Here is a 54,763-nt window from a genome sequence, read left to right as displayed (position 1 = left end):
CCCGCTCCTCGCCGGTGAACTTCCGCATGGCGTCCCAGGTCGGGATGAGCGCGTGGAAGGGGAGCTCCTGGGTCCGCTCGACGTAGCCGAGGGGGAAGATCAGGCAGATCGGATACGTCTCCAGGGCCGCTGCCAGCACCATGACGTCCACCAAGGGCAGGTTCGCCCTACGGCCGGATTCCAGGTTGGCGATCACGTTGCGAGGGATGGGGTGCCCGAGTTCTTCGCAGCGTTCGGCCAGCCGTTGGGCGCTCCACCTCTTCTCCTTCCTGCGGCGCCGGACTTCGCCGGCGACGTTGTTCCTGATGCGGTCGACCCACTCCGGGAAGTCGTCATCCTCTTCATCATCGAAACCGTGTTGTGTCATGGCGACACATTAGCTTCTTCATCATGGTTCTCGTCGGCCTGGAGCCGGACACGACGACCGTGTTCGCCGAGGGCTGTGACGAGAGGGGTGCCGCGTGCGCGACGACATCGCGGGGACCGGCCCGAAGGGCATGAGCCGGGACGAGCTGCTAGCCCTGCCGGCAGCCATTGACCTGGACACAGGCAACCGTGCGCTGGGTCTCGGGCGGAGCAAGGGCTACGAGCTGGCCAAGCGGGGTGAGTACCCATGCAGGGTCCTGCGCCTGGGTAAGGCGTACCGCGTGGTGACGGCGGACCTGCTCAGCCTGTTGGGGCTGGCTGCGTGAGGGCGAAAGAAGATAACAGACGGTTCTGCGCTGAGCTGACACAGAATCGCTGGACTGTCGCGAGGCGTGGACGTACGGTCCGTGTTCCCTCGCCCCGCTCGGGAAGCGAGAGAGCCTCCGGCGAGGCAACGCCGGAGGCTCAACAACCCCCCGCCCGTAATCCCACGAACGACCCCGCGCGCCGGGCCCGTATGCCTGGCGACGCGAGAAGAGGAGCTGCCCAGTGCAACCCGCGATGCCCGAGCCCTATTCCGACCAGGGCACGACCGCGTGGCCGCCGGTCGCCGTGCCCGGCCAGCCGGGCCGGACCACAGCAGAGACCAGCCAGGCCACCGACGGTCCGGCGCAGCCCTCGCCGCCCGACGAGCGGTGTCCCGAAGATGAACGGTCCGACCTCGACCCCAAGCGGTGTCCCGAAACGGAACAGCCTGATCCCGAGCCGACGCACGGGTCGGAGCTGCTCGACGAACTGCGTGAGCAGATAGCGAAGTTCGTCATCCTGCCCTCCGAGCAGGCGCTCGACGCGGTCACCTTGTGGGTGGCGGCGACGCATCTGCAGCCCGCGTGGCAGCACGCCCCACGCCTCGCGGTGGTCGGCCCGGCGAAGCGATGCGGCAAGTCCCGGCTGCTCGACGTGCTGACCGAGACGGTCCACGAGCCGATGCTCACGATCAACACCACGCCGGCGGCGGTCTTCCGCTCCATCACCGAGGAACCGCCCACGCTCCTCGTGGACGAGGCGGACACGATCTTCGGCACGCCGAAGCAGGCCGAGAAGAACGAGGAGATGCGCGGCCTGCTGAACGCCGGCCACCAGCGCAACCGCTACGTGACCCGGGTCGTCGGCAACGACCACACACCCCACCGGTTCGCCACCTTCGCCATGGCAGCCATCGCCGGAATCGGCGACCTGCCCGACACGATCATGGACCGGTCGGTGGTCATCCGCATGCGCCGACGGGCGGAAGGCGAGACCGTCCGCCCCTTCCGCTCACGACGGGACATCCCGTCCCTCCACGACCTACGCAACCGCATCGCCATCTGGGCGAGGCCCCTGCTGGACGAGGCCGCCGACCTGGAACCGACGATGCCTGTCGAGGACCGGGCAGCCGACACCTGGGAGCCCCTCGTCATCGTCGCCGACCTCGCCGCCGGCACCTGGCCGCGCCGTGCCCGTACCGCGTGCGAGCAGATGGTCTCCGCCGAGGCGGCGGCCGAGGAGGATCACCCCAGCGGGGCCCGCATCCTGGCCGACATCCGGCGCGTCTTCGTCGCCCAGCGCGAGGTCGACAGCCTCTCCACGGAGGACCTCATTCACCACCTGCGCCAGGATCCGGAGAGCCCGTGGGCCGAGTGGGGGCGTAGCGGGCTCAGCCCGCGCGACCTCGGCTCGATGCTCCGGCAGTTCGGCATCAAGCCCGGAAACGTCCGCATCGCCGACGGAACCCAGCGCAAGGGCTACATGCGCAACAAGTTCCTCGACCCCTGGCGCCGCTACTGCCCGACCGTCCACCCGGTCGACGCCGCGCCAACCCTCCCGCAGAGCTGACCGTCCCGCCCCCGCTGGTTGCCGTCCTTGCCGTCCCTGCCGTGACCTCGCAGGTCAGAGGGCATACGCGCAAGACGGCAACCGGGCCCAAGACGGCAACGCGATCAAGGCTGCCACGGGCTGCTGGGACGTCGCCCGCATCCGTCTCGTGCCGTCCCACGCGTACGTGCCGTATCGCCGCAGGTCACCGGCCATGCGGCCAAGACGGAAGGCCGATCCGCGCCGTCCCCGCCGGGACACAGCCAGGACGGATACCGATCGGGCCTGCCGTACCGGCCCTGACCTGCGCTTGCAACGGCCAAGACGCCCAAGACGCTTCACACCACTGCCCCAAGGAGTATCCCGCTTGACTCTCCTCTTTCGCCTTCGACCACTACGCCGCACGCAGCCGGGTAGCAGGCCCGGTGAGGGGCGGCCGATGGCAACTGGGCATACTGCCGAACGGTTCGCGCTCGTCGCGGCCGGAGTCGTCATCGTCCTCCTGACGGCCGGAGCGTTCTGGCTCTCCTACGCACACTTGGCCGACGTTGCCGGCCAACACGGCCTCGGCAACTCCCCGATCCGCCGCTGGGCGTGGCCCGCCACCCTCGACGCGTTCATCGTCGCGGGCGAGCTGCTCATGCTCCGCGCGAGCCTGCGCCAGGTCACCGACTTGTGGGCCATCGCTGTGACCGCCATCGGGTCGGTCGGATCCATCGCGCTCAACGTGGCGGGCGTGAGCGGAACGAGCGACGCCCGCACTGTGCACTGGCTCGACTACGTGGTCGCCGCAGTCCCTCCGACCGCCGCGCTCCTTGCTTTCGGCGTCCTGATGAGGCAGATCCACCAGCTTGTCGAGCGGCCCGACGGCCACCGAAAGTCCGTCCCGGAATCGATGCCCCCGGCCAAGGTGGTCGCCCCGTCGTCCCCTCCAGGCGAAGGCAAGGATCGCGGCGACGGGCCGACGGAGCATCCCGACCCCGATCGTCTGGCCGACACCGAAACCCCGCCAGGCGGCGATGCCGCCAGCAAGCCCCCCAAGCCGGCCGGAGCACGGCCTCGGCGTACCGGGCGCCCGCAGGACATCTCCGATGACGAGATCCGGGCGATCGCGCGCGAGGTCATGACCCGTACGGGAACCGCCTCTCCCACCGAGATCGTCGAAGAGATCCGCGTCAACCGCGGCCGCAAGGTCGGCAACGGCCGCGTGAAGAACATCTGCGACGAGCTGAACGCCCGAAAGGCCGAGTCAGGGCCCACGGTCGCAGTCGGCAGCAGCATCGGCTGAGCCGTCCGCAACGATGCCCTTCGGTGGCACCGGAAGTACTTCCGGTGCCACCGAAACCCGTCGGCCCCCGCACCGACTCCGCCGGAATCCCGCCTCCGTCACCAGGCCACTGCCCGCAGCGCGTACTCCTCCACAGCTGTGGACAGCCAACTACCTGCTGCACGTCGCCTGGCCTTCCACGCGGGCCTGCCTGTCCTTTCTTCCTCATCCGGAGAACTGCCCATGAAGCGCCACACGCACGACTCGCACGATGCCGAGGCCGTCCCGGACGAGCTGTCCGTGCCGACGAAGTCCCCTATGCTGCTGGGACGTTTGCGGCTGGCGTTCGGACGGGCTGCCCCTGGCGGAGCCAGTAGTACCCCGAGTCCGACTCAAGGCCGGTCTTCGGGAATCTCCGCCCCGGGGGTGGCGGAGACGGCCCGGCGCCAGGGGGCGCCGGACCGGGAGGCCGGGACCGAGGGCGGCCCCGACCCGGACGAGCTCCACGCCGTCCAGCAGCAGATCCTCCGCCCCGCACCCGTCACCGAGCCGCCGGCCGATGAGTGTGTGGTGCAGAGCGTGCAGCCGGCGATCCGCCGTTTCACCGGTACCAAGCGGACCGTCCGTGTCGGCCCGCTGCGGTTCACCGGCGACGAGCACAACGCTCTTCAGGAGGCCGCCGCCGAGCACGGCTACAAGGGGGAATCCGGCTTCGCCGCCGACATCGTCCTCGCGTTCGTATCCGGCCGGTTCACGGCGAACCTGCCGCTGTCCGAGGACCGCCGCCGCACCCACATGTTCCGCGCCCAGGTGCTGCGCGAGCTCAACCGGATCGGCGTCAACGTCAACCAGATCGCCCGCGCCCTCAACAGCGACCTCACGCCGCCCGACATCCGCCACCGTCTCGACGAGCTCCACCGCTTGCTGGAGCTGATTGCCGAGGCCCTGCGCGAACCTGCCGACTCCAGGAAGGACCTGGTCGCGTGATCGCCGCCATCAAACCGGCCGGTTCCAACACCCGTGGCCTGCTCGCCTACCTCTACGGACCCGGCCGCCACGACGAGCACACCGACCCGCACATCGTCGCCGGCTTCGCCATGCTCGGCATGCCCGACCCCGGCCGCGACCCCGAGGCCACCCTCACCCAGCTCGCCCGCCACCTCGACGAGCCCGTCCACCTTCGGAACAGCGAGTTCGGAAGGAAGGTCACCGACCACGTCTGGCACTGCCCCGTCCGCACCGCCCCCGAAGACCGCCACCTCTCCGACACGGAGTGGGCCGACATCGCCCAGCGGATCGTTGAAGCCGCCGGCATCGCCCCACCCGGCGACGACCTGGCGTGCCGGTGGATCGCCGTACGCCACGCGGACGACCACATCCACATCCTCGCCACCACCGTCCGCGAGGACGGCCGCCGCCCCCGGCTTCACGACAGCGGTATCCGCGTCGGCGACGCCTGCCGCCAGATCGAGACCGACTACGGCCTGCGCCAGCTGAAGAAGGGCGACCGCACCGGCGGCCGCCGGCCCACCCAGGCCGAGATGCACAAAGCTGAACGTCTCGGCTGGGAGCAGACCAGCCGCGACTGGCTCCAGGACCGCATCCGCGCCGCCATCCCCCACGCCAGCGATACGGAGGAACTCCTCGCTTACCTCGAAGCCATGGGCATCGCGGTCAAACCCCGCCGCGGACCGTCCGGAGACCTCCTCGGCTACGCCGTCGGCCGCCCCGGCGACCTCAACAAGGACGGCGAACAGATCTTCCACCCCGGCGGAAAGATCGCCCCCGACCTCACCCTCCCCAAGCTCAGGGCCCGCCTGGAGACCACCGCACCGGAGGAACACCCCACCGCCCGCCGCGACCAGCCCGCCACCCCCTGGCACCAGGCCACCGATGCCCTCGACACCCTTCGCACCGGCATGGACGACGATGCCTACGCCCAGGCGCACATCACCGCGCTCGGCGACCTCATCGAAGCCACCACCCAGAGGGCCCCCGGCCAGCTTCAGACCGAACTGCGAGCCGCCTCAAGGGCATTCGTCCGCGCGCAGCGCTCCCAGGTCCGCGCCGAGAGCCAGGCCGCCACGACCCTGCGCAAGGCGGCCCGGGACCTCGTCCACACCGCCACCGGCCCCGACGGCAGCGCCCTGGCGACTCTGCTCGCTGCCCTCGTCTGGGCCACGATCGTCGCTGCCCGCTGGCACGAGGCGATGAACCACGCCCACCAGGCCGAAGCAGCCCGCCAGACCCTCCGCCACCTTCAGGCCGCCGCCGACCGGGCCCTCACGCCCGTAGTCGGCAGCCTCGCCACCCGCCGGCCGAACGATCAGGCCCTCCGGACCCTGTCCCACGACGTACGGACCGCCGTCCCCGACCACGCCGAACGCATCCTCACCGACCCCGCCTGGCCGGCCCTCGCCACCGTCCTCGCCGACGCCGAAGCCGGCGGCCACAAACCCCACCAACTCCTGAAGGAAGCCACCGCCCAACGCGAACTCACCACGGCCCGCCAGCCCGCCCGCGTGCTGATCACCCGTATCCAGCACACCAGCCGCAACCCCGCCCCCAACCCCCGCGCCGAAGCCGCCCGCCGCCGCTCCGCCATGGCGCCCGCACCCAGCGCCCACCAGGCTCGAAACCCCCAGCCCACCACGGCACCCACGACACCCACAGCCCAGCGCCACCGACAGCGCTGACAGCCGCAAGGAGCCCACTCTGAAGGTCCATCCCGCCGCCGACGTCTTCCCGATGCTCGATCCCGACGAGCTGCTCGACCTCGCCGAGTCCATCAAGACCGATGGCCTGCTACATGACATCGTCCTCGACACGGACGGCGTCCTCCTCGACGGGCGCAACCGGCTTGCCGCCTGCGAGATCGCCGGCGTCGAACCCCGTTTCACCACCTACACCGGCGACAACCCCCGAGCGAAGATCTTCTCCAAGAACGTCATCCGCCGACATCTCAACAAGGGCCAGCTGGCAATGATCACCGCCATGGCCTGTTCCCTTTCGGGACACTCCCTGCGCGGCCTGGCCAAGACCCACGGCCTCAGCCGCACCCGCCTCTCCGCCGCCAACATCGTTCTCCAGCACACCCCCGACCTCGCCGAACAGGTCCGCATCGGCGCCTTCCCACTCGACGCCGCCTACGACATCGCTCGTGAGAACAAGGCCCGAGCCGAAGCCCTCCAGGAGAAGCGCGACCGCCTCACCGAGCACGCCCCGGACCTCGCCCAGCTTGTTACCGAAGGCCACCTCACCCTCGACGAAGCCATCACCACGCTGGAGGAACGACAGGAGGACAACCGCATCCGGAAGCAGATCGTCGATGCCGACGAGCTCCACCTTGCGGACGGCCACATGTCACCACCCCTGGCCCAGCTCGCCGAGCGGGGAGACATCACCTGGCACCAGGCCAACCAGCGTGCCGAAGAGTTCCTGGCCCGCAGGCAGGAGGCCATCGACCGGGCACAGCACAGTCTCCAGCTGATCGCCGAGAGCTGGACCGCCGTCCAGGACCTCGCCGCCCGACCTGATACTCAGCTCACCCGGGACATCCTCAGCGGCCTCGTACCCGAAGTCCGACTTCTGGCTCAGCGCCTGATCACCCTGGACTGAGCCGTTGAACGCTCTCGGGGTCGGCGCGAAGCCGCCGGCCCCGAGAGCGATCGCTCATACCGCCGACTTGCCCGCCGCCGTACCCGTGCTAGTCGGCTTGTCCCAGTTCCTGCAGCATCGGTATGGCGACCCGCCAGATGGTCACCCCGATGACGATGGCGACGGTAATCGCCCACCACTTCAACTGTGCCCATCGCTCGACTCGCCTGCGTGCGGCCGCTGCGCGCTCGACTTCGGAAAGGTGCGGGGCCACCCACGGCTCGTTTTCAAGGCTGTCCCTGCGCCATTGACGGCCCTCCAGCCCGACCCGCCGGGCAGGGCTCAACTGCGCCCGGTACGCCTTCTCCGCCTGGTACTCGGCACGGCGCGCTTCGCGCAAGACGAGGCAACGCGGAGTGTGGTTCGGGCGAGGGCAAGTGCAAGTGTCGAAGATTAGGCGGAACATGGCAGGACTCTCCGGGCGGGCTGTGGAACCGGTCTGCGATGAGACTCCCGACGGGCTCCGGAATCCTACGCCAGCGCCAAGCACCGCGTAACGCGCCAGTGCAGCCACGCGTGCATCGCCGGATCTGCTGACGTGGGGAGGGAAGCGTGCACTGACCCGCCCCGGACACAGGGCCATTGCCGTGGGGGAGCGGCGTAACTCGTCCGTGTCCGGGGCGGGGGTCTAACGGCGGCGCAGGAGCCGGCCTTGGCCGCGGTGTTTGCCTGTTCGCCGTGGGGTGGGTGGTTCGGCGGCTGGGGGCTCGTCCTGCGACGGGGCGCCAGCCGACGTGTCGCCGAGGAGGAGGGACTCCCAGACCAGCTCGTGGAGCGTGCCGATGCACGGACCGCAGGCGTACATCGGCGCCTGGGCACCGGCGACGGTTGCCGGGCCGATCCAGAGAACGCGCGTCCACCTCCGTCCGCAGTAGAGCCAGCAGAAGCCGTCGACCCATGTGTTGGCGTCGTCCGTGGTCGCCGCAGCCGGACGACCGCCGCGGGCGAAGTCGGCGATGCCGGGGATCACCCGGTGTCCCAAGGCGAGTTCCGTGAGCACGTCGGGCTGCCTACTTGGTCGCGATGACGTAGACACTCGCCCACTGCCGCTTCGGGTTGGCCATGCTCGGGTCGAAGGTCCAGGGCTCGACTGTGGCGAAGCCGGCCTCGGTGAACAGATGGCTGAGCTTTTCGAAGTCGTACGCCCAGTAGTGAGGGTTGTACGTGGGGTCGTCGTCCTGGTCGCGGAAGACGTAGTTGATCAGGTCGAGGTAGGTGTTGATGTCCTTGCGGCAGTCCCGCTTGGCGTACCAGCGGGCGATCATCTCCTCAGCCTGTTCCGGCCCGGCCGGGTACTGGCCAAGCACGAAGGCCGCATCCGGCACCCCGGTGATGAGACGGCCGCCGGGCGTGAGCACGCGGAACGCCTCGCGGGCGTAGGTCTTGGCGGAGCGGGGGTAGTCGATGTGCTCCAGGAAGTGCTCCGAGAAGATCTCCTGGGTGCTTTCGTCGGCGAGCGGCAGGCCCTCGCGTACGTCCCACAGGAGGTCGGCCGGCGGGACGATGTCGATGTTGAAGAAGCCGTCGATGCGGTGACCGCCACCGCCGATCTGGACCTTGGCGGGGCCGGGCTGGAGGACGCCGTCGGGCAGGCCGGCGAGGCTGGCTCGGTGGTGGCGGTGCAGCTCGGCCTCCTTGGCGGCCGCCCTGAGCGTGCGGGCGAGGCCGTGCGTGGTCGCCGGGGAGGCGAGGGCGCGGTCGAGCTGGTCGAGGAGGGACGCAATCTGGGCGTCGTGCGTGGCCATCGTGTCTCGCTTCCTGGGTCGCCGTGAGTGGGTGGTTCAGGTGCTTCAGGTGCTGAGCTGCTCGATCCGCCACAGCCCCAGACCGTTGCCCGGGTGGTGTCGCCCGTTGTCGGTGAAGTCGGTGTCGAAGTGCTCGATGGGCGACGGGAGGCGGAAAGGGGCCGCCTGGAGGTTGAGCGGGCGCCAGTGCCCGTCCGTGGTGTCGCGGTTCTCCGCCAGGTCGGCGTACGTGGTGGCGAGGAGGTAGGCGGAACCGCTGGCGGCGATGCGGGCGAGGAACGCCAGGACCTCGTGGTGGGTGAGGTGGACCATGCAGTCGCGGGTGAGGACGAGATCCGCGGCCGGGATCTCGTCGCGGCTGAGGTCGGCCTGCTGGAAGGACATGCGCTCGCTGCCGTACCGCTTCTGGTTCAGCTCGACGAGGTCAGGGACGACGTCCAGGCCGACGTACGCGTCCAGCCGGTCGAAGCCGTCGACGTGGCGGATCCAGTTGACGTCTCCGCAGCCTGCGTCCGTGATCGTACGGATCGGGTACCGCGCCAGGACGGATGCGAGGGCGCCGCGGACCGCTTCGGTCTGCCGCAGGTCGGATCCGGGCCCGGAGAACGACTCCGGTGATCCCCAGTGGTTGGTGCGGAATACCTCGGTGAAGATCGTCTCGGCGGTCTGCGCGGGCGCCGGCCAGGCGCGGGTGGGACGTGGGTGCTCGTGGGTCGACATGCCTCTCCACTTCGGCAGGGTGAGGGGACAGGGGGGCGGGCGATCTGCCGTGCGGGCTGGCCCTGATCAGCGGCTGTTGTTACGCATGAGCGTGTACTTGATGTCCACCAGGCGCGGGGCGATGGTCAGCGCGAGTTCCTCGGCGGGGTGGAGTCGTCCGTGGTCGTCCCGCTCGGCCCGCCAGACGCGATAGTCGAGGTCGGGGTACGCGGGGTTGATGCCGATCTCGCCCTTGGGGATCGTGCCGTTGAAGGGCGCGATGATGTCCATGTGGTTCCAGTAGTTCCACGCCTGGAGCGCCTTGTGCTGGTCGTAGTAGAAGTAGAAGTCCGGGTACCGGCCGAAGGTGCGGAGCTCTCGGTGGATGAGGTGGCCGAGGAGCGGTCCGAGCTGGGTGGAGAGGCCGTCGAACTCCCAGCGGGTGCGGTGCCAGGCTTCGGGGACCTGGCCGGGAGTGAAGAGACGGGCCGCGACGAGGTGGCTGATCCGCTCGGTCAGGTAGGCGCGGGCGTGGCGCGCGTCGAGGCTCGGGTCGATGCGGGCCAGGAGCGTGGCCAGGCCGGTGGGCGAGGGCCGGAACCGCGCGAGGTCGAACTTGCCAGCCATGTCCGGGAAGGACGCGAACAGCATGTCCTTGTACAGCCAGTTGTTGAACTCGCCGTGCTCGGCCCGCTCGCGGGTGTCGTCCGTGGTGGAGTGCAGCATCAGGTACTCGGCCAGGGCCTCGAAGTACACGTAGCCGAGGATCGGTAAGCGGGGGATCGTCTCGTCCAGGAGCCGGAGGAAGTTCTCCGGGGAGACCGTGGCGCCCTGGTGGGCGACTGCAGCCGCCAGGGCGAGGAAGGCCGCAGAGTTCTTGATCCGGCTGACGATCGTCTCGCGCAACTGGTGGCGCTCGGCCTTGGAGAGCAGGTACTCCAGACGGCTGTAGATCTGCAGGTGGATCGAGCCGAGACGGAGGTAGTCCACGCCGGCCAGGCCCCGGTACGCCTGCGGCGGGAGGGAGACCTCGAAGATCAGCGGGGTCGGCTCCCGCCTCGGCACCCCGGCCTTCGCCACGAAAGCCGGGGCCTCCTTGGTCAGGATGTACTCACCGAGGTTGTGCATGCGGAAGCCGCGCTCGGAGGCCGTGAGCGGCGCGCAGTAGACGCTGCCGACCAGGCAGCCCCCGGAGGGGTACAGCGCGCCGTGCTCGCTGATCTGCTCCAGGGCGTGCGTGACGTGGAGCAGGTGGAGCTTGTCGCCCGTCCCCAGGGCCCGGAACATCGCGTTGTCCCGCAGGAGCCGGCCGTTGGGCGTGTCGGCCAGGCGCTTGTCCCAGGCCGCGGTCTGCGCGGCGAGCGGGTCCTGGCCGTCGGTGGGGCTGGGGATGAGGGTGGTGTCGAAGAAGGAGTGGGCGTCGGCCCACTGCTCGTAGGCGTCGAGGAAGTCCATCAGCCGATCAGCTCCATGATCGCCAGGCTGCCGAGAACGGCTTCCGCGCTGTCGGCCCCGGCCAGCCACGCGGACTCGGACCGGACGACGAGCTCGAAGGCGGTGGTGCGCAGGTCGGCGAACGCCTCGGCGCGGACGTGGGTCGGGTCGGGCCACCAGGTGAGCTTGGGCAGGCGATAGCGGTCCAAGGCGTCGGCGGCCTTGAGGAGGTCGGTGATCGTCCTCGTACGGGCGTGGTCGGCGTGGTCGTCCGGCGAGAAGTGTTCGTACGGCAGATCGTGGAGGCGGACCGCCGTGCCGGCGGCGGTGACGCGGCTGGGCGTCGGGGTGCGGCCGAAGCGGTCCCAGACGGTGCCGGCGTTCTCCGTGAGCCAGATGGCGGCGCGGGCACCGTGGCCGGTGTCGTCCTTGTCGTGGAGCCGACGGCAGTCGTGCACGGCCGCGGCCAGGACGAGCGTGGCGGTGTCCTCCTCGCCGAGACCGGTGGCCTCGGCGAGGAGAGCGGCCATGGCGGCGGTCCGTACGGCGTGCCGGATGCCATGGAGCGAGTCGTGGCACCTGGCCTCGGCCAGCCAGTCGGCGGGCAGGGCCGCGCGGGTCACGAGCTGCCGCGAGCTCGGTCGCAGGGTGGGAGGAGGCGGGCCGTCGGGGAGCTCCGGCCGGTTGGCGGCGATCCAGCGGACGGTGGCGGGATCGGTGTACTGGTGGTGCGGAAGCTGCTTGCGCGCGGCCAGCTCAACCAGACTGTCGGCCGGCAGGGTCGTGCTCATCGGGCCCACCCCCTCATGGTGGTCTGCGGCAGCGGATGCCTAGCTGGCGGTGGCGGCGGGCGCCGCCTCCTTGTCCTTGCGCTCCTGCTCGGCGGCCTCGAAGGCGGCGGTGAAGTCGGCGAGCTCCTGCTCGGTCATCAGGTGGATGTCGAGTTCGTCGGCGACGCCGCGGATGCGGGCGGTGGCCTCCTCCTGGGCGGTGGCGCCGGCACCCTCGTCGAGGAGGACCTCGAACTCGGCGTGGTGCCCCCACGCCTCGCTCCACTTCACGGCGATCTCGACCCCGCGGAAGCGGAAGTTGTGCCGCTGGTTGAACGCCTGGTGCATGGTGCCCTCGAAGCCGAGGGCGTTGAAGATCCGCACGGCGGCCGGCACGTCGTCCCGGGCGATGGCGAACTCCGTCTCGGGGAAGGCGGCGCCCTGGCCGATCTTGCTGGCCTTGAGCGTGATCTTCGCCGAGCCGGCGGCCGTGTTGTCGGTGACCTTCAGCAGCTGGTCCGGCAGCACGTAGAAGTAGATGTTCTTGTCGTCGCAGCCGAGGTCCTCGGCCTCCGCCGCGAGGCGGACGAGGAGCTTCTCGTACGTCTCCTCGTCGAACCGGGCGCGCATCTCGATCTCGATGGCCACAGGGGCTCCCTTCCGGAATGAGGCATGGGTGGTCCGCCCGAGCCGTCCCGCGCATGGGGGCTGGCTCGGCTGGACGTGATGTGTGGTTGGTCAGCGGCCGGCGGGGTGCGGCCCGTTGTCGAGTGCCGCACCGCCGCCGGGGTCGTACGTCAGTCGAAGTCGCCGAAGCGGTCGCGCAGGACGCCCTCGTGCAGGTAGTTCGGCAGGAGGACGCCGCCGACGGACACCCTCTTGGTGGCGACGTCGCCCTCGGTGTCGCTGGGGAAGCCGGTGAGCAGGGTCAGGCACTGCCTCGCCCACTCGCGGGACTTGTCCCAGTCGCCGGCGTCGCGGCTCTGGACGGCGAGGGCGAAGGCGGTCTCCGCCGCGGCCCAGCGGTCGGTGGCCAGCTCCTGCTGGAAGACGCTCTCCAGCTCGGCTGCGGAGGCGACGCGGGTCGGGTTGGGCATGGGTCTTCTCTCCTACGTTGGTGCTGGGTGGTGTTCAACGCGTCGGCTTCCGAGAGGTGACCTCGGTGCGGGTCAGTACGTGAAGATCTCCGCGAGGGTGCGGTAGTCGTGGAGCTCGTCCTTGTCGAACCAGAGCGCCACCTCCTGGTCAGCCTCCTCCTTGTTGCCGGAGGCGTGCACGAGGTTCGCCACGGCCTTCCCGGAGGCGGCGCTGGCACCACGGCTGTAGTGCGAGAAGTCGCCCCGGATGGTGCCGGCGGGAGCCTCGTTCGGGTACGTGCTGCCGACGATCTTCCGTACGGTCGCGACCGCGTCGAAGCCCTCCAGGACGAGCGCGATGACGGGGCCCTGCTGCATGAAGGTCGCGGTGAGGTTGTAGACCTCCGGGCCGAGCCGCTCCTCCAGGTCGAAGTAGTGGCGCCGGGTGAACTCGGCGTCCATCTGCTTCATCTTCACGCCGACGATCTTCAGTGCGGCGTCCTCGAACCGGCTGATGATCTTCCCGCCGAAACCACGGACCAGAGCGTCGGGCTTGAGAAGGACGAGCGTGCGCTCCACGGTGTTTTCCAGATCCTGGGCCATCGATTCCCTTTCAGCTTTCAGGCAGGCCAGATGGCGGGCGCTCAGCGCCTCGCCCGCCCGAGGTTACCGGCGGCGTAACCCCGTTCCGCGCAAGGCAGTTGAGCGATTGAAGGCTTATCGGCCAAGTGGCCGAGACCATCGCTCGATGGGGGTCGGTCGGCCAGTGGTGAGTTCGGCTGTCGCCCCTCGTGCCAGGTCACGTCGCACGGGCATGGGCGGTATCGGCGAAGAGGAGGGTGGGTTCGGCAAGCACGTTGCGCTTGGCCGCGGTCAGGTAGATCTGCTCGACGCTCTCGGCTTGGGCATCGCCGAAGTCGAACCCGATCAAAGCCGCCGCCTGCCGGACGGACGCCTCGTCGGGGCCGGCGACCGCGACGAGCACGGGGAGGTCGGGCCACGCCTCGATCGAGAACGCCGCTTCCCCCAGCCGCCACTCCTCGCGGAAGTGCTCCTGATAGCGGGTCTCGCGCAGGCCCAGCTTGCGAAGGATCTCCACCGCGGCCGCGCGGTCGGACACCACGGTCTCGACGACCGCGCTGCCCTGGAGCACCGAGGAGGCGCAGGACGAACCCAGCGCGAGGCTGACGCGTGCGCCCTGACCACAGAGGCGGAGACAGAGACCGGGGTCCAGAACCTCCCCCTCGAAGATCCAGCACGTACGCAGCGCCCAGGGGATCCTCTGGACGGCCCCCACCCGGCCGAGCCTGGTGCGGATGTCGGCGGCGTCGACATCCAGGAACCGGACTTCGTACTCGCGCTTCATGGCCCCCTTCTCCCCTCGTGAGGCCAGCGACCGCTCCTTCGGGCGATCGCTGGCTTGCGATCCGTGCTGAGACAGATGATGGGGAAGGAGAAGGGGACACCGTCACCGCGTCTGCGGACGCCAGGCAGGACGTCCTGGGACGTTTCACCGTTGCGCGGCGCGCTCCAGCAGATCCAGCACCCGAGAGGTCTCGGACAGGTCCCTCAGGACCACGGAGGCTCCCGCCGCTCGCAACTCCTCTTCGCTGTGGATGCCGGACGCGACCGCGATGATCTGCGAGCCGGTCGTGAGCGCGGCTTCGACGTCCCGAGGCGTGTCACCGACGAGTACCACCGGGACGTCCGCTCCAACGCCTCGGAGCCGACGGGCCCGCTCGCGAGCCACTTCCACGAGGTCCGGCCGCAGATCCGCGTCGGCGCCGTACGCGCCCACGGACAGGTCGAGGAGCGTGTCCAGCCCGAAGGCGGAGAGCTTCACGGCGGCGTTGGCCGCGATGTTCCCCGTCAGGACGGACGAGATCCAGCCATGCCGGCCAGCCGCTGCGGCGAGTACCTCACGCACCCCAGGCAGGGCGCTTCCGCGACGGCGAAGATCCTCCTCGCGCCCTTCCCCGGCCTTGACGAGAGCCGCTTCCACGACGGCCCAGTCCGGCACGGGGACACCGTGCCGGACAAGCAGCTCCCGCATGATCAGGCGATCCGTACGACCCTCCGTCCGCGCCGGCCCGTCCGGATCCCGCCCCGCGAGAAGGGAGAACGCGCTCGCGTAGATCTCCTTGCTCACCCCGGCGTTCTCGATGAGCGTGTGGTCGATGTCCCACAGAACAATGAGCTGCATGGCGCCAGCGTAGGGAGAAGGCCGAGAGCGGCCCGGTGAAGACGTCCCAATACGTCCTTGCCCCGCCTCCTCGTTCCACGCTTGCATGACCAGCGTGAACGAGCGACTGCATTCCGTACTCGCCCAGCGGGGCGTCTCGATCGAGTCGCTCGCCGAGATCTGCGAAGTGGACCCCAAGACCGTAGGCCGCTGGCTCGGCGGGCGCGTTCCCCATCGGCGCCACCGATTCGTCGCGGCCCAGCACCTGCGCGTCGAGGAGTCCTTCCTCTGGCCCCCGCAGCAGACCCGCGCGACGCGGACAGCGCCGACTTCCGACGGTGAACTCGTCGGCACCTACGCGAACCGGGCGAGCGTGCCCCGAGAGATGTGGATCTCGCTGCTTCGAGGAGCGCAGAAGGAGATCAGCGTGCTCGTCTTCTCGGGCACCTTCTTCGCCCAGTCCAACCCCGACGTGGCCCGGATGCTCGCCGAGCGCGCGCACGCCGGCGTCCGCGTACGGCTGTGCTTCGGCGACCCCACCGGCGGGGCGGTCGCCGTCCGGGGCCGGGAGGAAGGCATCGGCGACACGCTCGCGGCGAAGATCCGCGCCTCGTTGACCTACTACCGTCCCCTCCTGGGCAAGCCGGGGTGCGAGGTACGACTGCACGACACCACCCTGTACACCTCGCTCTTCCTCTACGACGAGAACCTGCTGGTCAACCCACACGTGTGGGGACGCCCAGCCAGCGCCAACCCGCTGCTCCACCTCAGACAGGGCACCGAAGGCGGCTGGTTCGACAACTACGCTCAGAGCTTCGACGCCGTCTGGGCCGGCGCACGGCCCTGGACACCCGACCAGGAGGGGACCGCCGCACATGGGCAGGACTGAGTACTACAACGACCCTGACGCCCCCAAGGCCAACACCCTCATCCCCGCCAGCAACCTCCTGGTCGTCGACGACTGCGGCGCCATCCTGCTCCAGCGCCGCCGCGACACCGGCCAGTGGGCACTGCCCGGCGGCGCCCAGGACATCGGCGAGACCGCCGCCGAGTGCGCGGTACGCGAGTGCCTGGAGGAGACGGGGATCGTCGCCGAGATCACCGGCTTCCTCGGCGTCTACACCAACCCGAACCACATCGTGGCGTACACCGACGGCGAGATCCGCCAGCAGTACGAGAACACCTACATCGGCCGCCCCGTCGGCGGCGAGCCCACCATCAACGACGAGGCCGACGGCGTCCGCTTCGTACAGCCGGCTGACCTCGACCAGTACGACATCCACGCCAGCATGCGCCAGCAGATCGCCGACTACCTCGCCGGCACCTACCCCTACCTCGGCTGAGCCGCCAGCACGGCCTCCACCCGCTCGATGGCGGCAAAGATCTCCGGCGCCGCCCGACGGATGAACCGCCCGACCACACTGTCGTCCCCGTAGCGGCCAAGGACCTCCGCGACCCGCTCCTCGGCGGTGGTCCGGCCGCCGTCGGGCGTGGTCGTCATGTCGCAGTACACGAGCGCGTCCACCAGTAGCGGCTCCTCCAGCAACGGAAACTCGCTCGCGAGCTCCTCCCGTAGCCCCCGCTCCTCGGCCTCCAGGAGCGCGAACGAGTGGTTCGCGACCAGCCGCGTCAGCCGCTCGTCAGCCCCGTGCTCGTCGCGAAGGAATCGGGCTCCGTCCAGCGGATGGAACCCGGTCGTGGCCAGGCGCGGCGCGTACCCGACATCGTGCAGCGTGGCAGCGGCGACGAGGAGGCCGGCGTCCTGGCCGAGAACCTGACTTACTTCGACCGCGCGTTTGGCCACTCCCTGCGTATGCGCCCACCTGCGTGGAAGCGTGCTGCTGAGCTCGGCTTCCGCGACCTGCGTCGCCCACTCCTCGATCAGATCACCCATGTGAACTGCCTGCCCGGGCTGTGGCCCCTACAAGCCTGCCGAGCTTGCTCCTCCGTTGGTAGTCCCGTAACGCCAGCGAACGAGCCACAGGCTCCGCCCATGCCACGGCTGACGCCCGCAGCTGGGACCTGGCATCAAGCACGCCAGTGACGAGGCCGGCCAGACGCTCCCGTCCACGAGTCGCTGTCCGGGTGAGGTTCGCAGCTTGTGCCCAAGTACCTGAGTACGGATCCGCCGCAGGGTACAGCGGCGGGAACGTGGGCCGGCGGTTGATCACATCGACTCGGCCACGCCCGAGGGCGGGTGCTTGCAAGGCCGTAAGGTATGTCTGACCTATCGGCGAGCATGCGCCGCGTGGAGGGGGTCGCCGAGATCCCCGGGTATGTGATCTAGGACTACGGTGGGCTGAAGTGGCGAACGAGCGGGTGACCGAAGACCTGGTGGACGGGCTACTGCGGAAGCTGGGCTACTACGATGACGAGAACGCCATCATCGTAGAGAAACAGCAGTCTGCCGTACAGGCTATTCGAACCGCATTGTCGAAGGCGTCTAAGACTGGAAAGGGTGGCGTTGGCTACCCTGAGTTCATCATTACCGCTCCCGGAACGCCGGACATAGTAGTCATCGTCGAGTGCAAGGCGGAAGTCTCCAAGCACGAGTCGAAGGATCGCGATAAGCCCGCCAATTACGCAGTCGATGGCGTCCTTCACTATGCTCGCCACCTTTCGCCGAACTATACGGTCATCGCGATTGCGGTGTCAGGTACCGAAAAAGCTAGCTTGTGGTCCTTCTTCCTCATGCCGAAGGGTGAGTCGGAGCCGCGTGACCTTCTGGCCCCACATGGTGCTCCTGTCGAGCACCTCATCCCGATGGACGACCTCATTCGGGCTGCATCGTTCGACCCGCTCGTTCACCGTCAGCGTGAGCGAGACCTAATTCTTTTCTCGCAGGAAATGCATGAATTCATGCGCGATGAGGCAGAAATGAGCGAGCAGGAGAAACCGCTCGCAGTTGCAGGTACTCTCATCGCCTTGGGTAATGAGGTGTTCGCCAAGACCTATGATGCATATCCTGCAAAAGAACTCCCTGCGTTCTGGATGCAGACCATCAAGGCCGAAGTGCAGAAGGCTGCTATCCCAGTTCCCAAAGTGGAGAACATGACGCAGCCGTTCACGAACATTGAAGTTCAGCCAGAGCTGCGAAAGCCCACAAAGGGGTATCCGAAGGGGCTGCTGAACGAGATTGTTCGACTGCTCGCGGACCGAGTGCTGCCCTTCATGACCATCTATCATGACTACGATGTAGTCGGGCAGTTCTACGGAGAGTTTCTAAAGTACACCGGCGGTGACGGTAAGGGTCTCGGTATTGTGCTGACTCCCAAGCATGTCACTGAACTGTTTTCGCTGATCCCAAACCTCAACAAGGACGATGTGGTAGTCGACCCTTGTGCGGGAACGGGCGGTTTCCTCATCTCGGCCATGATGCAGATGGCGAAGACGGCTACCACCCAGACGGAATTGCAGTCGATTAAGCGCGACCGTCTTATCGGTATCGAACAGCGTCCTCAGATGTACGCGCTCGCTGCCTCGAATATGATTCTTCGAGGTGACGGGAAGGCGAATCTCTACCAGGGGTCGTGTTTTGATACGGCCATCGTAAAGGCGGTAAAGGAGCACGTAAGCAGCGCCGATGCGCCGCTCCGTCCAAATGTCGGACTCATCAATCCTCCGTACGCGAAGAGCAAGTCCGACTTGAGTGAACTCCGCTTTGTGGAGAACATGCTTGACATGTTGGATAAGGGTGGCACTGGTGTAGCTATCGTGCCAGTTTCATGCGCGACTGCGTCGTCAGCCGAGAAGACCAACATCATGGCCAAGCACACGCTTGAAGCGGTCATGTCTATGCCGCCAGAACTGTTCTACCCCGTCGGGGTTGTGACCTGCATCATGGTCTTTAAGGCGGGGATTCCGCATGCGGTCTCGAACAAGAAATCATGGTTCGGCTACTGGCGGGACGATGCGTTCATTAAGGTAAAGAACCTCGGGCGCGTTGACCATCACAAGACGTGGCCGGCGATTCGAGACCGGTGGATTGAGGCGTGGCGGAACCGCGAGGTACATCCAGGTGAGTCAGTCACTGCAATGGTTGGCCCGAAGGATGAGTGGGTCGCTGAGGCGTACATGGAGACAGACTATTCGTCTCTTTCTCAGAAAGATCTAGAAAGAGTTCTTCTCGACTACGCCTTGTTTGTCCTGAAGGGTTCTCAGCCTGAGGAGGACGCGGATTAATGCAGCGCCTGGATGACATCTTCCATCTGCGTTACGGGCATTCGTTGGAGCTCAATGCTCTAAAGCGGGTCCATGCGCCTGAAGGTGTAAACTTCGTGTCTCGCGCCATGGGGAATAACGGAGTGACGGCACGTGTCGACGTAAAAGTTGCCCCGGCTAAGGCTGGAGAGCTTTCCGTTGCTCTCGGCGGTAACGGCGTTCTTTCTACTTTTGTGCAACCTGAGCCTTTCGTGTGTGGGCGCGACGTCATGATCCTCACGCCTATCGAGCCAGCCATGGGAATTGCGGAGAAGCTTTGGTGGGCTCGCTGCATCTGGGAGAATCGATACCGATTCTCGTACGGTCGACAGGCTAACCGTACTCTCGGGTCGCTGCTCGTGCCTGATGCTGCTCCTGAATGGGTCCAGCAGACGCCACTACCTACTCACGACGGTCTGGCCAAATCGTCAGCGTCTCCCTTGGCCCTTACTGATCCGCATGGGCAGCATTGGAGCGATTTCACCCTCGGTGAGATTTTCGACATCAAAAAAGGGAAGCGTCTAACAAAGGCGGAGCGTGTTCCGGGGAAAACCAGGTTTGTGAGCGCCTCTGAAAAGAACAACGGCATTACCGACATGAATGACGTGCCTGCGCTCTTCCCTGCAGGAGTTCTCACTGTGGTCTATAACGGCAACAGTGTCGGTCACGCCTTTTATCAAGATGAGCCCTTCTTTGCCAGTGACGACGTTAATGTTCTCTTGCCGAATGGGCCCGTTTCGCGGTGGGCGCAGCTGTTTGTTGCTGCCATCATTAAGCACGGGCGGACTCGATTCACCTATGGCTACAAGTGGACCCTGGCTCGAATGAAGCAAACCGTCATTCGTCTCCCTGCTAACGGCAATGGCGAGCCTGATTGGGGTTACATGGAGGCAGTAATGCGCGGCCTTCCGTTCTCTGCTGCAATCGATGATCGGCCTTGACGCTCGCAGCGTGCCCCGCAGAAGTTTAGGGTTCGGCCCCGTGATCGGTTCCAATGCACGTTGTCTCAGCCAGCTGCTGAGGCAACGTGCGGGGCCAGGAGGCGCTCGTCCGTTTCGGCTGCTGACCTGCTTTAGACGTGGCGGTAGGCGTCGACCATGTCACGGTAAGGGTGGAGCAACGGCGCAACTGCGGTACGTAGAAGGAGGGCGTCAGCGGGAGGAAGTGTCAGTGTGGCCCTCCGCATGCGGACGCTCCATACAGTTGGGTCTGGGAAGATCTGCAGCTGTGGAACCAGGTCGCTGAGCATTAGTCCGCCGCGCCACTCGGCCAGGCTGTGAATTTCGAGACTGCATCCTGCAGAGAATGTCCTCTTGGAGAGGTGAAGGGGCTGCGGGAGTGGCTGGACTGGGCTGGAGACCGTTGCCCTGCCCATGAGGCGCCCGCGATCCCGGTTGGGATTCCGGAAGCAGCCCCGGGTTGTGTAGAGCAGGACCTCGTCCCCCTCGCCAACCGCTTGCGCCTGCTGGGAGCGGCCGACGGGGAAGGCCATCCGCTGCTCAGTCACTACCCAGCCCAGTGCGTCGCGGTCACCGATGATCATCAGATGCGTGGACATGTCGCCGACGATAGTGGGGCGGGTGACGCCAGCATGCTCCCGCGTCCCAGGGGGTAGCGAGAGTGACGGACGGATGGCGTTCCTTGTGGCATGCGGGCCGAGGCCGTGCCCTTCTCGCTGGTGCAAGCCCCGTCTCTAATCTCGGGCGCCCAGTCCAGGAGCTCCTGCGTGAGCGCTGCGTGAGCGGACTGGGCGGCACTAGGGTGGACCCGGCGTCATGGTGATCACGGTCGGACGCCTCTGATCTGGGAAAACGGGATTCGGCGGCACCGTCCGGCACCAGTCGGGATGATCTTGCGGGCCCTCGTAATGCGTAGGTCTCGGGTTCGAATCCCGAAGGCGGCTCCGAGAAGGGCCAGGTCAGATACCAGCTGACCTGGCCCTTTTGCATTTCCATGACATTCCGGAGTGCGCTGCGGTCTCCCATGGTCGACGCGCGGAATTTGTTCATTCGCCACGTTTTATCGGCATGCGGAGTCGATTTCCCGATGTCTGATATCAGGATCTGAAACGGCGGAGGGTGTTCCGTGTTCGGGGCGGCCGGAAATCGGCGTTCCGCAGGTCGCATTCAAGTCAGGGCGGACGTGCCGTTTCGGGGGGTTTCGCAGGCTGCCCGTGCGGGGCGGAACGAACGGTTCTGGGGCCGACGGCAGGGCGGGGATCGTCGCAGGTGGGCACCGTGGCGGAATGGCCGGATCCTGGCGGACGGCGGTGATCTCTCTCGTATATATTCGGCGGCATTGGCACGTGGATGCCTCGGGATACGGGCCGAGGTTCCGGGGGACTCGCGGAAATGTTCTGAGCGGCGGAGAGCCGGTTCGTTCCGGCCCATGGCCCCGCACAGCGTCGTGCGGCGGCATCGATCTCCGCCCCTTTCCGGCGTCTTTTTCTTTTTGGTTCGTTCGACATGCGACGGGGGTTGTTCCATGCGTGTGGCAGAACAAGACCGGGGGATCGGCCTCGCCGACGAGGACGGCCGGGCGGCGGCCGTGGAGGCCGAGGCGATCATCGAGGACGCCTCGGAGGAGTACGGCGGCGGGACCGGGCCGACGGGGACCGACGACGACCGGGTGGCGCACCTGCTGGAACGGCTCGCCTCGGACTTCGTCCTCGACAACACCTACCGCGAGCAGCACCTGAGCCTCACCGCCAGCGAGAACTACCCGAGCAAGCTGGTCCGGATGCTCGGCAGCGGACTGCAGGGCGGCTTCTACGAGTTCGCCCCGCCGTACCCCTCCGAGGCCGGCGAATGGGCCTTCCCGGACTCCGGCGCCAACGCCTCCCTGGTCGGGAAGCTGACCGGCATCGGACGGCAGCTCTTCGAGGCCGCCACCTTCGACTGGCGGCCCAACGGCGGCTCGGTCGCCGAGCAGGCAGTCCTGCTGGGCACCTGCGGGCGCGGCGACGGCTTCGTGCACTTCGCGCACAAGGACGGCGGCCACTTCGCCCTGGAGTCGCTGGCCGCCGCGGCCGGCGTCAACACGTACCACCTGCCGATGGTCGAGCGGACCCTGCTCATCGACGTGGACCGGCTCGCCACCCTCTGCGCCGAGCACCCGGAGATCAAACTCGTCATCCTCGACCAGTCGTTCAAGCTGCGCTGGCAGCCGCTGGCCCAGATCAGGGCCGCGCTGCCGGAGGGCGTCTTCCTCGCCTACGACGCCAGCCACGACGGCGCCCTGATCGCCGGCGGCGCGCTGCCGCAGCCCACCCTGCTCGGCGCGGACGCCGTGCACGGCAACACGCACAAGACGATCGCCGGACCGCAGAAGGCGTACATCGCCTTCCGCGACGCCGACCACCCCAAGCTCAAGGCGGTCTCGGACTGGGTCTGCCCGCAGATGCAGTCCAACTCGCACGCCGAACTCATCGCCCCCATGTACGTGGCCCTCGCCGAGATCGCCCTCCACGGCCACGACTACGCCCGCCAGATCGTCGCCAACGCCCAGGCCCTCGCGCACGCCCTGCACGAGGAGGGCGTCCGCGTCTCCGGGGAGTCCTTCGGCTTCACCGAGACCCATCAGGTGCACGTCATCACCGGCTCGGCCGCCGACGCGCTGCGCCTCTCCCTGGGCGACCTGGCGCACGCCGGCATCCGCACCACCAACATCGAGGTGCCGGGCGCCAACGGCCTGCACGGCCTCCGGCTCGGCGTCCAGGCGATGACCCGGCGCGGGCTGCGCGAGGCGGAGATGCGCGAGGTGGCCCGGCTGGTGGCGAAGGTGGTGCTGCGCCGGGCCGAACCCACCGCGGTCCGCGCCGAGGTCGCCGACCTGCTCCAGCACCACGCCCTGGACCGGCTCGCCTACTCCTTCGACGCCCACGTCGACTCGCCCGCCGCGGCCCGTCTGCTGGGGGAGGTGTTCCGGTGAGCACCGCCACCGAGGCCGAGCCGGCACCGGCGGCGCGCGCTCTGCCGCCCGGAGTCCTCGGCGCCGCCGTGCAGCCGCGCCGCGGCGACGCCCCGCACGCCGTGATCGGCGCGGAGGTCTGGCACACCCGGTGGGCCCGGCCACTCCTCGAACGGCTCGGCCTGCGGACCGTCATCGCCGACGAGCGGCTCTCCTGCGAGCGGGTGCTCGACACCCTCGCCGCCCAGTCGGTGGCCTTCGTCTGCGAGGAACTCCCGGTCAGCGGCCTGGCCGCGATGGGCTGGGCGGCCCGCCGCACCGAGGCGCTGCGCCGCGACGACCCGCTGCTCGGCGTCGTCTTCATGGTCGAGGACCGGCGCGCCCTGGACCCCCGTGCCCTGGGCCCGCTCGTGCGCACCCTGTCGCCCGGCGACACGGACCTGCCCGACTTCCTCGCCGAGGTGCAGCGGGTACGGCACGAGTACCACTGGGAGCTGCGCAACCGGCGGCCCGGCCGGCCGGCGGGCGCGGCGCAGTCGGCGCCGCCCGCCCGGTGGGCCGGGGCCGTGCCGAACTTCAACGTGAAGCACCCGTCCATGCTGCTGCCGTACGCCCTGCTCTCGGCACGCACGGGACGGGAGGTGTACTGCGAGATCTCCCCGCAGGAGGCCCTCCTCTTCGTCGCGGACAGCGCGGGCCGGGGTCCGGCCGCCGCAGTCGCCGACGTGTTCCGCGGACTCCGGCAGGACGTCGACCGGCTCAACACCGTCGTCGGCTCACGTCTGTCGCTCCATCTCGACCACGCGGACGACTACGAGGTGATCCAGGCCGCCTGCGAGGCCGGTTTCGACTCGGTGATGGTCGACGGCTCCGGCCGCACGCTCCACCAGAACGTGCTGTTCACCAACGCGGCCACCGAACTGGCCCGCCGCTACGGCGTCCTCGTCGAGGGCGAGATCGGCTCCATCGACGGGGCCGGGCTGCGGAAGTGGAACAAGACGACCACGAGCGACTTCGCCAGGTTCGTCGGGGACACCGACCTCGACCTGGTCGGGGCGCACGTGGGTCAGTTCCACAGCTTCGACTACGGCTTCGCCACCACCCGCCGGTCGCTGGCCGAGGTCGGCCTGATGGACGCCCGCGCCACCGGCGACGACCTGCACGCCTTCGCCGAGGCCTGCGCGCGCGTCGAGAAGGGGCTCACCGAGGCCGGGCTGCCCGGCTACTCGGCCGAGCACCGGCTGGTCGCGGCGCTGGCCCGGCGGGCCACGACGGAGGGGGAGGGGCCGGACGCCCGCCCCCGGCTCGACGTCGTGTTCCGCGAGGCCCGGGCCCGGGTCCCGGTGTTCCAGCGCCCGTTGGTCGACCTCCTGGAACAGGAGTGGCTGGAGCGGCGGCTGGCCAAGACCCGGCGCAAGGCCGAACTGTGGGACGAGGTCTTCGCCGTCGAGCCCGCGCGCGAGCACCGGTACGCGGCGATCGACCACGGGCTCGTCCAGGCCCTCACCGGCACCCTGGAGGGCACCGGACGGGCCCTCGCCGTGCACGGCGGCAGCTCGATCTCACGCGTGGACCTCGCCTCCCTGGCGGCGCACGGGGTCGCCCGGGTCAACTTCGGCAGCGGGGTCTACACCGACTACCTGGAGGCGCTCGGCGCCCATCTGCCCGTCGATCTCGGCGCGGAGGGCAACGCTCCTACGGGTGAAGGGACTTGGAAGCACGTGCGGCGCATGTCGTACCTTGCGGAGGCGACACGGGACTGGCGGTCCTGGACCCACGCGCCGCCGTCCTTCGTGGACACCTTCGTCAGCCGGCTGGAGCGGCGCTACGCGTCCCCGCTCCGCGACCGCACGTCCGAGAGGCCCTGGGAGACCGCCCATGCATAGCCCCGTCCGTCCTGCCAGCCCCGCCGACCCCGCCGGTGCGGCCGGTTCCCCCAGCCCGTTCGAGCGGCTCGTCGAGCTGCTCGAACGCGAGGGGGCCCGGTACCGCGTGGTCGAGCACCCGGCCGAAGGGCGCTCCGAGGAGGTGGCCGCGGTGCGCGGCACCACGGTCTCGCAGGGCGCGAAGGCGCTGGTGTGCCGGGTGAAGGGGATCGACGCGCCCGCGGTGCTCGCGGTGCTGGCGGGCGACCGGCGCGCCGACCTGAAGAAGGTCGTCGCCGCGGTCGAGGGCAAGAAGGGCGGCTTCGCCCCGGCGGAGCTGGCCGAGGAGCTCACCGGCTGCGTGGTCGGCGCCATCCCGCCGCTGTCGCTGACCGGCACCCTGCCGGTCGTGGTGGACGCGGAGTTCCTGGCGGCCCACGAGGAGATCGCCTTCAACGCGGGGCGGCTCGACCGTTCGGTGGTCATGGCCACGGAGGACTACGTACGGATCGCGGCGCCCGAGGTGGCGTCCATCGCCGCGCCGGTGGTTCCCGCCGCGGAGTAGGCCCGGTACCGGGGGAGAGGGAGGGGCGTCGGCTTGCGGCTGCGTATCGGGGCACAGTTCGTCGCGCTGGCATGCGCGTGGGGTTCGAGCTTCCTGTTCATCAAGGTGGCGCTGGACGGGCTGACGCCCGCTCAGGTGGTGTGGGGGCGGCTGGTGCTGGGCGCGGTGGCGCTCTGCGGCGTCATGGCGGTGACCCGCGGCAGGATCCCCCGGGACCCCGGGCTGTGGCTGCGGCTCTCCGTCGTCTCCATGCTGCTGTGCGTCGTCCCCTTCCTGCTCTTCTCCTGGGCCGGGCAGCGGCTCGACTCCGGCATGGCGAGCATCCTCAACGCCACCACCCCGCTGCTGACCCTGCTGGTCGGCGCGGTCGCCCTGGCGGACGAGCGGCTCGACCGGCGTCGTACGACGGGCCTGCTCGCCGGGTTCGCCGGGGTCCTGGTGCTGATCGGGCCGGGCGGCCTGGCCGGCGGCGGTGACGGCCGGCTCGTGGCCCAGCTCGCCTGTCTGTGCGCCACCGCCTGCTACGGCGTCGCCTTCGTCTACCTCCGCCGGTACATCACCCCGCTGCGGCTGCCGGCGGTCGGCGTCGCGTTCGTGCAGGTGACCATCGGCGCGGCCGTCATGCTGCTGGCCACGCCCTGGATCGTGACCCCCGCGCCCCGCCTCGACCTGCCGATCACGCTGTCGATGGTGGCGCTGGGCGGCCTGAGCACCGGGCTCGCCTACCTGTGGAACAACAACATCGTGCAGGCGTGGGGCGCGGTGAACGCCTCCGCGGTCACCTACCTCACCCCGGTCGTCGGGGTCACGGCGGGCGTTCTCCTGCTGGGCGAGCGGCTGTCCTGGAACCAGCCGGTCGGCGCGGTGCTGGTCATCGCCGGGATCATGACGGCGCACGGCACGTTCCGCAAGGCCGCGCCCTCCGCCGCCCGGGCCGCGGACGGGCCCGCCGCCGGGGGTCCGGAGGATGGTTCAATCGCCGCGATCCATGTCCGGGCCGCTCAGGGGCCGGACCTGACGAGCAGGGGGCAGCGTGGGCGGGAGTGAGCTCGGCGTGACCGAGCGGACGCGGTTGCGGCGGATGCGGGAGAAGGGGTCGCACCGGCGGGAGGACCTGGACGCCGTGCTGGCGGCCGGGTGGCTGTGCCATCTCGGGGTGACCGTCGACGGCGTGCCGATGGTGGTGCCCACCGCGTACGGCGTCGACGGCGACCGGCTGTACGTCCACGGCTCGGTGGCCAGCCGGAGCCTCGTCCAGGCGCCGGGGTCCACCGTCTGCGTGACGGTCACGCACGTGGACGGGCTGGTCCTCGCGCGGTCCGTGTTCGAGCACGGGGTGAACTACCGGTGCGCCATGGTCTACGGCGTGCCCGAGGCGGTGACCGACCCCGAGGAGAAGCTGCGGGGGTTGCGGGCGCTGACCGAGCAGAGCAGCCCGGGGCAGTGGGAGTACGTGCGCCGGCCCAGCCGGAAGGAGCTGGCGGCCACCTCGCTGCTCGCGCTCGACCTCACCGAGGCGTCGGTGAAGACGCGGACCGGACCGCCGGACGACGGGGACTCCGAGGACGCGGAGCTGGGGCTGTGGGCCGGGGTGCTGCCGGTGGTCACCACCTTCGGCACGCCCGTGCCGGACCCCGCGCTGCCGGCCGACCTCGCCGCCGCCGTGCCCGGCCACATCGCCGGGCGGGCCGGCCGGCGGGCGGACGGAGCGGAGTCGGCCTAGGACGAGATCGTCAGGCGGGAGAGGTGGGGCGGGTCCGCCAGGACGTCGATCGAGGTGATCGGGCCGGCCGGGGCCGTGAAGCGGTAGACCGCGTCCGGCGCGGCGATCAGGCCGGGAGCGCCGTCGACCAGGACCGGGCGGGCCACCGCCGCCCGGGCCGCGAGGACGCGGGCGACCGCCGGGGCGCCGTGGGCGGGCCGGACTCCGCCGCGTACCGCCCCGGTGTCGGCCCGCAGCACCGCGTCCGGGTCGAGCAGGGCGCGCAGGGCCGCCGTGTCGCCCTCCCGGGCGGCGGCGAGGACCGCGTCGACGGCCGCCCGGAGGCGTACCGGATCGGGCGCGGGCATCTCCTCGGCGCCCCGCGCCCGGGCCCTCGCGCGGGCGCCGATCTGGCGGACCGCGGCCGGGGCGCGCTCCAGGGCGAGGGCGAGATCCTCGTACGGGACGCCGAAGAGGTCGTGGAGGACGAGGACGAGCCGCTCCGCGGGGGTCGGTCCGGGCGCGTCCGGCGAGTCCGACCAGGGGTCCCACGGATCGGTGCGGCGGGCCTCGCGGGCCCGGAGCCGGCCCAGGCAGACGCGGGCCAGGACGGCCTCGGGCGGCGGTCCCGGGTCGGGGACCGGGCCGGGGCCGCGGCGGGCGCGGGGGCCGGGGCCGTACGAGGCGAGGAGGCGTTCGGTGGCCCGGACCGCCCGGTCCGCCTCCGGGGCGGAGCCGAGCAGGCCGTGGGCCATCGCCCGCAGCCGGGTCCGGGTGCCCGGGGCGGTGGGCACGGGCGTCGCCGCGTCCGGGCGCGGGGTGGTGTGCACGTCAGTCGCCGTGTCCGGGGCCTCCGCTGCCGAAGCCGCCGCTGGAGATGCCGCCCCACTTGCGCTTCTCCTCGCTCGGGGGATCGGGCGAGGTCTCCGTGCCGGCGTCCTTGAGCTGGTACGGCATGAGCCGGTGTTCGCCGTCGGTCTGCGGCATCTCGGCCGGGCGGCGGTACTCCGACATCTCGCCGGGCAGGGCACCGGTGTCCGGGCGGTGCGGTTGTTCCTCGGGCTGCGGTGGACGGGGCTCCCGGGTGCGGACCCGGTAGCCGAACCAGAAGGCCGTGATCAGGACGGCGACGAGAACCAGGCCGCCGAGCACTTGTGCCAGACCTGACTGCCAAACCCCAGCGGCCAGGACCTCTGCGCTGAGAGTGTTCATACGAGAGGATTACCCGATTCCGCTTCTTCGGATGCGTGGCGCGGACAGATTCTCCGAAAGGCCCGGTGAAACATTTCCCCGGCTCCGTCGCGTCGATGGGGTGTACGGCACGACAGCGAGCGGGGCGATCGCACAGGGCGACCGCCCGTGACCCCTCGCGACCGACGCCAGGGAGAGGAGGGGCATGAGAACGTCCCGCGCGGACGAGTTCCTGGAGTTCGCCTCGGCCCGCACCGGCCAGCTGTTCCGCTCGGCCTGCCTGCTGACCAGCGGGGACGTTCACCTCGCCGAGGACCTCACGCAGGAGACGCTGGGGAAGATGTACGCCCTCTGGGGACGGACGTCCCGGATCGGCAACCCGGCCGCGTACGCGCAGACCGTCCTCGTCCGCACGTTCCTCAGCCACCAGCGCCGCCGCTCCGCGACCGAGCGCCCGCTGGGCGAACTGCCCGACCACACCCCGGACGACGGCACCGACCCGCTGCTGCGGATCGCCCTCCTCGACGCGCTTGCCGCACTGCCCCCGAAGGACCGGGCGGTCGTGGTGCTCCGCTACTGGGAGGACCGCAGCGTCGAGGAGACCGCCGACGCCCTGCACACCAGCTCCGCGGCCGTCCGCACCCGCTCCACCCGCGCCCTCGGCAAACTGCGGCAGCGCCTCGGCGGCAGCATCGCCGAGTTCGCCACCCGCTGACGGCCGCCGGTCCCCTTTCACCTCCTCGGGCCGTCCGCCGACGCCCGAGCCCTCACCCGTACCTCCGAAGCAGAGACGGTGATCTCGTCATGCCCCAGCACGACCACCACGACCCCGACGCCGGGTTCGCCGACGAGCTCGGCTCGGCCCTGCGCACCACCGGCGAGAGCTTCGCCCTCGACGGCCGGCCCGAGCTGGTCACCGGCGGACTCGCCCGCGGCCGCCGCAGGCTGCTCCGCCGCCGCCTCGCCGTCACCGGCGGAGCCCTCGCGCTCGCCGCCGTCGGCATCGGCGGCGTGTACGCCGGCACCGCCGTCACCCCCGGCGGACCCGCCGAGAAGGCGGGCGTGGCCGCGGCCCCCACGACCAGCGGATCGCCGACCGCCGCGCCCACCCCGGAGTCGAGCGGCGAACCGGCCTCCGAGTCGCTGAAGCCGGGCATGGCGGAGATCCCCCTCTCGCGGATCGCCGACGTCCTCAAGGCCAACACTCCCGCCGGAGACTGGCGGTTCGACGACCTCGACGGCACCGGCCAGGGCATCAGCGGCGTCTACGACGACGGCGACGGCGAGGCCGCCGTCGGCGTCTTCCTCAGCCGCGCCGGACGCGAGCCGGACGCGGGCGTCGACATGGTGACCTGCCCCGACCCGGTGTACGTCCCCCACGACGACTGCGACACCGGCCGGCTCCCCGACGGCTCCCGGTGGATGGTCTTCCAGGGGTACGAGTACCCCGACAAGCGCGAGGAGACCAAGAACTGGCGGGCGGTGCTGCTCACCGAGGACGGCTTCCTGATCGACGCGAGCGAGTACAACGCGGCCGCCGAGAAGGGCGCCGCCATCAGCCGCGAGAACCCGCCCTTCACCCCCGCCCAGCTCAAGGCGCTCGTCACCGCCGACGCGTGGCGGCCGCTGCTCCAGCAGATCCCGCCGCTGCCCACCGCACCCGCCCAGCCCGGCAAGCTCGGCCGGCCCGGCAAGGTCCGCCAGGCGCCGCCGCATGTCGTCGGCAACGGCGTGACCGACACGCTGCGTTCGCTGATGCCGAAGGGACTCGAGGTCGTCGGCGAGGGCGGCGAGGGCGAGTTCGGCTACGTGGTCGTCGACGACGGCAAGGGCAGGAGCCTCGTCCAGATCAACGTCCAGTACGGCATGGACGACGTCGCCGGGGACCTCTTCGGCTCCGGCGACGTCACCACCCTGCCCGACGGCCGCAGGGTGAAGCTCATCCAGCAGCCCGGCGAGAAGGGCGGCGCGGGCGTCGTCTGGTGGACCGCCGACACCCTGACGAAGGACGGCTTCCGGGTCGTCGTCGGCGCCTTCAACACCGGCGCCCAGCACGAGGCGGCCACCCGGGCCGAGCCCGCGCTCACCCTGGAGCAGCTGAAGGCGATCGCGCTCGACCCGAAGTGGGCCGAGCTGCCCGCGAAGTAGGGCGGGACGGGAGAGCGACGGGCGGTGCGCGGACGCTACTTGGCGTCCGCGTACCGCTCCACCGTCGCCGTCGTGAACGGGAAGCGGACCGGTGTCGCCCCGAAGGCGATCCGGCCCGCCTCGTCACCGGCCGCCCGGATCGCCTCCGTCACCGCCGCGGCCTCGTCCGCCGGGCAGTGCACGATCACCTCGTCGTGCTGGAAGAAGACCAGCTCGGCCCGCATCCCGGCGTCCGACAGACTCCGGCGCAGCGCCGCCAGCATCAGCAGCGCCCAGTCGGCGGCGCTGCCCTGGACGACGAAGTTACGGGTGAACCTGCCGCGCGCCCGGGCGTTCCCGGAGGCGTAGCCGGGGGTGAACCCGTCCTCCGCGACGGGCTGTTCGGGGCCCTCCTGGGGGAGGCCCGCCTCGCCGTCGTCGCCCGCGCCGACCGCCCTCGGGCTGGTCCGGCCGAGCCAGGTGCGGACGAGCCGGCCCTCCTCGCCCGCCTTCGCCGCCTCGTCCACATAGGCGACCGCGCGCGGGAAGCGGCGCCGCAGGGCCGCCAGGTTCTTCAGGCCGTCGCCGCTGGTCTGCCCGTAGATCGCGCCCAGCAGGGCGATCTTGGCGTGGTCGCGGTCGCCGGAGAAGGCCCGGTCGGACAGACGGGTGTAGAGGTCGTCGGGGTGCCCGGCGACCTCCATCAGGCCCGGGTCGCGGGAGATCGCGGCGAGCACCCGCGGCTCCATCTGGTCGGCGTCCGCCACCACCAGCCGCCAGCCCTCGTTGGCGACGACCGCCCGCCGGATCACCTTGGGGATCTGGAGCGCCCCGCCGCCGTTGGTCGTCCAGCGGCCGCTGACCGTGCCGCCCGGCAGGTACTCCGGCCGGAACCGGCCGTCCCGCACCCAGTCCGCCAGCCAGGACCAGCCGTGCGCGGTCCAGATCCGGTACAGCTTCTTGTAGGCGATGAGCGGCGGCACCGCCGGGTGGTCGATCTCCTCCAGCTCCCAGCGGCGGGTGGACCGCAGCCGGACGCCGGCCTGCGCGAACGCCTTCACCACGTCGGCGGGCAGATCGGGCCGGACCCGGCGGCCGAACGCGGCGGACACCTCGTCCGCGAGCTCGGCCAGCCGGCGCGGCTCGCCGCCGCCCGCGTACCGCTCGCCCAGCAGCTCGTGCAGCAGCTCCCGGTGCACGTCGGCCCGCCAGGGCAGCCCGGCCCGGTGCATCTCGGCGGCCACCAGCATCCCGGCCGACTCGGCGGCCGTGAGCAGCCGCATCCGGCCCGGGTGCTCGGCCCGGTCGTGGCGGCGCTGCTGCTCCGCGTAGACGGCGAGGAGGCCCTCGAAGGGGACGGAGACGACGGGTCTCGGCTCGAAGAGGGAGTCCTGGGAGCCGGGCTCGGCGGTGCGCTGCGGCGGGTCGGGCGGCACCGGGGCGTTCCGCAGCCGGGCCCAGGCGGCGGCGGCCGACCGGGGCTCGCCGAGCCGGCCCTCGTGGCCCAGGAGCAGCTGCTCGGCGTCCTCGACGTCGTAGCACCGCTCGACCCGGACGCCGGCGGCGAGCAGCCGCGGGTACACCTCGGCCGTCGACCGCCACACCCAGCGCGCCACCTCGGGCCGGGCCCGGACGGCCGCCACCAGGTCCGGCTCGCGGCGCGCCTCCCCGGCGGGCGTGCCGTCCGGCCCGAGGGGGACCAGGACCGCGCCCTCCCCCTCCGGCTCCGGCGCCAGCGCCCACCTCTCGCTCATGGGTGCGAGTCTGGCATCCGCCACTGACAGCGGCGGATCACGACATCCCGGACGCCCGGGCGGGCGTTCACGCGGCCGCGTGGAAGAGGGCCGCCGCCTCGCCGCGGGAGGCGACGCCGAGCTTGCCGAGGATGTTCGCCACGTGGAACTTCACCGTCGACTCGCTGATGTGCAGCTGCTCGGCGATGTGCCGGTTGCGGTGGCTGAGCGCCAGGTGCCGCAGGACCTCGGTCTCCCGCTCGCCCGGCGTCGCCAGCGGGTGCGCGGGCCCGGCCGGGGCGTCCGGCGCGGCCAGCGGCAGGACGGCCGTCATGGTGGTGCCCCAGTGCGGCACCGCCTCGATCTCCAGGCGCCCGCCGAGGACGACCAGCCGGTCGCGTACGGTCCCCGCCCCGGTCTCGCAGGCGCCGACGCTAATGCGCGCACTGGGTGGCGAGTTCGGCGGCGCCGGTGTGCGGGACGACCGGCGCGAGCGCGGCGGAGAGCTGCCCGAGGACGCCGTCGAGCGGCCGGCTGAGGATCTCGTGCACGGCGGTCAGCGTGAGCGGGTCCATGACCGCCGGCGTAGGCGTCATGTGGCCATCCAGGGCTGGTCTTTCGGACAGGTGGTACTGGCCGGAGGGCGGGCCGGGAAGAGGCGCCGTCCGGCGCACGCTTGATCGTGTCGAGAAGCGAACGCGCTGACACGGAGGGCGACATGACGACGGCGAGGCGAGTGACGACCGCAGGGGCGACGATGGAGGCGATCCTCTTCGAGGAGTTCGGCGGACCCGAGGTGCTGCGGCACACGACGGACGCCGCGGTGCCGGTGCCGGGGCCCGGCGAGGTGCGGCTGCGGGTGGTGGCGGCGGGCGTCAACCCGATGGACTGGAAGGTGCGCCGGGGGTTCCTGGAGGAGTTCTTCCCGACGACGTTCCCCGCCGTGCCGGGGATCGAGGTGGCCGGCACGGTCGACGCGGTCGGCGAGGGCGTGACCGGACTCGCCGTCGGCGACGAGGTGTTCGGCTGGTCGACGACCGGCGCGTACGCCCAGTACGCCCTCGCCGGCGGCAACCTCCTGCCGAAGCCGGCCGGTCTGTCCTGGGAGGCGGCGGTCGGCCTGCCGGTCGCCGGCGAGACCGCGGCGCGGGTCCTGGAGCAGCTCGGCGTGCGGGAGGGCGAGACGCTCTTCCTGCACGGCGCGGCGGGGATCGTCGGCACCATCGCCGTCCAGCTCGCGGTCGCCGCGGGCGTCACGGTCGTCGGCTCGGCGTCCGTGTCCAACCACGCGTACCTGCGGGAGCTCGGCGCGATCCCGGTCGAGTACGGCGACGGGCTCGCCGACCGGGTGCGGGCCGCGGCGCCGCGGGGCGTCGACGCGGTCTTCGACGCGGCGGGGCACGGAGTGCTGCCGGTCGCGATCGCGCTGCTCGGCGGGGAGGGGGTGGCGGACAAGGCGCGGATCGTGACGATCGCGTCCGTGGACGCGGCGGAGCACGGCATCGTGTACAGCCTCCCCGAGCAGGACGCGGAGCGGGTACGGGGCTGGCTGAGCGCCCAGGCGGAGGGCGTCGTCGCGGGCACGCTGCGGCTGCGGCACGCGGAGACGTTTCCTCTGAAGGAGGCGGCGCGGGCGCAGGAACTCAGCGAATCCGGCCACGCCCAGGGCAAACTGACCCTGGCCCCGTAGCCCCTGGCCCCGCTGCAATCGGCCGCGCCGCTCCGTTGTGGGCAATCGTTCCGCCCTGCGGAGCGCCTGCCCACACGGGGGCGCGGCGAACGGGCGCCGTCCCGAAGAGCCGCGCCCGGCGCTGAGCCGGACGTGCAGGGCGGGCACTGGGCTGCGGAGCGCCTGCCCACACGGAGGGCCCGCCGGCGGCGCCGTCCACCCAGCCGGGCCCGGCGGGAGAGGGGCGGTGGCCCGGCTCCGACCCCGGCCACCGCCCTGTTCCACGATGGCCGGTCAGCGGGTGAGGCGCCACGCGGGGAGGGCCGACGCGGCGACGGCGACCAGCACGCACACCCCCGCCGCCGCCCCCGTCTGCGCCCAGGGGACCGCCGGCGCGACCGGCGCGGACAGCGCGGCGAGCCCCGCGCCGAGGGCGCCGAGGACCGCGGCGGTCACGCCGAGTCCGAGCGCCGCGCCGACGGCGACCGCGAGGACCGCCTCGCCCGTCACCGCCCGCAGGGCCTGCGCCCGGGTGGCGCCGGCCAGCCGCAGCGAGGCCAGTTCGCCGCCGCGCACCGACGTGGCCATGAGCAGGGTGCTCGCCAGCGCGATCACCGTGTAGAGGAGGACCAGGACGAGGATCAGGCGGAGCCCCGTCCGCGCCGCCTCGTTGACGGGCGCCGCCGCCGCGGCGGTGCCGGCCGCCGGCAGGGGCCGGTCCGACTCCAGCCGGTCGAGCGCGGAGCCGGGCGCCTGGGCGCGGGTGACGTACGGCCCGTTGTCGCCGGTGCCGCGGGCCAGGACCGCCGCCACCCGGAGCCGTACCGGACCGCTGCCGTCGGCCCGCCACACCTCCACCTCCTCGCCGACCGTCCGCCTCTCGAACTCCTCGTTGACGACGATCGACCGGTCGTCGAGGTCCCGCAGGTCGCCCGCGACGACGGGCAGCCGGGCGAGCGCGGCGAACGCGGCCGGGTCGGCGACCGCCCGGCCCTGGTACTTCACGAGCGCCTCGGCCCCGTCCCGTACGAAGAGGGAGGTGGGCCCGGAGGCGGCGACGACCGCGCCCTTCCGCCCGGCCGATCCGGGCAGCTCCACCTTCCGTCCCTCGACGACGTACGGCGCCGCCGTCCGGTCCCGCGCCTCCGTCTCCTTCGCCAGGGTCACGCTCTCCGAGGCGCCGAAGAGCGTCCCGGCCAGCGCCACGGTCACCAGGACCGGCGCGGCGACGGCCGCGGTCCGGCGGACGGCCGCCGCGCCGTTCTCCCGGACGAGGAGTCCGACGGCCCCGCCGCGCGGGACCGGGAGGAGCCGGGCCACGGGCCGCACGAGGAGCGGGGCGAGCAGCGCCGCGCCGCCCATCAGGAGCAGCGGCAGGGTCGTGTACGTCTTCCGCTTGAGCAGCGCCTCCGGTTCGGTGGCGTACGTCCACACCAGCAGTCCGAGCCCGGCCAGGAGCAGCCCGCCGCCGAGCAGCGCCCGGCCCGGCGGCAGCACGTCCCGGTCGACGTCCGCCTCGCGCAGCGCGTCGGTCGGGCCGGTCCGTCCGGCGCGGTGGGCGGCGGCGGCCGCGCCGGCGAGGGCGACGCAGAGGCCCGTCCAGAAGCCCAGGTGGTACGGCCATCCGGCGCTCCCGCCGACCGCCGACGCGAACCAGTCGGGCGCCAGGCCCCGGGCCACCAGGGCCCGCGCCATCGGCCGCGCGGCGAGCGCGCCGAGCGCGCAGCCGGTCGCGGACGCGGTCACGCCGAGCGCCGCCGCCTCGGCGAGCAGCAGCCGCCGCACCTGGCCGGGGGTGGCCCCGGCGGTGCGGAGCAGTCCGAACTCGCGGCGGCGCAGCGCCACGGAGAACGCGAAGACGGAGGCGACGACGAAGACGGAGACGAAGGCGGCGACGCCGCCGGCGGTGCCGAGGAGGGCGTAGAGGCCGGTGAGCGCGTGCCCGTCGCGTTCGTGGCCGGGGTCGGCGCGGCGGCGGTCGTCGCCGGTGAGCACCTGCGCCCGGTCGCCGACGACGGCCCGGACCTGGTCGGCGGGGGCGTCGAGCCCGACGGCGTCGGGGGCGGTGGTGCCGCCCGCCGCGTTGCCCGCCTCCGTCTCCGTCTCGGTCTCGGTCTCGGTCTCGGTCTCGGTCAGCGTCCAGCGGGCGCGGAGTTCGCGGAGCACGGCCGTGTCCACAGGCTGTGGACGGTCGAGCGGCTTGGAGACGAGGGCGGTTCCGGGGCCGCGCCGGACCTCCACGGTGAGCCGGTCCTGGCCGAGGACGACCACGGGGGAGGAGGCGAACCGTTCGGGGGCGTGGGCCGGCGGGTCCAGGGCGGCGGCGAGGCCGAGCCCGGTCGCCGTGAGCAGCCCGACGCCGAGCGCCAGCGCGAGGAAACCGCCCAGGAAGGAGGCCCAGCGGGCCCGAAGCCCGCCCAGCACGACGCTCAGCACGCCGACCCCGCCGACCCCGCCGCCGGCACGCGGTCCGTACCGGTGTTCGCCGTGTCCACACCCGCGCCCGCCGGCCGCAGGGCCGCCAGCGTCGCCGCCACCGTGTCCGCCGTCGGGGCGACGATCTCGCCCGCGAGACGGCCGTCGACCAGGAAGACGACCCGGTCCGCGCGGGCCGCGGCGAGCGGGTCGTGGGTCACCATGACGAGCGTCCGGCCCTCCTCGTCCACCAGGGACCGGAGCATGTCCATCACCTCCGCGCCGGTCGCGGAGTCCAGCGCGCCGGTCGGCTCGTCGCCGAAGAGGACCGCCGGACGGGCGATCAGCGCCCGGGCGATGGCGACCCGCTGGCACTGGCCGCCGGAGAGCTCGGCGGGCCGGTGCCGCTCCCGGCCGGCGAGCCCGACCCGGGCCAGCGCCGCCCTGACCTCGCCGCGTGCCGGACGACGGCCGGCGAGCCGGAGCGGAAGGGCCACGTTCTGGGCGGCCGTCAGCGTCGGCAGCAGGTTGAAGGACTGGAAGACGAAGCCGATCCGGTCCCGCCGCAGCAGCGTCAGCCGCCGTTCGCTCAGCCCGTCCAGGGCCGTGCCCGCGACCTCGACGCGGCCCGCGTCCGGGCGGTCGAGCCCGGCGGCGCAGCGCAGCAGCGTGGACTTCCCGGAGCCGGAGGGGCCCATGACGGCCGTGAAGGTCCCGGCGGCGACGTCGAGGTCGACGCCGTCGAGGGCCCGCACGTTCCCGTGCCGCCGGACGAGGCCCCGGAGCCGCACGGCGGCGGGGGCGGAAGGAGGAAGGGTGCTGGTCATGGCTCCAGCGAACCGTTCCGGCACCCCCCGGGTCACGCCGTCTGCCGGGCGTCCCGGGGGTAGGGCCAGGCCTACCCCGCCCGGGGGCTGGGCGTACCCGGGCGGAGGACAGGGCGTACTCGGTCCGCGGGGCCGGGCGTGCTCGGGCGGCGGACAGGGCGTTCTCGGTCCGCGGGGCTGGGCGTACTCGGTCCGCGGGGACGGGCGTATCTGGACCCCGGGGCGCGTACTCGGCCCCCGGGGCAGGGTGGACCCGGGCCCCGGCCAGGGCGCCCCCCGGACCCCGGCCAGGGCGCGCCCCCCCGGTCCTCGGGCCAGGGCGCGCCCCCCGGTCCTCGGGCCAGGGCGCGCCCCCCCCGGTCCTCGGGACAGGGCGCGCCCCCGGTCCTCGGGACAGGGCGCCCCCCGGCCCCCGGGACGGGACCCCCCGGCCCCCGGGACAGGACGCATCCCGCCGCCCGGACAGGCGTACCCGCCCGGGCGCCGGGCGGGCCGCGCCGCCCTGAGACCATCGGAGGAGGAGAGTCGGCGCGGGGGCACGGGAAGGGCACGGTCATGCGGGACGAGGCACGGGAGTCCACCGTCGAACGGGCGCTGCGGGAGTCGCTGCACGCCCGCGACGACCGCTCCCTCGACACGGCCGCGTCCCTGCTCGCCGCCGACCCGGGAGCCGACGCCGGTCTCGCGCGGCGCGGCGAGGAGTTCGTACGGACCCTGTGGGAGCGCGGCTGGCAGCCCGCCGACCTCGCCCGCACGGTCCGCCGTGAGCTGGCGGAGGAACATCTGCGGCTGCTCGGCGGGCTGGTGCGCGCCGAGACGGCCCGGTACGCGACCCTGCCCCGGCGCTGGCGCGAACAGCTCGACGCGCTGGACGCGCTCGACGCGACGGGCGGGCCCGCCGACCGCTTCTCGTACGCGACGGCCGTCCTGGAGCTGTACCGGCTGCTGGTCCGGCTGCCCCGGGTCGACGCGGTGGGACCCGTACCCGGCGAGACCCTGCCGCCGGCGGCCGTCGGGGAGCCGCGGATGCTCACCCGGATCCGGGCGCTGCTCGCCAAGGCGGAGGCCACCGGCTATCCGGAGGAGGCCGAGGCGCTGACCGCGAAGGCGCAGGAGCTGATGGCCCGGCACAGCCTCGACGAGGCGGGCCTCGCGGCGGGCGCCCCGTCGCCGCAGACGCCCGGCGCGATCCGGATCGGCGTGGAGCCCCCGTACGAGCAGGCGAAGGCGATCCTGCTCGACGCGGTGGCGACCGCGAACCACTGCCGGGCCGTGTGGAACGAGACGTACGGCTTCTCGACGGTCGTCGGCTTCGAGGCCGACCTCGACCCGGTCGAGCTGCTGTACACCTCGCTCCTCGTGCAGGGCACGGCGGCGATGACCCGCGCGGAGGCGGAGCAGCGGAAGGGCGGCCGCAAGCGCACCAAGTCCTTCCGGCAGTCCTTCCTGCTCGCGTACGCGAACCGGCTCGGCGCCCGCCTGGAGGCGACCTCCCGGCGGGTCGCCGCCGAGGCCCCGACCCTCCTGCCGGTCCTCGCCTCCCGGGAGGTCGCGGTGTCCGCCCGCACGGACGAGCTCTTCCCGGAGACGCGGGCCACCCGGGTCCGCGCGATGTGGGACGAGGAGGGCTGGAACCACGGCGCCACCGCCGCCGAGTCCGCCGCCCTCACCCCGGACCGCGCCCGCCTGGACCGCCGTCGCCAGGACTGAACCACGGGGCCTCGCCGCAGCCGGCGCCGATCCCCGGAAGCAGCGCTCTCCGGGAGGGGAGCGTCGCTCCCCGGACGCATCGCCCCCGGACGCATCACTCCCCGCACGCATCGCCCCCCCGGCACCGAACCCCCGGGGTGAAATGTCGGGTTACGGGGAGATCGTCGCTACGCTCGGATCATGAGCTGGCTCCGGGCGCTGAGGGAGACCGCCCGCTCCGGCCTCACCGTCGAGCGGCGGCGGCTGGCCCCCGCCATCGCCGCCCGCGGCGCCCTCGGGCTCGCCCTCGTCATCGGCTTCTCGCTGGCCTTCTTCGGGCCCGCCGTCGCCGCCTCCTCCGCGTTCGGCGCGTTCCAGGCCGCCATCGCCACGTTTCAGCGCTCCTGGCGGCCGCGGCCCACCCTCGCGCTCGCCTCCGGCGGCAGCCTCGCCGTCTCCACCTTCCTGGGCTATCTGACCGGCGCCCACACGCTCCTCTTCCTCGCCCTCCTGCTGCTGTGGACGTTCCTCTCCGGGCTCGCCTGGGCGGCCGGTCCCACGGCCGGTCTCATCGCCTCCTCCAACGTGGCGATCATGCTGGTCACGGTCACCCTGCCCACCTCCGTCGCGACCGCCGCGGGCCACGCCGTCATGATCTTCGCGGGCGGGGTCGTCCAGGCCGCGCTGGTCGTGCTGCTCCCGGTCCGGCCGTGGGGCGCGCAGCGCGACGCCCTCGCCGACGCGCTCGCCGCCGAGGCCGACTACGCCCGCCGGCTGCGCCACGACCCGGTCGCGTCCTTCGACCCGGTGCCGCTCATGACAGCCCGCAGCGCCGCCGCCGTCACCCCCCGGCAGGCCCGGCGCCGGCCGGCCGAACTGCACGGGCCCCGGCGGCTCGCCGAGCGGATCCGGCCGGTGCTCGCCTCGCTGGCGGACCCGGCGGTCGGCGCCCCGGCCGAGGGGCCGCAGCGCGACCGCGTCCGCGAACTGCTGGCCGCGGCCGGGGAGGTCCTCGACGCGGCGGCCCACGCCATCCGGCACGGCGAGCCGGTGCGGCTGCCGCCGGCCGCCGTGGCCGCCCTCCGCACCCCCGACACCGGCACGATCCTCGACGACCGCTCCCACCGCGCCGCCCTCCGCCTGGCCGCCCTCCTCGGCGACGTCGTCGAGACGGTGGAACCCCGGACGGAGACGAGCCCGAAGGCGGGCCCGGCGAACGGCGGAACGGCCCCCGACCCCGCCGCCCCGGACCTCGCCGCCCCCGAGCCCGCCGCCCCGGACGTCGCCGCCCCCGACCCCGCCGCCCCCGACCCCGCCGCCCGCGACCGCGCCGCCCGCGACCGCGTCGCCCGCGACCGCGCCGGCCCCGACCCCGCCGCCCCCGACCCCGCCGCCGGCACCCGTACCCGCCCCACCCTCCTCCGGCTCGCCCCGCTCGCCCTCGCCGCCATGCGGGCCGAGGTGCGGCCGGGGTCGCCGATCCTGCGGCACGCGCTCCGGGTCTCCGCCGTCACCGCCGCCGGCTACCTCCTCGGCCTGGTGCTGCCGCTCGGGCACGGGTACTGGGCGCCGATGGCGTCCGTGATGGTGATGCGCCCGGACTTCTCGCAGACGTACGCCCGCTCGGTGGCCCGCTTCGGCGGCACGCTGGTCGGCGTCGCGCTCGCCACCGCCGTCGTGCGGACGGCGCACCCGGGGACGTACCTCTCCGCCGGCCTCGCCGTCCTCTCCGCCTTCGGCATGTACCTGTTGATGCGGACGGGGTACGCCGTCAGCCAGGTCTGCGTCGCCGCGTACGTCGTCTTCCTCCTCGGCATGGAGGGCTCCGGGGTGTCCCAGACCGTACGGGACCGGGTCACCCTCACCCTCCTCGGCGGCCTCCTCGCGATGCTCGGCTACGCCCTCTACCCCGCCTGGGAGACGCCCCGGCTGCGCGGCCGGCTCGCCGACTGGCTGGCCGCCTCGGGACGGTACGCGGCGGCCGTCGCCGCCCGGTACGCCGACCCCGCCGGGCCCGCCGGCCCCGATGTGCGCGAGGCCCTGCTCGCCGCCCGGGCCGCCCGGGTGGCCTGGCAGGACGCGCTGGGCCGGGCGGGCCACGAGCCGGTGCGGCACCGGGGGCTGTCGCACGCGGCGGCCGAGGACGCCGGGCACGCGATCGCCGAGTTCGGACGGGCCGCCATGCTCCTTGAGGCCCACCTCCCCGACCGCGGCGCCCCGCCCGTGCCGGCCGCCGCCGGCCTCGCGGAGGCGCTGCGCGAGGCGACCGAGCGGGGCGCCCAGGCGGTCCGCGAACGTAGGGCGCCCGCCTGGGACGACCTCCGCGAGACCGTCGCCGCCTGGGACACGGAGGTCGCCGACCCGCTGCTGCGGAAGGCGGCCCGGCTGCTCCTGGCGGCCCTGGACGAGCTCTCGACCGCCCTCGCGGCCGACTGAACCACCGCCGGAGGCCCCTTCCGCCGAGAATCCTCCGCCGTGCTGTCATCCAGGGGTGGCACGAGGGGAGTTGAGAAGGGTGGAACACCGTCCGGAACCAGGAGCGATCCCATGAAGAAGTACCTGCTCGCGGCGGGCGCGGCCGTGACGGCTGCGGTGGCCGCCGCCGCCCTCGCCGCGCCGGCCACCGCCGCACCCGCCCAGGACACGACCTCCGCGCCCGTCGCCGCGCCCGTCGCCGCGTCCGTCTCCGCCGCGTCCGTCTCCGCCGCGCCCTCCGCGGCGTGGCGCACCGTCCGCTCCGGCGAGCGCGTCGACGCCGGCGGCGGCTACACCCTCTGGCTCACCCGCCAGGGCAAGTACTGGACCGGCCCGGACGGCTTCGAGCAGTTCCGCAGCGTCGTCGACGGCAACCTCGACCTCACCCGGCCCGCGCTGAGCCACCAGGGCGAGGGCACCTTCCACTCGGGCGTCTACGGCGGCCCGGAGCTCCCCGGGCGGGTCGAGGTGACCGACGCCGAGGGCAGGGTCACCCGCGCCACCCTGCTCCAGCTGCCCGGCCGGCCCGGCTGGGGCGTCTGGTACGCCCACACCGCCCCCTCCGACCACGACGTCTCCGTCGCCTTCTACGCCGCCGACGGCCGGCTCCTCGTCGAGCTGCCCGGCATCTACGCCTGACGGGCCGTCCCCTCATCGGGGACGGGCCGTCCCCCACTCGCGGCGGGGCCCGGCACGGGGCGGGCCCCGCCGCACCACCTCCCGATCGCGAGGTCCGCACCGTGACCCACCCACCGGCTCCCGAGCCCGGCACCGACGCCGACTTCGCCGCGTTCGCCGCCGCCGCCTGGCCGCGGCTCGTCCGTACGGCCCGGCTGCTCACCGGCGACTTCCACGAGGCCGAGGACCTGGTGCAGACGACCCTCGCCAAGGTGTACGGCCGCTGGCACAAGGTCCCGCGCGACGAGATCGACCTCTACGTGCGCCGCGCCCTCGTCAACAACAACCTCAGCCGGCTGCGCCGCCGCCGGGTCGCCCACCTGCTCGTCCCGGTGCTGCCGGAGCCCGCCCGGCACCGGGACGCGGGCCACGCCGAGCACGTCGAGGAACGGGCCGTGCTCTTCGAGGCGTTAGCCGACCTCAGCGTCCGCCAGCGCACCGTGATGGTCCTGCGGTACTGGGACGACCTGACCGAGCAGGAGATCGCCGACGTCCTCCAGTGCTCGCTCGGCACGGTGAAGACCCACGCCCGGCGCGGCCTGGCCGCCCTGCGCGCCCACCCCCGGATCGCCTCGGCCGCCCCGCCCCTGCCGGGCCCGCCCCTCCGCACCCCCTACGGAGCCCGCCCATGAACCCCCCGCCCGACGCCGGGCCCGACGCCGCAGAGGCGTGGGACGACCTGCTCCGCGCCGAGTTCGCCCGCGCCGCCCACGACGTGACCCCGGGCCCCGCGCCCGTCGCGGAGGTCGTCCGCGAGGGCCGCGCCCGCCGCCGGCGGCGTACCGTCGCCCTCTCCTTCCTCGCCGTCCTCGGCGTCTCGGCCGCCGTCGCCGCCGGCGCGGCCCTGACCGGCGACCCGCCCCCGGCCGCCGGCCTCGCCGCTCCGCCGGTCCTGGTCGTCCCGACCACCGCCACGACCGCTCCCACGACGACCACCCCCGCCACGACCGTCCCCACGACGACCGCCCCCGCCGCGAACGTCCCCGCCCCTCCGGTGTCCTCCGCGCCCTCCGCGCCCCGGACCTCCGACGGCGGCGCGCAGGTCCCGGCCCCCGTGCGGACGGTGGCGGCGGGGGAGCGGGTCGCCGCCGCGCCGGGGTGGACGGTGTGGCTCACCGACCGGGGCAAGCACTGGAAGGGCGGGGTCGACGGCCTCGAACAGTTCCGCAGCGTCACCGACGGCAACCTCGACCTGCGCCGTCCCGGCCTCAGCCACCAGGGCGAGGGCACCTTCCACTCCGGCGTCTACTTCGGCACCCGGGACGCGGGCCGGGTGGACCTCGTCGACACCTGGGGCCGGACCACCCCCGCCACCCTCCTCACCCTGCCCGGAAGCCCCGGCTGGGGCGTCTGGTACGCCGTCGCGCCAGACGAGACCCCGGTGGGAGCCCGCCTCTACGACCGGACGGGCCGCCTCCTGTCGGAGCTGCCGGCGGTCTGACCTGCGTACCCGCCCGGCCAGGGAACCCCCGCCCCCGCGCGCTCGTCCATCCGGATGGGAAGATCGCGGGGGCGGCCGCCCGTGCGGGGCCGTGCTCCCCGCCGCCGCACGCTGTGTCGCGTAGCGGCTACGCCACGCCTCGTGCACGTGCATCTGCTCATGCATCGGCATATGAACGCAGCTATGATCCGGGGAAGTTGACACCTGTACCAAGCAACTCGGGGAGCTACCAGTGCACCACGCGCACCACGCGTACAACGGCATGGCGGCCACGGAGCTGCGAGGCGTCGTCTGGCAGAAGAGCAGGCACAGCAACTCCCAGGGCTCCTGCGTCGAGTTCGCCAAACTGCCGGGGGGGAACGTTGCCGTGCGCAACTCCCGGCACCCGGACGGGCCCGCGCTCGTCTACACGCCGGCCGAGATCGAGGCGCTGCTGCTGGGTGTCAAGGACGGGGAGTTCGACCACCTGGTCTGACGGCCCGGCCCCTGGACGGCGAGAAGGCCCCGGCGGTGACCGCCGGGGCCTTCTCCACTTCTGCCGTACGGGCGCCCGCTCGTGTGCGGGCGTTCTGCGCGTCCGGACGCCTACTCCTCCGGGCCGACCCGGAACAGCGCCCAGACCACCTTGCCCTGGAGTCGCCCGGCCAGCGGGTGCCAGCCCCAGCTGTCGCTGAACGACTCCACCAGGAACAGTCCCCGGCCCGACTCGGCCGAGAAGTCCTCCTCGCCGCCGCGCGCCTCCGGGCTCTCCCGGCTGGGGTCGCGCACCGCGCACACCAGGCGGGACGCCCAGCGCATCAGGTGCAGCCGCACCGGCGGGCCCTGCGCCTCGTCGGGACCGCCGCCGTCCGGCACGGCATGCCGCAGCGCGTTGGTGACCAGCTCCGAGACCACCAGGGCCACGTCGTCGAACCGGTCGCCCAGGTTCCACTCGTCGAGGGTCGCGCTGGTGAACTTCCGGGCTCCGCGCACGGCTTCGTAGCGGGCGGGCAGGGCGCAGGAGGCGGAGGTGGAGACGGCGCCGGGATCGATCGGCGGGAGACCCTGCCGTAAAGGCTCGAGCACGGTCGATCCATTCGTCCCCATGCGAGGCACTCCCGGGAATCGCGGTGGTGGTGCGACAACGGTGCGAACAGTGCGAAACATTGCGACAACACGACAACGCGAACGAGTACGCGGCTGCGCGGGGTCCATGGTTCCGAATGCGCCCACGGGATGCAAGGGCAGATGCACGTGCACGCGGTCGCCGGATGCCGGACCTGTCCGACCCTGTGGCGAATCTGTGGAAATCTTCTTGACGCGGGCGTGTCCGGTGGCCGTCCGGATCTCACCCCTCCGCCTGCCCTTCCGTAATCGGATGTGTACGCGCTGAAGCGTTTGGTGGCAGAATCCGGGGCTCGACGGGGGCTCGTCACCGTGAAGGGAAGGCTGGAGCCGTGACCGCAGGCGAAATGAACGGAGCGGGCGGGAGTGTCGTCCGACGCATCCTCCTGGGCTCCCAGCTGAGGCGCCTGCGCGAATCGAGGGGCATCACCCGCGAGGCCGCCGGCTACTCGATCCGCGCCTCCGAATCCAAGATCAGCCGCATGGAGTTGGGAAGGGTGAGCTTCAAGGCCCGGGACATAGAGGATCTGCTCACTCTCTACGGCGTCACCGAGGAGACCGAGCGCGGCGCGCTCCTGGGTCTCGCCCGCGAGGCCAACCTCGCCGGCTGGTGGCACAGCTTCGGCGACGTCCTGCCGGGCTGGTTCCAGACGTACATCGGCCTGGAGGCCGCCGCCTCCCTCATCCGCGTCTACGAAGTGCAGTTCGTGCACGGCCTGTTGCAGACCGAGGAGTACGCCCACGCGGTCGTCTCCCGGGGCATGCCCGGCGCCTCCCGGGCCGAGATCGACCGCCGCGTCGCGCTCCGCGTCGAGCGCCAGAAGGTCCTCGTCTCCGAGCGCGCCCCGCACTTCCACGTCGTCCTCGACGAGGCCGCGCTCCGCCGCCCGTACGGCGACCGGGCCGTCATGCGCGGGCAGTTGAAGCACCTCATCGAGGTCTCCGAGCACCCCGGTGTGACGCTCCAGGTGATGCCCTTCAGCTTCGGCGGGCACGCCGGCGAGAGCGGCTCCTTCACCATGCTCAGCTTCCCCGAGTCCGACCTCTCCGACGTCGTCTACCTGGAGCAGCTCACCGGCGCCCTCTACCTCGACAAGCGCGAGGAGGTCGCCCAGTACGCCGGTGTGATGGAGAAGCTCGCGAAGGACAGTCCGGATCCGGCCGAAAGCCGTGATCTTCTCCGTGGACTCCTCCAACTCTCCTGAGACATCAGTACGATGACGGCGCATCAGTAGCCCCGGCGACCGGACGCCCGCGCGCTCCCGGCCGACCGGCAGCCGGCAGAGGGGTCCTCACGTCCATGTCGCACTTCACCGACCTGGCCCACCAGTTCATAGACGGCGAGTGGAAGCCGGGCAGCGGCTCCTGGGACATCATCGACTTCAACCCCTACACCGGGGAGAAGCTGGCCTCGATCACGGTCGCCACCGCCGACGAGGTCGACCGCGCCTACCGGTCCGCCGAGCGCGCCCAGGCCGCCTGGGCCGACACCAACCCGTACACCCGCCGACTGGTCTTCGAGCGCGCCCTGCGGATCGTCGAGGACCGCGAGGACGAGATCGCCGAGACGATCGTCGCCGAGCTCGGCGGCACCCGCCTCAAGGCCGCCTTCGAGCTCCACCTCGCCAAGGAGTTCCTGCGCGAGGCCGTCCAGCTCGCGCTGCGCCCCGAGGGCCGCATCCTGCCGTCCCCGGTCGACGGCAAGGAGAACCGCGTCTACCGCCTCCCGGTCGGCGTCGTCGGCGTCATCTCCCCCTTCAACTTCCCCTTCCTCCTCTCCATCAAGTCGGTCGCCCCGGCGCTCGCGCTCGGCAACGCGGTCGTCCTCAAGCCGCACCAGAACACCCCCGTCTGCGGCGGCACCCTGGTCGCGAAGATCCTGGAGGACGCGGGCCTCCCCGCCGGCCTGCTCAACGTCGTCGTCACCGACATCGCCGAGATCGGCGACGCGCTCCTGACCCACCCCGTCCCGAAGGTCATCTCCTTCACCGGCTCCGACAAGGTCGGCCGCCACGTCGCCACCGTCTGCGCCCAGAACTTCAAGCACGCCGTCCTCGAACTCGGCGGCAACAGCGCCCTGATCGTCCTCGACGACGCCGACGTCGACTACGCGGTCGACGCCGCCGTCTTCAGCCGCTTCGTCCACCAGGGCCAGGTCTGCATGGCCGCCAACCGCATCCTGGTCGACCGCCGCCTGGAGGCGGAGTTCACCGAGAAGTTCGTGGCCAAGGTGAAGACCCTGCGGGTCGGCGACCCCGCCGACCCGGCCACCCACATCGGCCCGCTCATCAACTCCCAGCAGGCCGAGTCGGTCTCCGGCGTCGTCGAGCAGACCGTGGCGGCCGGCGCCACCGCCCTGCTGCACGGCACCGTCGAGGGCAACCTGGTCTCCCCGTCCGTGCTGACCGGCGTCCCCGCCGACGCCGCCGTCCTCGGCCAGGAGATCTTCGGCCCGGTGGCCCTGATCATCCCCTTCGACGGCGAGGACGAGGCCGTCCGGATCGCCAACGACACCCCGTACGGGCTCAGCGGCGCCGTCCACACCGCCGACGTCGAGCGGGGCGTCCGGATGGCGAAGCGGATCCACACCGGCATGATCCACATCAACGACGGCACCGTGCACGACGAGCCGATCGTCCCCTTCGGCGGCGAGAAGCACTCGGGCATCGGGCGGCTCAACGGCGACGCGATGGTGGACGCGTTCACCACCCAGAAGTGGATATCCATCCAGCACGGCCGGAGCCGGTTCCCCTTCTAGGACCGGATCTGTCCTACTTCCCTCGTAACGTGGGTCCTGCCCGGGAAGCACACGGGCGGAACCCGTACGGAAGGCGGACATCATGGTGGCTCTTGTTCCCGCGGAGGCTCCCGGCGACGAGCGCGGCGCGTTCCTGAACTTCGTGGAGGCCCAGCGCGCGGCGCTCCGCCGGGCGCTCCTCGGCCTCACCGAGGAGCAGGCGGCGAGCCGTCCCAGCGCGAGCGAGCTGAGCCTCTCCGGCCTGGTCAAGCACGTGGCCGAGGTGGAGCTGAACTGGCTCCGGCTCGCGCAGGAGAAGCCCAACGAGCGGCAGCGGTCCGAGGGGACCTGGCACGAGGCGTTCGTGCTCGTCGACGGGGAGGGGATCCCGGACGTCCTGGCCTTCTGGGACGGGGTCGCCCGGGAGACCGAGGAGTTCGTGCGGACGGTGCCGAGCCTGGACGACACCTTCCCGCTGCCGCCGGCGCCCTGGTTCCCGGCGGACGGGCGGGTGTCGGTCCGCTGGATGCTGCTGCACCTGGTGCAGGAGATGGGGCGGCACGCCGGGCACGCGGACGTGATCCGCGAATCCCTCGACGGCAAGGGCTCCTTCGAGCTGATCGCCCTGGAGCGCGGGGAGTAGCGGAAATTCTCTCCCGTGTGGGAACCCGAAGGCGGTGAGCGGTGTACCAGGAGCAGACGGTTCACCGCGAACCGCCCGAGGGACTGGGGGAAGTCCGATGCGCGTTCCCGTTTCCCGGGCGCCGGCTCCGCTCCGCGCGCTCGTGGCACTGCTGCTCGCCTGGCTGCTGGCCGCCTGCACGGAGGGGCCGGCCCCTGAGCCGAGGAGTGAACGGCCCTCCGGAGAAGGGGCGTTCGGCGCCCCGCCGAGGATCGGTGACGGCGCCGGGCTGCCCGGGTGGGCGTCCGGTGTCGGCTTCGCCGCCGACGGCAGCGGCTTCGCGCTCCTCGCGGAGTGCGTGAAGGACCCGGCCCGGCCGGAGAACGGCTTCTGCCGCCAGCGGGTCGGGGTGCTCGACCCGGGCGCGGAGCGGTGGGTGCCGCGCGCCTCGCCACTGCCCGAACTACGCGGTACGGAAGGGGTGTCGGCGCAGCTGTGGGTGCTGGGGCCCGGGCGCGCGCTGATCGAGGACGGCGGGGGCGGGGACAGACCGCTGCGGGACTGGTTCACGGCCGACGGCGGGCGGAGCTGGCGGCGCGTCGATCCGCGCCCGGCCGGCCGGACCCCGGACATACCCGTGGGCGCGGTGCTGATAGCCGCGTGCGCGGTCCCGGGCGTCCCGGTGGACTCGTGCCCCCGGGAGCGGCTGGCGGCGATCTCGCCGCTGGACGGGCGGCGGCGGGAGCTGGTGGCGCAGCCGCCGCTGGGCGCGCACCCCCGGCCGGCGACGGTCGTGGAGCCGGACGGCTCCTGGTGGGTGTCGGGAGTGGTGCCGGGGACGGGGCGGTCGGCGGTCGCCGTCTCCCGGGACCGGGGCCGCAGCTGGTCGGTGAGCCGGCTGCCGAGCCCGGCTCCGGCGGACACCCCGGCCTGGCACACGTCGGTGGTGGTGGGCCCGGACGCGGTGTACGCGGCGGAGACGGGCGAGCTGAAGGGCGGCGAGCCGGTGAAGAACCCGCTGCGGGCGCTGCACCGCTCCCTGGACGGGGGCAGGACCTGGCAGCGGATGTGGACGACGGGCCCGGTGAAGGAGCCGCGCTCGCTGGAGGGGCTTCCGGTGCCGGGCCCGGGCGGCCGGATCGAGGTCGCCGCCCAGTGGTCCGGCTACCGCAGCCTGGACGGCGGCCGGACCTTCCGGGAGGTGGACGACGGCACCTCCTGGGTCCGCCGCACCGGCGCCGGCCTCCTGCGGGAGGGCTCCCGTTGCCGGTACGAGCTGACGCGGGACGGCGTCCGCTGGTCGGAGTTCCGGCTGGCCTGCGGGGAGTCCGACGAGACGGCCTAGTGGTGGAAGGAGGTCGCGGCGTCCTTGTCGTGGGTGAGGGGGTGCGGCTGGCTGCGGAGTTCGGGGAGCAGCCGGTGCAGGTCCTCGACGAGGAGGCTCGCGAGGTCGGCGGAGAAGCCGTTGCGGCAGACGATCCGCAGGACGGACAGGTCCTCGCGGTGGGCGGGGAAGGTGTAGGCGGGGACGAGCCAGCCGCGTTCGCGGAGCCGGCGGGAGACGTCGAAGACGTCGTACGCGGTGACGTCGTCCGCGGTGGTGAAGGCGAAGACGGGCAGCTGGTCGCCGTGGGTGAGGAGGCGGAAGTCGCCCATGGCGTCGATGCGTTCGGCGAGACCGCGGGCGACGTCGCGGCTGGTCTGCTGGACGGCCCGGTAGCCCTCCCGGCCGAGCCGGAGGAAGGTGTAGTACTGCGCGACGACCTGGGCGCCGGGGCGGGAGAAGTTGAGGGCGAAGGTCGGCATGTCGCCGCCGAGGTAGTTGACCCGGAAGACCAGTTCCTCGGGGAGTTCCTCGGCGCTCCGCCAGAGGGCCCAGCCGACGCCCGGGTAGACGAGGCCGTACTTGTGGCCGGAGGTGTTGATCGAGGAGACGCGGGGGAGGCGGAAGTCCCACTCCAGGTCCTCGTCGAGGAAGGGGGCGACCATGGCGCCGGACGCGCCGTCGACGTGGACGGGGATGTCGAGGCCGGTGCGGGCCTGGAGGTCGTCGAGGGCGGCGCAGATCTCGGCGACGGGCTCGTAGGAGCCGTCGAAGGTGGAGCCGAGGACGGCGACGACGCCGATGGTGTTCTCGTCGCACAGGGCGGCGGCGGAGGCCGCGTCGAGGTGGTAGCGGTCGCCCTCCATGGGGACGAGCCGCGGCTCGACCTCCCAGAAGGTGCAGAACTTCTCCCAGCAGACCTGGACGTTGACGCCCATCACCAGGTTGGGACGGGCGGTGGCCGGATAGCGGTCGGCGTTCCGCTTGGCCCAGCGGCGCTTGAGGGCCATGCCGGCGAGCATGCACGCCTCGCTGGACCCGGTGGTGGAGCAGCCGACGGCGGCGGTCGGGTCGGGGGCGTGCCACAGGTCGGCGAGCATGGCGACGCAGCGGCGTTCGAGTTCGGCGGTGCGCGGGTACTCGTCCTTGTCGATCATGTTCTTGTCGCGGCACTCGCCCATGAGGACACCGGCCTGGGGTTCCATCCAGGTGGTGACGAAGGTGGCGAGGTTGAGCCGGGAGTTCCCGTCCAGCATCAGTTCGTCGTGGACGAGCTGGTAGGCGCTGGACGGCGCCAGCGGCCCGTCGGGCATCCGGTGGTGGGGCGGGGCCTCCGTCATCCCGCCGACGGGATCGGCCTCGCCGTAGAAGGGGTTGAGGGCGAGCCGGCGGAAGGGGGCGGAGTCGGTGTCGTCGGATCCCTTGTGGAGGGCCATCGGGAGCTCCTTGCGGTAGCGGGGGACGGGCGGTGGGAGGTGGGGTCAGCGGCGGGACCTGCCCTGGTGGTCGAGTTCGAGCTGCGGGCGGCCGGTGACGACCAGCCAGGCGGGCAGGGAGGCCAGGCAGAGCAGCGCGAGCATCGCGGGGGAGGAGGCGATGACGGCGGCGACGAAGAGGCTCACCCAGCCCTGCCGGGTGGTCGCGAGGAGCACGCCGAGGACGGCGGAGGAGACGGCGACGGCCGGGTGGATCTCCGGGACGAGGGCCTGGACGACCAGGCCGAAGGCGGTGCCGAGGAAGACCGCGGGGAAGACCCGGCCGCCGCGGAAGCCGGCGGCGGCGGCCACCAGCAGGGCGGCGAGCTTCACGACGGCCAGCCGGGCCAGCTCGCCGGAGGAGTACACCCCGATGGAGCCGACGAGCTCCTTGGTCTCGTGCAGGCCCTTGAAGAGGGTCAGGTGCCCGCCGAGGGCGCCGAGCAGGCCGAGCAGCAGGCCCCCCGCGGGCAGCATGAGCATGGGGTGCCGCAGCCGGCCGAAGGCCCGGTGGAGAGGGGGGAAGGCGTAGCAGCCGAGGAGGGCGAAGAGGGCGCCGAGGGTGGCCACGACGAGGGCGGCGAGCAGGTCCTCCCAGCCGGGGTCGGTCAGCGGCGGGAGGCCCATGGCGAAGCTGGGGTCCGCGAGGAGCTGGGTGGTCATGGCGCCCGCGCCGGCGGCGAGGAGCGGCGCGAAGAGCCGGTCCCACAGCGAGCCCCGGCCGGGCTGCCCGGTGAGCGCCTCGGAGAGGACGAGGGCGGCGGCGACGGGGGTGCCGAAGAGGGCGCCGAAGGTGCCGGCGATGGCCAGGGAGACCCAGAAGGCGCCCGGGACGTCCGGCGCGGCCCGCAGGCCCAGCCAGGCGGCCAGGGAGATCGCGGCGGCGATCGTCGGCTGCTCGGGGCCGAGGCTGACGCCGCCGGCGAGGGCGAGGGTGGAGGCGGCGAGGAGGCCGGGCACCACGAGGGGCGGCAGCGGCGGCCCGCCGAGCCCCTCGGAGGCCGGGTCGGGTCCGGCGTGCCCGGGCGCCTTCCAGACGACCAGGCCGACGGTGACGCCGGTGACGGTGAGGACGGTGATCATCCACAGCGAGGAGTACCGGCCGATGTCCAGGGCGTCCGGCACGGTCTCCCAGAGCACCGACTGGAGTTCGTCGGCGAGGGTGCTGATGCCGAGGAACAGCAGGGCCGATCCGACGCCCACCAGGAGGGCGGGCAGCACCTGCGGAAGGAGGATCCGTACCGGGGCTTCGGCGGGGGCGGTCGCGTCGTGATCGGTGGCCACCGCCCCACCATAAGTGAGCAAATGCCGCATAACACCTCGAAAGGCCGGGCCTTGGGGCGTGCACCTCACGTCAAGTCAGGACCGAGGCTGACGGCGTACCGACAGAGATAAGGACGGATTCGGCCACACGCGGCTACTCCGTGGGACAGGTCGCCGGATCGCCGGGGTCACGGTGCGCACCCCGCACCACTGCGACGCGATCGGACTGCTCTCCCCGGGCGGGCGCGGCGCGGCGCCACCGCCGTGACGGCGACGAGGACCTCGACCGGCTCCAGCAGGTCCTGTTCCACCAGGAGCTCGGCTTCCCCCTCGAAGAGGCCGCCGTCCTCCCCGACGCCCCGCACGCCGACCCGCGCGAGCACCCGCGGCGGCGCACGCGCGGAGGCACGGGCGAGGGCCGCGCCTCCACCAAGGAGGAGTGGCGGCGGATGAAGGACGAGGTGGACGCCTGGGGCGCCGCCTACACGGCCCTGACGGACCGCGGCCCGGGTCGGAGACGGCGGAGGCGGTGGACCTCGCCGAGGCCCACCGCCACCACCTCACCGCCTGGTTCTTCGACTGCCGCTCGGCGACCCACGTCAGGATCGCCGGGACGTACCTGGCGGACGAGAACCTCCACGCCTTCTACGCCTCGATCCGCGAGGGCCTGCCCGAGCACCTCGTCGCGGCCGTCCGGGCGAACGCCCGCCGTGCGGAGACGCCGGCCGGCTGACGCGCGGCGGAGCGGTCAGGGCTGCGGCGCGATGATCACCGCGGTGCCGTACGCGCAGACCTCGGTCCCCACATCGGCCGCCTCGGTCACGTCGAAGCGGAACATCAGCACCGCGTTCGCGCCGCGCGCCCTGGCCTGCTCCACCAGACGCGCCATCGCCTGGTTCCTGGTCTCCACCAGGGTCTTCGTCAGGCCCTTCAGCTCGCCGCCGATCATCGACTTCAGACCGGCGCCGATCTGGCTGCCCAGATGGCGCGACCGGACCGTCAGCCCGAAGACCTCGCCGATCACCTGCCGTACCTCGTACCCGGGGACGTCGTTCGTCGTCACCACCAGCACGTCGGGATGCGGCCCCTGACCGCCGCCGTACTCCTCGATGCCCATCGGCACTCACCTCCTGGTCACCCAGGGTCGCCGCGAGGGGGCCGATGCGCATCCCGTGCGACCCGGGCGGAACCGGGGGCCGCCGCTCCACGTTGATAGCTTGGGGCGCGCCGCAGGCATGTCCCGCCCGCACCTCGACATGCCCCCACCCCGAACCGCAGGAGCCCGGAACCGTGAACACGCTTGCCCTCGGACCGAGCTGGCTGGATCCGGACTACCTGATCCAGACCTTCGGTCTGATCGGTGTCCTCACCATCGTCTTCGCCGAGTCCGGCCTGCTCATCGGGTTCTTCCTGCCCGGCGACTCGCTGCTCTTCACGACGGGCCTCCTCGTCACCACCGGCAAGCTCGACTCGCCGCTGTGGCTGGTCTGCACGCTGGTCGTCGCCGCGGCGATCCTCGGCGACCAGGTGGGCTACCTCTTCGGCCGGAAGGTGGGCCCGTCGCTCTTCCGGCGCCCCGACTCCAAGCTGTTCAAGCAGGAGAACGTCGAGAAGGCGCACGAGTTCTTCGAGAAGCACGGCCCGAAGTCCCTCATCCTGGCCCGCTTCGTGCCGATCATCCGCACCTTCACGCCGATCATCGCCGGCGTCAGCCGGATGAACTACCGCTCGTTCATCACCTTCAACATCGTCGGCGGCGTCCTCTGGGGCGCCGGCGTGACCCTGCTCGGCGCCTCCCTCGGCAAGATCGACTTCGTGCACAAGCACATCGAGATGATCCTCGTCGGCATCGTGCTCGTCTCGGTCGTCCCGATCGTGATCGAGTACCTGCGGGCCCGCGCCCAGTCGAAGCGGGCCGCCGCCCAGGGCACGCCCCCCGCCGACCCGGCGGCCCCCGCCGCCCCCGCCGACCAGGGCGGCTACGGCACCCAGCCCGGCCAGGGCGGGTACGGGGAGCAGGGCGGGTACGACAACCAGGGCGGGTACGACAACCAGGGCGGCTACGGCCACCAGGACGGCTACGCCGCTCAGGGCGGCGGCTACGCGGGCCAGACCGGCTACGGCAACCAGGGCGGGTACGGCGAGCAGGGCGGGTACGGCAACCAGGGCGGCTACGCCGACCAGGGCGGGTACGCGGGCCAGGCCGGCTACGGCTACGGCGGCAACCAGTCCGGCTACGACAACCAGGCCGGGTACGGCCAGCAGGGCGGCTACGCCGACCAGGGCGGCTACGGCGGTCACCCGGGCCAGCAGCCCGCGTACGGCCGGCAGCCCGCCCAGCCCGCCTACGGTCAGCAGCCCGCCCAGCCCGGCCACGGCCGGCAGCCGGGCTACGGCGACCAGCCCGGCTACAGCGACCAGCCCGGCTACGGCGATCAGCCCGGCTACGGCGATCAGCCCGGCTACGGCGACCAGGCCGGCTACGGCGACGGCCAGAACCCGCCGCCGCACGGTCGGCGCTAGGGCACCGACACGAGAAGCCCCGCCCCAGGCCGTCCGGCCGGGGGCGGGGCTTCGTCGTGGAGACGGCTCAGAAGCCGCGGGTCCGCTTCGCCGCGCTGCGCGCCGAGCGGGCGCCCGGGGCCCGCATGAAGAGGCGGGCCAGCTCGCCTCCCAGGTTCACCCCGATCGCGATCGCCAGC

General features: G+C 72.1%; 56 protein-coding genes (2 of these 56 cut by a window edge). 30 read left to right on the top strand and 26 right to left on the bottom strand.

Annotated elements, in window-relative coordinates; genetic code table 11:
- Positions 1-367: the 5' portion of a transcriptional regulator gene (locus ABFY03_RS17375; RefSeq protein ID WP_346170308.1), read on the bottom strand. 308 nt of this gene lie to the left of the window's left edge; 367 of the gene's 675 nt are visible here — the first part of the coding sequence; it begins with the start codon at positions 365-367; the stop codon falls past the left edge of the window.
- A 130-nt stretch (positions 368-497) separates the two neighbouring features.
- Between ABFY03_RS17375 and ABFY03_RS17370 the strand changes: the two genes are divergently transcribed.
- The 6 genes from ABFY03_RS17370 (at position 498) to ABFY03_RS17345 (ending at position 7,105) form a co-directional block, all read left to right on the top strand.
- The gene (locus ABFY03_RS17370) at positions 498-692 is read left to right on the top strand and encodes a hypothetical protein (protein WP_346172262.1); all 195 of its coding nucleotides are present in this window, start codon (positions 498-500) and stop codon (positions 690-692) included.
- A gap of 235 nt (positions 693-927) precedes the next feature.
- Positions 928-2,241, top strand: coding sequence for a DUF3631 domain-containing protein (locus ABFY03_RS17365; protein ID WP_386723687.1), 1,314 nt, complete (start codon positions 928-930; stop codon positions 2,239-2,241).
- Positions 2,242-2,659: 418 nt separating this feature from the next.
- Positions 2,660-3,508 (top strand): DUF2637 domain-containing protein, encoded by an 849-nt coding sequence (locus ABFY03_RS17360; protein ID WP_346170306.1) that lies wholly within the window; start codon positions 2,660-2,662, stop codon positions 3,506-3,508.
- A 405-nt stretch (positions 3,509-3,913) separates the two neighbouring features.
- Complete coding sequence (locus ABFY03_RS17355) at positions 3,914-4,474, top strand: MobC family plasmid mobilization relaxosome protein (protein WP_346170305.1); 561 nt, start codon at positions 3,914-3,916, stop codon at positions 4,472-4,474.
- Entirely contained in the window at positions 4,471-6,183 is a 1,713-nt protein-coding gene (locus tag ABFY03_RS17350; protein WP_346170304.1) for a relaxase/mobilization nuclease domain-containing protein, read from the top strand. The genes ABFY03_RS17355 and ABFY03_RS17350 overlap by 4 nt, the downstream gene beginning before the upstream one ends.
- Before the next feature lie 52 nt (positions 6,184-6,235).
- Positions 6,236-7,105, top strand: a complete 870-nt coding sequence (locus ABFY03_RS17345; RefSeq protein WP_346170303.1) for a ParB N-terminal domain-containing protein — start codon at positions 6,236-6,238, stop codon at positions 7,103-7,105.
- Positions 7,106-7,193: 88 nt separating this feature from the next.
- Here the strand turns inward: ABFY03_RS17345 and ABFY03_RS17340 are convergent, their stop codons facing one another.
- The 11 genes from ABFY03_RS17340 to ABFY03_RS17290 form a co-directional block, all read right to left on the bottom strand.
- A complete protein-coding gene (locus ABFY03_RS17340; RefSeq protein ID WP_346170302.1) occupies positions 7,194-7,484 on the bottom strand; it encodes a hypothetical protein in 291 nt (96 codons plus the stop codon).
- A gap of 288 nt (positions 7,485-7,772) precedes the next feature.
- A complete protein-coding gene (locus ABFY03_RS17335) occupies positions 7,773-8,144 on the bottom strand; it encodes a hypothetical protein (RefSeq protein WP_346170301.1) in 372 nt (123 codons plus the stop codon).
- A gap of 10 nt (positions 8,145-8,154) precedes the next feature.
- Positions 8,155-8,889 (bottom strand): class I SAM-dependent methyltransferase, encoded by a 735-nt coding sequence (locus tag ABFY03_RS17330; protein ID WP_346170300.1) that lies wholly within the window; start codon positions 8,887-8,889, stop codon positions 8,155-8,157.
- Between the two features lie 45 nt (positions 8,890-8,934).
- Entirely contained in the window at positions 8,935-9,609 is a 675-nt protein-coding gene (locus tag ABFY03_RS17325) for a class I SAM-dependent methyltransferase (RefSeq protein WP_346170299.1), read from the bottom strand.
- A 66-nt stretch (positions 9,610-9,675) separates the two neighbouring features.
- Positions 9,676-11,043, bottom strand: coding sequence for a hypothetical protein (locus ABFY03_RS17320; RefSeq protein ID WP_346170298.1), 1,368 nt, complete (start codon positions 11,041-11,043; stop codon positions 9,676-9,678).
- Positions 11,043-11,813 carry a hypothetical protein gene (locus ABFY03_RS17315; protein WP_346170297.1) on the bottom strand — a complete coding sequence of 257 codons (771 nt, stop codon included), beginning with the start codon at positions 11,811-11,813 and terminating at the stop codon, positions 11,043-11,045. Before ABFY03_RS17315 ends, ABFY03_RS17320 begins: the two co-directional genes overlap by 1 nt.
- Positions 11,814-11,852: 39 nt before the next feature.
- A complete protein-coding gene (locus ABFY03_RS17310; RefSeq protein ID WP_346170296.1) occupies positions 11,853-12,440 on the bottom strand; it encodes a CYTH domain-containing protein in 588 nt (195 codons plus the stop codon).
- A gap of 149 nt (positions 12,441-12,589) precedes the next feature.
- Positions 12,590-12,889, bottom strand: coding sequence for a hypothetical protein (locus tag ABFY03_RS17305; RefSeq protein ID WP_346170295.1), 300 nt, complete (start codon positions 12,887-12,889; stop codon positions 12,590-12,592).
- 72 nt (positions 12,890-12,961) lie between these two features.
- Complete coding sequence (locus tag ABFY03_RS17300; protein ID WP_030205911.1) at positions 12,962-13,471, bottom strand: nucleoside-diphosphate kinase; 510 nt, start codon at positions 13,469-13,471, stop codon at positions 12,962-12,964.
- A 196-nt stretch (positions 13,472-13,667) separates the two neighbouring features.
- A complete protein-coding gene (locus tag ABFY03_RS17295) occupies positions 13,668-14,234 on the bottom strand; it encodes an adenylyl cyclase (protein ID WP_346170294.1) in 567 nt (188 codons plus the stop codon).
- Positions 14,235-14,378: 144 nt separating this feature from the next.
- Positions 14,379-15,071, bottom strand: coding sequence for an HAD family hydrolase (locus ABFY03_RS17290; protein ID WP_346170293.1), 693 nt, complete (start codon positions 15,069-15,071; stop codon positions 14,379-14,381).
- 94 nt (positions 15,072-15,165) lie between these two features.
- Between ABFY03_RS17290 and ABFY03_RS17285 the strand changes: the two genes are divergently transcribed.
- Together ABFY03_RS17285 and ABFY03_RS17280 are read left to right on the top strand one after the other, a co-directional pair.
- Entirely contained in the window at positions 15,166-15,939 is a 774-nt protein-coding gene (locus tag ABFY03_RS17285; protein WP_346170292.1) for an XRE family transcriptional regulator, read from the top strand.
- Positions 15,926-16,393 carry an NUDIX hydrolase gene (locus tag ABFY03_RS17280; RefSeq protein ID WP_346170291.1) on the top strand — a complete coding sequence of 156 codons (468 nt, stop codon included), beginning with the start codon at positions 15,926-15,928 and terminating at the stop codon, positions 16,391-16,393. The genes ABFY03_RS17285 and ABFY03_RS17280 overlap by 14 nt, the downstream gene beginning before the upstream one ends.
- Here the strand turns inward: ABFY03_RS17280 and ABFY03_RS17275 are convergent.
- Complete coding sequence (locus ABFY03_RS17275; protein WP_346170290.1) at positions 16,381-16,944, bottom strand: HD domain-containing protein; 564 nt, start codon at positions 16,942-16,944, stop codon at positions 16,381-16,383. The genes ABFY03_RS17280 and ABFY03_RS17275 overlap by 13 nt on opposite strands.
- A gap of 410 nt (positions 16,945-17,354) precedes the next feature.
- On the opposite strand from ABFY03_RS17275, the gene ABFY03_RS17270 reads away from it, so the two are divergent.
- A complete protein-coding gene (locus ABFY03_RS17270; protein ID WP_346170289.1) occupies positions 17,355-19,232 on the top strand; it encodes an HsdM family class I SAM-dependent methyltransferase in 1,878 nt (625 codons plus the stop codon).
- Entirely contained in the window at positions 19,232-20,191 is a 960-nt protein-coding gene (locus tag ABFY03_RS17265) for a restriction endonuclease subunit S (RefSeq protein ID WP_346170288.1), read from the top strand. Before ABFY03_RS17270 ends, ABFY03_RS17265 begins: the two co-directional genes overlap by 1 nt.
- Before the next feature lie 131 nt (positions 20,192-20,322).
- On the opposite strand, the gene ABFY03_RS17260 is transcribed toward ABFY03_RS17265, so the two are convergent.
- Positions 20,323-20,808, bottom strand: coding sequence for a hypothetical protein (locus ABFY03_RS17260; RefSeq protein ID WP_346170287.1), 486 nt, complete (start codon positions 20,806-20,808; stop codon positions 20,323-20,325).
- Positions 20,809-21,734: 926 nt separating this feature from the next.
- Here ABFY03_RS17260 and ABFY03_RS17255 point away from each other — a divergent pair.
- Genes ABFY03_RS17255 through ABFY03_RS17235 form a run of 5 tightly spaced genes read left to right on the top strand, consistent with a single transcriptional unit; the run spans position 21,735 to position 27,312 of the window.
- The gene (locus ABFY03_RS17255) at positions 21,735-23,180 is read left to right on the top strand and encodes a PLP-dependent aminotransferase family protein (RefSeq protein ID WP_346170286.1); all 1,446 of its coding nucleotides are present in this window, start codon (positions 21,735-21,737) and stop codon (positions 23,178-23,180) included.
- A complete protein-coding gene (locus ABFY03_RS17250; RefSeq protein ID WP_319009051.1) occupies positions 23,177-25,045 on the top strand; it encodes a class II fructose-bisphosphate aldolase in 1,869 nt (622 codons plus the stop codon). The genes ABFY03_RS17255 and ABFY03_RS17250 overlap by 4 nt, the downstream gene beginning before the upstream one ends.
- On the top strand, positions 25,038-25,589 hold the full coding sequence (locus ABFY03_RS17245; protein ID WP_346170285.1) for a YbaK/EbsC family protein: 552 nt from the start codon (positions 25,038-25,040) through the stop codon (positions 25,587-25,589). The genes ABFY03_RS17250 and ABFY03_RS17245 overlap by 8 nt, the downstream gene beginning before the upstream one ends.
- A 33-nt stretch (positions 25,590-25,622) precedes the next feature.
- Complete coding sequence (locus ABFY03_RS17240; protein WP_346170284.1) at positions 25,623-26,636, top strand: DMT family transporter; 1,014 nt, start codon at positions 25,623-25,625, stop codon at positions 26,634-26,636.
- 34 nt (positions 26,637-26,670) lie between these two features.
- Positions 26,671-27,312, top strand: a complete 642-nt coding sequence (locus tag ABFY03_RS17235; RefSeq protein WP_319009096.1) for a pyridoxamine 5'-phosphate oxidase family protein — start codon at positions 26,671-26,673, stop codon at positions 27,310-27,312.
- Here ABFY03_RS17235 and ABFY03_RS17230 read toward each other — a convergent pair.
- Together ABFY03_RS17230 and ABFY03_RS17225 are read right to left on the bottom strand one after the other, a co-directional pair.
- Positions 27,309-28,121, bottom strand: a complete 813-nt coding sequence (locus ABFY03_RS17230; RefSeq protein WP_346170283.1) for a sigma-70 family RNA polymerase sigma factor family protein — start codon at positions 28,119-28,121, stop codon at positions 27,309-27,311. The two genes, ABFY03_RS17235 and ABFY03_RS17230, sit on opposite strands and share 4 nt — an antisense overlap.
- 1 nt (position 28,122) lies before the next feature.
- Positions 28,123-28,503 carry a DUF6479 family protein gene (locus ABFY03_RS17225; RefSeq protein ID WP_319009047.1) on the bottom strand — a complete coding sequence of 127 codons (381 nt, stop codon included), beginning with the start codon at positions 28,501-28,503 and terminating at the stop codon, positions 28,123-28,125.
- A 184-nt stretch (positions 28,504-28,687) separates the two neighbouring features.
- Here ABFY03_RS17225 and ABFY03_RS17220 point away from each other — a divergent pair, with 184 nt between their 5' ends.
- Positions 28,688-29,197: a SigE family RNA polymerase sigma factor gene (locus tag ABFY03_RS17220; protein WP_319009046.1), complete on the top strand. Its 510-nt coding sequence runs from the start codon at positions 28,688-28,690 to the stop codon at positions 29,195-29,197.
- A gap of 89 nt (positions 29,198-29,286) precedes the next feature.
- A complete protein-coding gene (locus ABFY03_RS17215) occupies positions 29,287-30,630 on the top strand; it encodes a hypothetical protein (protein ID WP_346170282.1) in 1,344 nt (447 codons plus the stop codon).
- Positions 30,631-30,665: 35 nt separating this feature from the next.
- On the opposite strand, the gene ABFY03_RS17210 is transcribed toward ABFY03_RS17215, so the two are convergent.
- The 3 genes from ABFY03_RS17210 to ABFY03_RS17200 form a co-directional block, all read right to left on the bottom strand.
- Positions 30,666-32,363, bottom strand: coding sequence for a bifunctional 3'-5' exonuclease/DNA polymerase (locus ABFY03_RS17210; protein WP_346170281.1), 1,698 nt, complete (start codon positions 32,361-32,363; stop codon positions 30,666-30,668).
- A 67-nt stretch (positions 32,364-32,430) separates the two neighbouring features.
- The gene (locus ABFY03_RS17205) at positions 32,431-32,697 is read right to left on the bottom strand and encodes a response regulator transcription factor (protein WP_346170280.1); all 267 of its coding nucleotides are present in this window, start codon (positions 32,695-32,697) and stop codon (positions 32,431-32,433) included.
- Between the two features lie 79 nt (positions 32,698-32,776).
- Positions 32,777-32,938, bottom strand: coding sequence for a hypothetical protein (locus ABFY03_RS17200; RefSeq protein ID WP_346170279.1), 162 nt, complete (start codon positions 32,936-32,938; stop codon positions 32,777-32,779).
- A gap of 161 nt (positions 32,939-33,099) precedes the next feature.
- Between ABFY03_RS17200 and ABFY03_RS17195 the strand changes: the two genes are divergently transcribed.
- Positions 33,100-34,032: an NADP-dependent oxidoreductase gene (locus tag ABFY03_RS17195; RefSeq protein ID WP_346172261.1), complete on the top strand. Its 933-nt coding sequence runs from the start codon at positions 33,100-33,102 to the stop codon at positions 34,030-34,032.
- A gap of 273 nt (positions 34,033-34,305) precedes the next feature.
- On the opposite strand, the gene ABFY03_RS17190 is transcribed toward ABFY03_RS17195, so the two are convergent.
- Both ABFY03_RS17190 and ABFY03_RS17185 read right to left on the bottom strand, forming a co-directional pair.
- Positions 34,306-36,447, bottom strand: coding sequence for an ABC transporter permease (locus tag ABFY03_RS17190; RefSeq protein WP_346170278.1), 2,142 nt, complete (start codon positions 36,445-36,447; stop codon positions 34,306-34,308).
- On the bottom strand, positions 36,441-37,253 hold the full coding sequence (locus ABFY03_RS17185; protein WP_346170277.1) for an ABC transporter ATP-binding protein: 813 nt from the start codon (positions 37,251-37,253) through the stop codon (positions 36,441-36,443). The genes ABFY03_RS17190 and ABFY03_RS17185 overlap by 7 nt, the downstream gene beginning before the upstream one ends.
- Positions 37,254-37,808: 555 nt before the next feature.
- On the opposite strand from ABFY03_RS17185, the gene ABFY03_RS17180 reads away from it, so the two are divergent.
- The 6 genes from ABFY03_RS17180 (at position 37,809) to ABFY03_RS17155 (ending at position 44,011) form a co-directional block, all read left to right on the top strand.
- Positions 37,809-38,963, top strand: a complete 1,155-nt coding sequence (locus tag ABFY03_RS17180) for a DUF2786 domain-containing protein (protein ID WP_346170276.1) — start codon at positions 37,809-37,811, stop codon at positions 38,961-38,963.
- A gap of 180 nt (positions 38,964-39,143) precedes the next feature.
- The gene (locus ABFY03_RS17175; RefSeq protein ID WP_346170275.1) at positions 39,144-41,378 is read left to right on the top strand and encodes an FUSC family protein; all 2,235 of its coding nucleotides are present in this window, start codon (positions 39,144-39,146) and stop codon (positions 41,376-41,378) included.
- Positions 41,379-41,489: 111 nt separating this feature from the next.
- Complete coding sequence (locus ABFY03_RS17170; protein ID WP_346170274.1) at positions 41,490-42,056, top strand: hypothetical protein; 567 nt, start codon at positions 41,490-41,492, stop codon at positions 42,054-42,056.
- 101 nt (positions 42,057-42,157) lie between these two features.
- A complete protein-coding gene (locus ABFY03_RS17165) occupies positions 42,158-42,727 on the top strand; it encodes a SigE family RNA polymerase sigma factor (RefSeq protein ID WP_346170273.1) in 570 nt (189 codons plus the stop codon).
- Positions 42,724-43,536 carry a hypothetical protein gene (locus ABFY03_RS17160; protein WP_346170272.1) on the top strand — a complete coding sequence of 271 codons (813 nt, stop codon included), beginning with the start codon at positions 42,724-42,726 and terminating at the stop codon, positions 43,534-43,536. Before ABFY03_RS17165 ends, ABFY03_RS17160 begins: the two co-directional genes overlap by 4 nt.
- 262 nt (positions 43,537-43,798) lie before the next feature.
- Positions 43,799-44,011 carry a DUF397 domain-containing protein gene (locus ABFY03_RS17155; RefSeq protein ID WP_030219358.1) on the top strand — a complete coding sequence of 71 codons (213 nt, stop codon included), beginning with the start codon at positions 43,799-43,801 and terminating at the stop codon, positions 44,009-44,011.
- A gap of 110 nt (positions 44,012-44,121) precedes the next feature.
- On the opposite strand, the gene ABFY03_RS17150 is transcribed toward ABFY03_RS17155, so the two are convergent.
- Positions 44,122-44,622, bottom strand: a complete 501-nt coding sequence (locus ABFY03_RS17150) for an ATP-binding protein (RefSeq protein ID WP_319009034.1) — start codon at positions 44,620-44,622, stop codon at positions 44,122-44,124.
- Between the two features lie 350 nt (positions 44,623-44,972).
- On the opposite strand from ABFY03_RS17150, the gene ABFY03_RS17145 reads away from it, so the two are divergent.
- From ABFY03_RS17145 to ABFY03_RS17130, 4 genes are all read left to right on the top strand, one after another.
- Entirely contained in the window at positions 44,973-45,845 is an 873-nt protein-coding gene (locus ABFY03_RS17145) for a helix-turn-helix domain-containing protein (RefSeq protein WP_386723689.1), read from the top strand.
- A gap of 95 nt (positions 45,846-45,940) precedes the next feature.
- Entirely contained in the window at positions 45,941-47,398 is a 1,458-nt protein-coding gene (locus ABFY03_RS17140) for an aldehyde dehydrogenase family protein (protein ID WP_319009033.1), read from the top strand.
- 82 nt (positions 47,399-47,480) lie between these two features.
- Entirely contained in the window at positions 47,481-48,020 is a 540-nt protein-coding gene (locus tag ABFY03_RS17135; protein ID WP_319009032.1) for a DinB family protein, read from the top strand.
- A gap of 97 nt (positions 48,021-48,117) precedes the next feature.
- Positions 48,118-49,344 (top strand): sialidase family protein, encoded by a 1,227-nt coding sequence (locus ABFY03_RS17130; RefSeq protein WP_346170271.1) that lies wholly within the window; start codon positions 48,118-48,120, stop codon positions 49,342-49,344.
- Here the strand turns inward: ABFY03_RS17130 and gad are convergent.
- Together gad and ABFY03_RS17120 are read right to left on the bottom strand one after the other, a co-directional pair.
- Positions 49,341-50,759 (bottom strand): glutamate decarboxylase, encoded by a 1,419-nt coding sequence (gene gad, locus ABFY03_RS17125; RefSeq protein WP_319009030.1) that lies wholly within the window; start codon positions 50,757-50,759, stop codon positions 49,341-49,343. The genes ABFY03_RS17130 and gad overlap by 4 nt on opposite strands.
- A 45-nt stretch (positions 50,760-50,804) precedes the next feature.
- On the bottom strand, positions 50,805-52,082 hold the full coding sequence (locus tag ABFY03_RS17120; RefSeq protein ID WP_346170270.1) for an ion channel protein: 1,278 nt from the start codon (positions 52,080-52,082) through the stop codon (positions 50,805-50,807).
- A 508-nt stretch (positions 52,083-52,590) separates the two neighbouring features.
- On the opposite strand from ABFY03_RS17120, the gene ABFY03_RS37935 reads away from it, so the two are divergent.
- Positions 52,591-52,794, top strand: coding sequence for a TipAS antibiotic-recognition domain-containing protein (locus ABFY03_RS37935; RefSeq protein ID WP_428838193.1), 204 nt, complete (start codon positions 52,591-52,593; stop codon positions 52,792-52,794).
- Between the two features lie 15 nt (positions 52,795-52,809).
- On the opposite strand, the gene ABFY03_RS17110 is transcribed toward ABFY03_RS37935, so the two are convergent.
- Entirely contained in the window at positions 52,810-53,178 is a 369-nt protein-coding gene (locus tag ABFY03_RS17110; protein WP_319009028.1) for a YbjQ family protein, read from the bottom strand.
- Between the two features lie 173 nt (positions 53,179-53,351).
- On the opposite strand from ABFY03_RS17110, the gene ABFY03_RS17105 reads away from it, so the two are divergent.
- Entirely contained in the window at positions 53,352-54,584 is a 1,233-nt protein-coding gene (locus ABFY03_RS17105) for a DedA family protein (RefSeq protein WP_346170269.1), read from the top strand.
- Positions 54,585-54,651: 67 nt separating this feature from the next.
- On the opposite strand, the gene ABFY03_RS17100 is transcribed toward ABFY03_RS17105, so the two are convergent.
- Positions 54,652-54,763: the final stretch of a threonine/serine exporter family protein gene (locus tag ABFY03_RS17100; protein WP_319009026.1), read on the bottom strand. Its footprint extends 1,544 nt past the window's final position; 112 of the gene's 1,656 nt are visible here — the last part of the coding sequence; its start codon lies off the right edge, out of view; its stop codon occupies positions 54,652-54,654.

Origin of the sequence: Streptomyces roseofulvus, assembly GCF_039534915.1 — a bacterium.
GTDB classification, from domain to species: Bacteria; Actinomycetota; Actinomycetes; order Streptomycetales; family Streptomycetaceae; genus Streptomyces; species Streptomyces roseofulvus.
This window is presented reverse-complemented; position numbering and strand designations above follow the sequence as displayed.

Excerpts from the sequence above, each read along its gene's own strand:
- ABFY03_RS17370 (WP_346172262.1), top strand. The coding sequence starts at position 498 with ATGAGCCGGGACGAGCTGCTAGCCCTGCCGGCAGCCATTGACCTGGAC.
- ABFY03_RS17365 (WP_386723687.1), top strand. The coding sequence starts at position 928 with ATGCCCGAGCCCTATTCCGACCAGGGCACGACCGCGTGGCCGCCGGTC.
- ABFY03_RS17360 (WP_346170306.1), top strand. The coding sequence starts at position 2,660 with ATGGCAACTGGGCATACTGCCGAACGGTTCGCGCTCGTCGCGGCCGGA.
- ABFY03_RS17345 (WP_346170303.1), top strand. The coding sequence starts at position 6,236 with ATGCTCGATCCCGACGAGCTGCTCGACCTCGCCGAGTCCATCAAGACC.
- ABFY03_RS17330 (WP_346170300.1), bottom strand. The coding sequence starts at position 8,889 with ATGGCCACGCACGACGCCCAGATTGCGTCCCTCCTCGACCAGCTCGAC.
- ABFY03_RS17325 (WP_346170299.1), bottom strand. The coding sequence starts at position 9,609 with ATGTCGACCCACGAGCACCCACGTCCCACCCGCGCCTGGCCGGCGCCC.
- ABFY03_RS17320 (WP_346170298.1), bottom strand. The coding sequence starts at position 11,043 with ATGGACTTCCTCGACGCCTACGAGCAGTGGGCCGACGCCCACTCCTTC.
- ABFY03_RS17315 (WP_346170297.1), bottom strand. The coding sequence starts at position 11,813 with ATGAGCACGACCCTGCCGGCCGACAGTCTGGTTGAGCTGGCCGCGCGC.
- ABFY03_RS17305 (WP_346170295.1), bottom strand. The coding sequence starts at position 12,889 with ATGCCCAACCCGACCCGCGTCGCCTCCGCAGCCGAGCTGGAGAGCGTC.
- ABFY03_RS17300 (WP_030205911.1), bottom strand. The coding sequence starts at position 13,471 with ATGGCCCAGGATCTGGAAAACACCGTGGAGCGCACGCTCGTCCTTCTC.
- ABFY03_RS17295 (WP_346170294.1), bottom strand. The coding sequence starts at position 14,234 with ATGAAGCGCGAGTACGAAGTCCGGTTCCTGGATGTCGACGCCGCCGAC.
- ABFY03_RS17290 (WP_346170293.1), bottom strand. The coding sequence starts at position 15,071 with ATGCAGCTCATTGTTCTGTGGGACATCGACCACACGCTCATCGAGAAC.
- ABFY03_RS17280 (WP_346170291.1), top strand. The coding sequence starts at position 15,926 with ATGGGCAGGACTGAGTACTACAACGACCCTGACGCCCCCAAGGCCAAC.
- ABFY03_RS17275 (WP_346170290.1), bottom strand. The coding sequence starts at position 16,944 with ATGGGTGATCTGATCGAGGAGTGGGCGACGCAGGTCGCGGAAGCCGAG.
- ABFY03_RS17265 (WP_346170288.1), top strand. The coding sequence starts at position 19,232 with ATGCAGCGCCTGGATGACATCTTCCATCTGCGTTACGGGCATTCGTTG.
- ABFY03_RS17260 (WP_346170287.1), bottom strand. The coding sequence starts at position 20,808 with ATGTCCACGCATCTGATGATCATCGGTGACCGCGACGCACTGGGCTGG.
- ABFY03_RS17255 (WP_346170286.1), top strand. The coding sequence starts at position 21,735 with ATGCGTGTGGCAGAACAAGACCGGGGGATCGGCCTCGCCGACGAGGAC.
- ABFY03_RS17245 (WP_346170285.1), top strand. The coding sequence starts at position 25,038 with ATGCATAGCCCCGTCCGTCCTGCCAGCCCCGCCGACCCCGCCGGTGCG.
- ABFY03_RS17235 (WP_319009096.1), top strand. The coding sequence starts at position 26,671 with ATGCGGGAGAAGGGGTCGCACCGGCGGGAGGACCTGGACGCCGTGCTG.
- ABFY03_RS17225 (WP_319009047.1), bottom strand. The coding sequence starts at position 28,503 with ATGAACACTCTCAGCGCAGAGGTCCTGGCCGCTGGGGTTTGGCAGTCA.
- ABFY03_RS17220 (WP_319009046.1), top strand. The coding sequence starts at position 28,688 with ATGAGAACGTCCCGCGCGGACGAGTTCCTGGAGTTCGCCTCGGCCCGC.
- ABFY03_RS17215 (WP_346170282.1), top strand. The coding sequence starts at position 29,287 with ATGCCCCAGCACGACCACCACGACCCCGACGCCGGGTTCGCCGACGAG.
- ABFY03_RS17210 (WP_346170281.1), bottom strand. The coding sequence starts at position 32,363 with ATGAGCGAGAGGTGGGCGCTGGCGCCGGAGCCGGAGGGGGAGGGCGCG.
- ABFY03_RS17200 (WP_346170279.1), bottom strand. The coding sequence starts at position 32,938 with ATGACGCCTACGCCGGCGGTCATGGACCCGCTCACGCTGACCGCCGTG.
- ABFY03_RS17195 (WP_346172261.1), top strand. The coding sequence starts at position 33,100 with ATGGAGGCGATCCTCTTCGAGGAGTTCGGCGGACCCGAGGTGCTGCGG.
- ABFY03_RS17185 (WP_346170277.1), bottom strand. The coding sequence starts at position 37,253 with ATGACCAGCACCCTTCCTCCTTCCGCCCCCGCCGCCGTGCGGCTCCGG.
- ABFY03_RS17180 (WP_346170276.1), top strand. The coding sequence starts at position 37,809 with ATGCGGGACGAGGCACGGGAGTCCACCGTCGAACGGGCGCTGCGGGAG.
- ABFY03_RS17175 (WP_346170275.1), top strand. The coding sequence starts at position 39,144 with ATGAGCTGGCTCCGGGCGCTGAGGGAGACCGCCCGCTCCGGCCTCACC.
- ABFY03_RS17170 (WP_346170274.1), top strand. The coding sequence starts at position 41,490 with ATGAAGAAGTACCTGCTCGCGGCGGGCGCGGCCGTGACGGCTGCGGTG.
- ABFY03_RS17160 (WP_346170272.1), top strand. The coding sequence starts at position 42,724 with ATGAACCCCCCGCCCGACGCCGGGCCCGACGCCGCAGAGGCGTGGGAC.
- ABFY03_RS17155 (WP_030219358.1), top strand. The coding sequence starts at position 43,799 with ATGGCGGCCACGGAGCTGCGAGGCGTCGTCTGGCAGAAGAGCAGGCAC.
- ABFY03_RS17150 (WP_319009034.1), bottom strand. The coding sequence starts at position 44,622 with ATGGGGACGAATGGATCGACCGTGCTCGAGCCTTTACGGCAGGGTCTC.
- ABFY03_RS17140 (WP_319009033.1), top strand. The coding sequence starts at position 45,941 with ATGTCGCACTTCACCGACCTGGCCCACCAGTTCATAGACGGCGAGTGG.
- ABFY03_RS17135 (WP_319009032.1), top strand. The coding sequence starts at position 47,481 with ATGGTGGCTCTTGTTCCCGCGGAGGCTCCCGGCGACGAGCGCGGCGCG.
- ABFY03_RS17130 (WP_346170271.1), top strand. The coding sequence starts at position 48,118 with ATGCGCGTTCCCGTTTCCCGGGCGCCGGCTCCGCTCCGCGCGCTCGTG.
- gad (WP_319009030.1), bottom strand. The coding sequence starts at position 50,759 with ATGGCCCTCCACAAGGGATCCGACGACACCGACTCCGCCCCCTTCCGC.
- ABFY03_RS17110 (WP_319009028.1), bottom strand. The coding sequence starts at position 53,178 with ATGGGCATCGAGGAGTACGGCGGCGGTCAGGGGCCGCATCCCGACGTG.